Source organism: Enterococcus sp. S22(2020), assembly GCF_020295385.1.
Classification (GTDB): domain Bacteria; phylum Bacillota; class Bacilli; order Lactobacillales; family Enterococcaceae; genus Enterococcus_L; species Enterococcus_L dunnyi.
On the sequence record NZ_JACFUD010000002.1, the window covers coordinates 519,043 to 576,713 of the forward strand.

The 57,671-nt window shown below is 37.2% G+C and carries 58 protein-coding genes, 1 tRNA gene and 1 other annotated feature (2 of these 60 only partly in view); of the genes, 49 read left to right on the forward strand and 10 right to left on the reverse strand.

Translation table 11 applies throughout. The annotated features are described in order from the left end of the window. The 3 genes in view from H3T55_RS05315 to H3T55_RS05325 are tightly spaced (at most 18 nt apart) and all read right to left on the reverse strand, a layout consistent with a single transcriptional unit that may run on beyond the window. Positions 1 to 325: the beginning of a MurR/RpiR family transcriptional regulator gene (locus tag H3T55_RS05315; RefSeq protein ID WP_225550116.1), read on the reverse strand. 437 nt of this gene lie to the left of the window's left edge; the window shows 325 of its 762 coding nt (coding positions 1-325); it begins with the start codon at positions 323 to 325; the stop codon falls past the left edge of the window. 17 nt (positions 326 to 342) lie between these two features. Next, positions 343 to 864 (reverse strand): GNAT family N-acetyltransferase, encoded by a 522-nt coding sequence (locus tag H3T55_RS05320; protein ID WP_225533642.1) that lies wholly within the window; start codon positions 862 to 864, stop codon positions 343 to 345. Between the two features lie 18 nt (positions 865 to 882). Continuing rightward, positions 883 to 1,359 carry a GNAT family N-acetyltransferase gene (locus tag H3T55_RS05325; protein ID WP_225533643.1) on the reverse strand — a complete coding sequence of 159 codons (477 nt, stop codon included), beginning with the start codon at positions 1,357 to 1,359 and terminating at the stop codon, positions 883 to 885. A 223-nt stretch (positions 1,360 to 1,582) separates the two neighbouring features. On the opposite strand from H3T55_RS05325, the gene H3T55_RS05330 reads away from it, so the two are divergent. The 11 genes from H3T55_RS05330 (at position 1,583) to H3T55_RS05380 (ending at position 10,843) form a co-directional block, all read left to right on the forward strand. Then, positions 1,583 to 1,753, forward strand: coding sequence for a hypothetical protein (locus H3T55_RS05330; RefSeq protein ID WP_176372832.1), 171 nt, complete (start codon positions 1,583 to 1,585; stop codon positions 1,751 to 1,753). A 20-nt stretch (positions 1,754 to 1,773) separates the two neighbouring features. Next, a complete protein-coding gene (locus H3T55_RS05335; protein ID WP_087640993.1) occupies positions 1,774 to 2,283 on the forward strand; it encodes a phage major tail protein, TP901-1 family in 510 nt (169 codons plus the stop codon). A 199-nt stretch (positions 2,284 to 2,482) separates the two neighbouring features. Then, positions 2,483 to 2,824, forward strand: a complete 342-nt coding sequence (locus H3T55_RS05340; RefSeq protein WP_225533644.1) for a tail assembly chaperone — start codon at positions 2,483 to 2,485, stop codon at positions 2,822 to 2,824. A 53-nt stretch (positions 2,825 to 2,877) separates the two neighbouring features. Then, on the forward strand, positions 2,878 to 3,177 hold the full coding sequence (locus tag H3T55_RS05345) for a hypothetical protein (RefSeq protein WP_225533645.1): 300 nt from the start codon (positions 2,878 to 2,880) through the stop codon (positions 3,175 to 3,177). A 24-nt stretch (positions 3,178 to 3,201) separates the two neighbouring features. Beyond that, the gene (locus H3T55_RS05350; protein WP_225533646.1) at positions 3,202 to 5,202 is read left to right on the forward strand and encodes a hypothetical protein; all 2,001 of its coding nucleotides are present in this window, start codon (positions 3,202 to 3,204) and stop codon (positions 5,200 to 5,202) included. A gap of 13 nt (positions 5,203 to 5,215) precedes the next feature. Continuing rightward, complete coding sequence (locus H3T55_RS05355) at positions 5,216 to 5,983, forward strand: distal tail protein Dit (RefSeq protein WP_225533647.1); 768 nt, start codon at positions 5,216 to 5,218, stop codon at positions 5,981 to 5,983. Continuing rightward, a complete protein-coding gene (locus H3T55_RS05360) occupies positions 5,977 to 8,808 on the forward strand; it encodes a phage tail spike protein (protein WP_225533721.1) in 2,832 nt (943 codons plus the stop codon). Before H3T55_RS05355 ends, H3T55_RS05360 begins: the two co-directional genes overlap by 7 nt. A gap of 25 nt (positions 8,809 to 8,833) precedes the next feature. Next, positions 8,834 to 9,709, forward strand: a complete 876-nt coding sequence (locus tag H3T55_RS05365; protein ID WP_225533648.1) for a phage baseplate upper protein — start codon at positions 8,834 to 8,836, stop codon at positions 9,707 to 9,709. After that, the gene (locus H3T55_RS05370; RefSeq protein WP_225533649.1) at positions 9,709 to 9,939 is read left to right on the forward strand and encodes a hypothetical protein; all 231 of its coding nucleotides are present in this window, start codon (positions 9,709 to 9,711) and stop codon (positions 9,937 to 9,939) included. The genes H3T55_RS05365 and H3T55_RS05370 overlap by 1 nt, the downstream gene beginning before the upstream one ends. Then, positions 9,936 to 10,256: a collagen-like protein gene (locus tag H3T55_RS05375; protein ID WP_225533650.1), complete on the forward strand. Its 321-nt coding sequence runs from the start codon at positions 9,936 to 9,938 to the stop codon at positions 10,254 to 10,256. Before H3T55_RS05370 ends, H3T55_RS05375 begins: the two co-directional genes overlap by 4 nt. Then, positions 10,256 to 10,843, forward strand: coding sequence for a hypothetical protein (locus tag H3T55_RS05380; protein WP_225533651.1), 588 nt, complete (start codon positions 10,256 to 10,258; stop codon positions 10,841 to 10,843). The genes H3T55_RS05375 and H3T55_RS05380 overlap by 1 nt, the downstream gene beginning before the upstream one ends. Before the next feature lie 81 nt (positions 10,844 to 10,924). Here the strand turns inward: H3T55_RS05380 and H3T55_RS05385 are convergent. Beyond that, positions 10,925 to 10,998 (reverse strand) — tRNA-Arg (locus tag H3T55_RS05385). Positions 10,999 to 11,167: 169 nt separating this feature from the next. Further along, positions 11,168 to 11,243, forward strand: a sequence feature (ribosomal protein L21 leader region). Positions 11,244 to 11,262: 19 nt separating this feature from the next. Between H3T55_RS05385 and rplU the strand changes: the two genes are divergently transcribed. The 5 genes from rplU to H3T55_RS05410 all read left to right on the forward strand — a co-directional run bounded on the left by rplU (position 11,263) and on the right by H3T55_RS05410 (position 16,192). Beyond that, positions 11,263 to 11,571: a 50S ribosomal protein L21 gene (rplU, locus tag H3T55_RS05390; RefSeq protein ID WP_069661579.1), complete on the forward strand. Its 309-nt coding sequence runs from the start codon at positions 11,263 to 11,265 to the stop codon at positions 11,569 to 11,571. 34 nt (positions 11,572 to 11,605) lie between these two features. After that, positions 11,606 to 11,950: a ribosomal-processing cysteine protease Prp gene (locus tag H3T55_RS05395; RefSeq protein WP_225533652.1), complete on the forward strand. Its 345-nt coding sequence runs from the start codon at positions 11,606 to 11,608 to the stop codon at positions 11,948 to 11,950. 12 nt (positions 11,951 to 11,962) lie between these two features. After that, positions 11,963 to 12,250 carry a 50S ribosomal protein L27 gene (gene rpmA, locus H3T55_RS05400; RefSeq protein WP_010762831.1) on the forward strand — a complete coding sequence of 96 codons (288 nt, stop codon included), beginning with the start codon at positions 11,963 to 11,965 and terminating at the stop codon, positions 12,248 to 12,250. Positions 12,251 to 12,687: 437 nt separating this feature from the next. Beyond that, positions 12,688 to 13,692 carry a DUF916 domain-containing protein gene (locus H3T55_RS05405; RefSeq protein WP_225533653.1) on the forward strand — a complete coding sequence of 335 codons (1,005 nt, stop codon included), beginning with the start codon at positions 12,688 to 12,690 and terminating at the stop codon, positions 13,690 to 13,692. A gap of 25 nt (positions 13,693 to 13,717) precedes the next feature. After that, a complete protein-coding gene (locus tag H3T55_RS05410) occupies positions 13,718 to 16,192 on the forward strand; it encodes a WxL domain-containing protein (protein ID WP_225533654.1) in 2,475 nt (824 codons plus the stop codon). Between the two features lie 226 nt (positions 16,193 to 16,418). Here H3T55_RS05410 and H3T55_RS05415 read toward each other — a convergent pair whose 3' ends face one another. Both H3T55_RS05415 and H3T55_RS05420 read right to left on the reverse strand, forming a co-directional pair. Then, the gene (locus H3T55_RS05415; protein WP_225550111.1) at positions 16,419 to 17,147 is read right to left on the reverse strand and encodes a TetR/AcrR family transcriptional regulator; all 729 of its coding nucleotides are present in this window, start codon (positions 17,145 to 17,147) and stop codon (positions 16,419 to 16,421) included. 384 nt (positions 17,148 to 17,531) lie between these two features. After that, complete coding sequence (locus H3T55_RS05420) at positions 17,532 to 17,897, reverse strand: hypothetical protein (RefSeq protein WP_225533656.1); 366 nt, start codon at positions 17,895 to 17,897, stop codon at positions 17,532 to 17,534. A gap of 182 nt (positions 17,898 to 18,079) precedes the next feature. Here H3T55_RS05420 and H3T55_RS05425 point away from each other — a divergent pair, with 182 nt between their 5' ends. The 3 genes from H3T55_RS05425 to H3T55_RS05435 all read left to right on the forward strand — a co-directional run bounded on the left by H3T55_RS05425 (position 18,080) and on the right by H3T55_RS05435 (position 19,389). Further along, positions 18,080 to 18,550 carry a DUF2798 domain-containing protein gene (locus tag H3T55_RS05425; protein WP_225533657.1) on the forward strand — a complete coding sequence of 157 codons (471 nt, stop codon included), beginning with the start codon at positions 18,080 to 18,082 and terminating at the stop codon, positions 18,548 to 18,550. A gap of 121 nt (positions 18,551 to 18,671) precedes the next feature. Beyond that, positions 18,672 to 19,076 (forward strand): pyridoxamine 5'-phosphate oxidase family protein, encoded by a 405-nt coding sequence (locus H3T55_RS05430; RefSeq protein WP_225533658.1) that lies wholly within the window; start codon positions 18,672 to 18,674, stop codon positions 19,074 to 19,076. A 163-nt stretch (positions 19,077 to 19,239) separates the two neighbouring features. After that, a complete protein-coding gene (locus H3T55_RS05435; RefSeq protein ID WP_225533659.1) occupies positions 19,240 to 19,389 on the forward strand; it encodes a hypothetical protein in 150 nt (49 codons plus the stop codon). Positions 19,390 to 19,441: 52 nt separating this feature from the next. Here the strand turns inward: H3T55_RS05435 and H3T55_RS05440 are convergent, their stop codons facing one another. Further along, on the reverse strand, positions 19,442 to 20,254 hold the full coding sequence (locus H3T55_RS05440; RefSeq protein WP_225533660.1) for a metallophosphoesterase: 813 nt from the start codon (positions 20,252 to 20,254) through the stop codon (positions 19,442 to 19,444). 184 nt (positions 20,255 to 20,438) lie between these two features. Between H3T55_RS05440 and H3T55_RS05445 the strand changes: the two genes are divergently transcribed. From H3T55_RS05445 to recN, 12 genes are all read left to right on the forward strand, one after another. Beyond that, the gene (locus H3T55_RS05445) at positions 20,439 to 21,530 is read left to right on the forward strand and encodes an acyltransferase (RefSeq protein WP_412523588.1); all 1,092 of its coding nucleotides are present in this window, start codon (positions 20,439 to 20,441) and stop codon (positions 21,528 to 21,530) included. Between the two features lie 141 nt (positions 21,531 to 21,671). Continuing rightward, complete coding sequence (locus H3T55_RS05450) at positions 21,672 to 22,736, forward strand: M24 family metallopeptidase (protein ID WP_225533722.1); 1,065 nt, start codon at positions 21,672 to 21,674, stop codon at positions 22,734 to 22,736. Positions 22,737 to 22,889: 153 nt separating this feature from the next. Beyond that, positions 22,890 to 23,315, forward strand: a complete 426-nt coding sequence (locus tag H3T55_RS05455; RefSeq protein ID WP_087641013.1) for an Asp23/Gls24 family envelope stress response protein — start codon at positions 22,890 to 22,892, stop codon at positions 23,313 to 23,315. After that, entirely contained in the window at positions 23,308 to 23,754 is a 447-nt protein-coding gene (gene nusB / locus H3T55_RS05460) for a transcription antitermination factor NusB (protein WP_087641014.1), read from the forward strand. The genes H3T55_RS05455 and nusB overlap by 8 nt, the downstream gene beginning before the upstream one ends. Before the next feature lie 176 nt (positions 23,755 to 23,930). Continuing rightward, positions 23,931 to 24,776, forward strand: coding sequence for a bifunctional methylenetetrahydrofolate dehydrogenase/methenyltetrahydrofolate cyclohydrolase (locus H3T55_RS05465; RefSeq protein ID WP_225533662.1), 846 nt, complete (start codon positions 23,931 to 23,933; stop codon positions 24,774 to 24,776). A 9-nt stretch (positions 24,777 to 24,785) separates the two neighbouring features. Continuing rightward, the gene (gene xseA, locus H3T55_RS05470) at positions 24,786 to 26,129 is read left to right on the forward strand and encodes an exodeoxyribonuclease VII large subunit (RefSeq protein WP_225533663.1); all 1,344 of its coding nucleotides are present in this window, start codon (positions 24,786 to 24,788) and stop codon (positions 26,127 to 26,129) included. 4 nt (positions 26,130 to 26,133) lie between these two features. Continuing rightward, positions 26,134 to 26,373, forward strand: coding sequence for an exodeoxyribonuclease VII small subunit (locus H3T55_RS05475; protein WP_087641017.1), 240 nt, complete (start codon positions 26,134 to 26,136; stop codon positions 26,371 to 26,373). Continuing rightward, positions 26,373 to 27,263, forward strand: coding sequence for a polyprenyl synthetase family protein (locus H3T55_RS05480; protein WP_225533664.1), 891 nt, complete (start codon positions 26,373 to 26,375; stop codon positions 27,261 to 27,263). The genes H3T55_RS05475 and H3T55_RS05480 overlap by 1 nt, the downstream gene beginning before the upstream one ends. Positions 27,264 to 27,276: 13 nt before the next feature. Continuing rightward, positions 27,277 to 28,092: a TlyA family RNA methyltransferase gene (locus H3T55_RS05485; protein WP_225533665.1), complete on the forward strand. Its 816-nt coding sequence runs from the start codon at positions 27,277 to 27,279 to the stop codon at positions 28,090 to 28,092. Positions 28,093 to 28,417: 325 nt separating this feature from the next. Next, the gene (locus H3T55_RS05490) at positions 28,418 to 34,354 is read left to right on the forward strand and encodes an immunoglobulin-like domain-containing protein (protein ID WP_225533666.1); all 5,937 of its coding nucleotides are present in this window, start codon (positions 28,418 to 28,420) and stop codon (positions 34,352 to 34,354) included. A gap of 206 nt (positions 34,355 to 34,560) precedes the next feature. Then, positions 34,561 to 35,010: an arginine repressor gene (locus H3T55_RS05495; protein WP_087641020.1), complete on the forward strand. Its 450-nt coding sequence runs from the start codon at positions 34,561 to 34,563 to the stop codon at positions 35,008 to 35,010. Between the two features lie 17 nt (positions 35,011 to 35,027). Next, positions 35,028 to 36,725, forward strand: a complete 1,698-nt coding sequence (gene recN, locus H3T55_RS05500; RefSeq protein WP_225533667.1) for a DNA repair protein RecN — start codon at positions 35,028 to 35,030, stop codon at positions 36,723 to 36,725. A gap of 97 nt (positions 36,726 to 36,822) precedes the next feature. Here recN and H3T55_RS05505 read toward each other — a convergent pair whose 3' ends face one another. Next, the gene (locus H3T55_RS05505; protein WP_225533668.1) at positions 36,823 to 38,091 is read right to left on the reverse strand and encodes an MDR family MFS transporter; all 1,269 of its coding nucleotides are present in this window, start codon (positions 38,089 to 38,091) and stop codon (positions 36,823 to 36,825) included. A gap of 160 nt (positions 38,092 to 38,251) precedes the next feature. Between H3T55_RS05505 and H3T55_RS05510 the strand changes: the two genes are divergently transcribed. Then, on the forward strand, positions 38,252 to 40,000 hold the full coding sequence (locus H3T55_RS05510) for an ABC transporter substrate-binding protein (RefSeq protein ID WP_225533723.1): 1,749 nt from the start codon (positions 38,252 to 38,254) through the stop codon (positions 39,998 to 40,000). A gap of 56 nt (positions 40,001 to 40,056) precedes the next feature. Here the strand turns inward: H3T55_RS05510 and H3T55_RS05515 are convergent, their stop codons facing one another. Together H3T55_RS05515 and H3T55_RS05520 are read right to left on the reverse strand one after the other, a co-directional pair. Beyond that, a complete protein-coding gene (locus H3T55_RS05515) occupies positions 40,057 to 40,170 on the reverse strand; it encodes a DUF4044 domain-containing protein (protein WP_087641022.1) in 114 nt (37 codons plus the stop codon). A 71-nt stretch (positions 40,171 to 40,241) separates the two neighbouring features. Beyond that, complete coding sequence (locus H3T55_RS05520; RefSeq protein WP_225533669.1) at positions 40,242 to 41,198, reverse strand: magnesium transporter CorA family protein; 957 nt, start codon at positions 41,196 to 41,198, stop codon at positions 40,242 to 40,244. 184 nt (positions 41,199 to 41,382) lie between these two features. On the opposite strand from H3T55_RS05520, the gene H3T55_RS05525 reads away from it, so the two are divergent. From H3T55_RS05525 to ileS, 17 genes are all read left to right on the forward strand, one after another. After that, a complete protein-coding gene (locus H3T55_RS05525; protein ID WP_087641024.1) occupies positions 41,383 to 41,754 on the forward strand; it encodes a DUF3397 domain-containing protein in 372 nt (123 codons plus the stop codon). A 311-nt stretch (positions 41,755 to 42,065) separates the two neighbouring features. Continuing rightward, positions 42,066 to 42,497, forward strand: coding sequence for a division/cell wall cluster transcriptional repressor MraZ (gene mraZ / locus H3T55_RS05530; RefSeq protein ID WP_010762855.1), 432 nt, complete (start codon positions 42,066 to 42,068; stop codon positions 42,495 to 42,497). Positions 42,498 to 42,510: 13 nt separating this feature from the next. After that, positions 42,511 to 43,470, forward strand: coding sequence for a 16S rRNA (cytosine(1402)-N(4))-methyltransferase RsmH (gene rsmH / locus H3T55_RS05535; protein ID WP_225533670.1), 960 nt, complete (start codon positions 42,511 to 42,513; stop codon positions 43,468 to 43,470). A 16-nt stretch (positions 43,471 to 43,486) separates the two neighbouring features. Beyond that, a complete protein-coding gene (gene ftsL / locus H3T55_RS05540; RefSeq protein WP_087641025.1) occupies positions 43,487 to 43,888 on the forward strand; it encodes a cell division protein FtsL in 402 nt (133 codons plus the stop codon). After that, positions 43,888 to 45,762 (forward strand): peptidoglycan D,D-transpeptidase FtsI family protein, encoded by a 1,875-nt coding sequence (locus H3T55_RS05545; RefSeq protein ID WP_087641026.1) that lies wholly within the window; start codon positions 43,888 to 43,890, stop codon positions 45,760 to 45,762. Before ftsL ends, H3T55_RS05545 begins: the two co-directional genes overlap by 1 nt. A gap of 54 nt (positions 45,763 to 45,816) precedes the next feature. Continuing rightward, complete coding sequence (mraY, locus tag H3T55_RS05550; RefSeq protein WP_225533671.1) at positions 45,817 to 46,782, forward strand: phospho-N-acetylmuramoyl-pentapeptide-transferase; 966 nt, start codon at positions 45,817 to 45,819, stop codon at positions 46,780 to 46,782. 263 nt (positions 46,783 to 47,045) lie between these two features. Further along, positions 47,046 to 48,416, forward strand: a complete 1,371-nt coding sequence (gene murD / locus H3T55_RS05555; protein WP_225533672.1) for a UDP-N-acetylmuramoyl-L-alanine--D-glutamate ligase — start codon at positions 47,046 to 47,048, stop codon at positions 48,414 to 48,416. A gap of 7 nt (positions 48,417 to 48,423) precedes the next feature. Beyond that, the gene (gene murG, locus H3T55_RS05560; RefSeq protein WP_225533673.1) at positions 48,424 to 49,515 is read left to right on the forward strand and encodes an undecaprenyldiphospho-muramoylpentapeptide beta-N-acetylglucosaminyltransferase; all 1,092 of its coding nucleotides are present in this window, start codon (positions 48,424 to 48,426) and stop codon (positions 49,513 to 49,515) included. 93 nt (positions 49,516 to 49,608) lie between these two features. Continuing rightward, a complete protein-coding gene (locus tag H3T55_RS05565) occupies positions 49,609 to 50,565 on the forward strand; it encodes a cell division protein FtsQ/DivIB (RefSeq protein ID WP_225533674.1) in 957 nt (318 codons plus the stop codon). 160 nt (positions 50,566 to 50,725) lie between these two features. Next, positions 50,726 to 52,048 (forward strand): cell division protein FtsA, encoded by a 1,323-nt coding sequence (gene ftsA / locus H3T55_RS05570; protein ID WP_087641031.1) that lies wholly within the window; start codon positions 50,726 to 50,728, stop codon positions 52,046 to 52,048. A 26-nt stretch (positions 52,049 to 52,074) separates the two neighbouring features. Then, positions 52,075 to 53,325, forward strand: a complete 1,251-nt coding sequence (ftsZ, locus tag H3T55_RS05575; protein WP_087641032.1) for a cell division protein FtsZ — start codon at positions 52,075 to 52,077, stop codon at positions 53,323 to 53,325. A 15-nt stretch (positions 53,326 to 53,340) separates the two neighbouring features. Continuing rightward, the gene (locus tag H3T55_RS05580) at positions 53,341 to 54,018 is read left to right on the forward strand and encodes a YggS family pyridoxal phosphate-dependent enzyme (RefSeq protein ID WP_225533675.1); all 678 of its coding nucleotides are present in this window, start codon (positions 53,341 to 53,343) and stop codon (positions 54,016 to 54,018) included. A gap of 13 nt (positions 54,019 to 54,031) precedes the next feature. Further along, complete coding sequence (locus H3T55_RS05585; protein ID WP_087641034.1) at positions 54,032 to 54,640, forward strand: cell division protein SepF; 609 nt, start codon at positions 54,032 to 54,034, stop codon at positions 54,638 to 54,640. 28 nt (positions 54,641 to 54,668) lie between these two features. Next, positions 54,669 to 54,923 carry a YggT family protein gene (locus H3T55_RS05590; RefSeq protein WP_412523563.1) on the forward strand — a complete coding sequence of 85 codons (255 nt, stop codon included), beginning with the start codon at positions 54,669 to 54,671 and terminating at the stop codon, positions 54,921 to 54,923. Positions 54,924 to 54,945: 22 nt separating this feature from the next. Then, a complete protein-coding gene (locus H3T55_RS05595) occupies positions 54,946 to 55,728 on the forward strand; it encodes an RNA-binding protein (RefSeq protein WP_225533676.1) in 783 nt (260 codons plus the stop codon). Positions 55,729 to 55,747: 19 nt separating this feature from the next. After that, positions 55,748 to 56,464 carry a DivIVA domain-containing protein gene (locus H3T55_RS05600; RefSeq protein WP_087641037.1) on the forward strand — a complete coding sequence of 239 codons (717 nt, stop codon included), beginning with the start codon at positions 55,748 to 55,750 and terminating at the stop codon, positions 56,462 to 56,464. Between the two features lie 596 nt (positions 56,465 to 57,060). Then, positions 57,061 to 57,671: the 5' end (the start) of an isoleucine--tRNA ligase gene (gene ileS / locus H3T55_RS05605; protein WP_225533677.1), read on the forward strand. 2,179 nt of this gene lie beyond the right edge of the window; only the first 611 of its 2,790 coding nucleotides appear in the window; the start codon lies at positions 57,061 to 57,063; the stop codon falls past the right edge of the window.

Consider the following 57,671-nt stretch of genomic DNA (forward strand, 5'->3'; position numbering starts at 1 on the left):
CAGCCTGCATTCGTTCTTGATAAAACGTTTCAGTTGATCGCTGTATAAAATTAGTGAACGAGGTTTCGTCAACAGCATGTGTCGTTATGGGTTCAGCTAAGGTTTTTCGATAAAGATTCAATTTGATTTTAAATTCGGAAAATCCATCACAGCCAAATTTTCGACAAAAACGAAGAATACTGGCTGTACTGCTGTGGGTTTCTTTCGCTAGTTCCCGAATCCTCATATAGACGACCTCATCGATATGAGCAGCAACATATTTGTAAATTTCTAAATCGATTGGGCTTAAATCAGGCGTGTGATCTAAAAAGAGCACAGAATTCACCACTTTCTTTTTACGGTTTACTTCACTAAATCAATGCTATAAACATAATGTTTCACTGGCAGACCAGAATAATCTTTATAAAACTCCTGAACAATGGTCATACCATTGTTTTCAGCCACCTTTTGAGAAGCACTATTTGTATCTCGAATGATCGAACAAATTTTTTGAGCCTGCAGGATATTTTTTGCATAGTTTAAACATAAGGCACTAGCTTCACTGGCATATCCTTTGTGCCAATATCGTTTGTTTAACAAATAACCAATTTCTAGTAAGTTTTTTCCTTCCACTTCTGAATAAACAATGCCGCATTGACCAACAAAGTTCTCTTCATTTTTATCAACGATCGCCCATAAACCAAATTGATTTTTTTGATAACTGGCTAAGTTCCAGTTGAGCCAATCGGTCACTTTTTCATCAGTAAATGGGGCTTCATACGCATACATCGTTTCTTCATCTTGTAAAATGGCACATAAATCTTCAAGGTCATCTTCTGAAAGTTCTCTTAAATACAACCGCTCATTTTCTATTATTTTTTTCATCGTTGATTCAGCCTCCTTTTAAAGCAATCCCATGGCCATTACATATTGCGGACCTGCTATCCCTTCGACAATCTTATCCATAGGTAAAAAACCAGATTTTTTATAAAGAGCTTGCGCTGCATTATTTTCTTTATTTACAGCAAGAACGATCTCATCAGCTGCTGGAAAGAGTTCTTGAGTAAACTTTGGTAATTGCTGCAAGACTTTTTTTGCATAGCCTTGCCCTTGATAGCGGGAGTCTGTCGAAAAAGTTCGTAGTAAAATCGCATGCTCATTTTCAGTATATAAAGAGACATCTTTCTTTTCGTCTAATACAAAAAAATTAGTTAAGCGTCCATTTTCGATTCCTACGATCGGATGAATGAAAGGATTTGTTAAAGCGATCTTTAAGGGAATTTCAGGTGTGCCTGTAAAACGAAGTTGTTCCTCAGTTAATTGGTATTGGTGGATCAATGCTGAAAATTCTTCATTATACTCGCTCAATAACATGTTCATTCTTCCCTTCCTCTTTTATTGTTGATTTCTTTCCTATTTTAACATACTCAACCCACTTTTTAACGTAAATGATCAGGGAAGGATTCAACTGTTGAAAGAAAAGTGACAGAGAACTGGGACTGTTTTAAAAGAAAATCGGAAGTTTAGACTGGTGATTTCTTTATATACTAGGTTCATCAAGTAACACAAGTCGCCCGAGACGTTAAATGAGAGGAGATGCAGGATGAAACTAGATGTTTCTTTGATGCAGCAGGATAAGGCGATAAAAAAACAATTGAAAGTTATCAAGAAGCTGCAAAAAAGGGTAAACGCAGAACAGCGTAAAAAGAATCAGCTTGCATCTCAATTAAAGCGATCGCAACACCGTATAAAAGAGCTGGAAAACCAGCAATAGTTGAAGGAGGAAATGAATAAATGACAGCATTAAGTGGAGTAGATGTAGTATGGCGTTTTCGTTTAGCCGAAGACGAAGGAAATGAACAAGCGTGGGGCTTAGCTTACAGCACAGAAAATGGGTATTCAAAATCAAAAGAAAGTGAATCAACTGTAACGAAAGACGGCAGCGTAGTCACACCAGGAGCGACCGAAACAACGGTTTCAGCAACAACACTTTATAAAATCGGTTCAACACAAATCGACAAATTAGAAAGCGCAATGGATGAAAACAAACGTGTCCAAATTTGGCGCATCAATACAAAAGAAATCGGTACAGGTGCAAATGAAGGCAAATACAAAGCTAAATATTTTGAAGGTTTTTTCACCTCATTTGAAGAAACAGATTCCGCGGAAAACAAAGTGGAATATTCATTAGAATGGGCCATCGAAGGCGCAGGTAAAAACGGATTCGCTTCATTAGTCGTTGATACGACTGAAGGCGGCGATTATGAATTTAAAGATACAGTCAAAGTAGAAGCGGCTGAGTAACGATAGATAAGAGGATGAGACAAAAGTCGTTTAGGTTTGAACAATTGGAGTAAAAAAGGACAATACGCTTTTTGTATTGCTCGTTTTTTGTGAAATTGCTGAAGAACCTGACTTTTGGCTACCGTTTATTAAGAAGTAGAGTCCAGAACAAAACTGTTTTCTCGTTTTGTCCCGGACTCTTAAAAACAGGAGGACAATCATGGAGCTTACAATTAACGATAAATTAGTAAATTTTAAATTTGGATATGGTTTTTTAAAAGAAGTCAATCAACGTTATTCTGTTGAACGCGGCGGAATGAAATTGAAATTAGGTGTAGGGGCGATCATCTCGAATTTATTATTATCAGATGTCGACACACTTTTTGAAACGTTATTGATCGCCAATTTAACAGAAAAACCAAGAGTCCAGATCAAGGATTTAGAAGCATATGTGGAAGAACATGGTACGCAAACTTTATTTGAAGTGGTCATTGAAGAACTAAAAAAGTCCGAATATACAGCGATGATGGTGAACAAAATGCTGGAGGAAGCCGAACTGTAAACTCGGAAGAAAATGATTTTGATGCAAGTTACGCTCAAGTGCAGCTTAACTGTTTGCGTTATTTGAATATCGAAGACCTCAATGAGATCGATCGATTGACGATTCCTGAATACGAGTTGCGGATCAAGGCCTATCAATTAAAAAGCTTAGATCAGCAATACAATATTCATTTACAAGCCTGGGCAACGGTCATGGCTGGACAAACCAAAAAAGGAAGACCTGTCTATCGAACCTTTGAGAAATTCTTCAATTATCAAAAAGCAGAGGAGCGAATCCTCGGAAAAGACCCTAGCTTGCCGAAAAATCAAGAAAAAGAAAAACTCCAGAATTGGATCGCAAACTTTAATTCGTAAAATTTATTAGAAAGGAGGAACTAAATGGAAAAAAAGATTGATGTAATAGCAGTATTGTCCGCTATAGACAAAGGATTAAATGGCTCATTAGATGACGTGTTTAGTAAATTAGAACGTGTAAATCAAAGTGTAGATAAATTGTTTTCATCACCAATGGATTCTTCTAACATAACTGCAAATTTTAATGAAGTAAAAGAATCGTTTTCTTCTTTAAATACCATGTTAGAAAGTTTTGGTATGTCAAATGTTCAAGGAATAGTAACAAACTTTAGTGGAATGGCCCAAAGTCAAATAGGTAAGGCTGCAGGAGCTTTTGACTTATTTGCATCAAAATCTGAAAGTGCTACGAATAAAGTAGGTAGTGTCTTTTCAAAAGTAGGGTCTTCATTTAAAAGTATTCCAGGAAGCATTTTGCCTGCATTTGATAGTGTAGAGACGAAAGTTAGTGGATTTACGAATGACGTAGCTAGAACCGTAAGTAATTTGGCGCCCAAAACTGTTTTATCAATGTTGAGCATGGAATCAGGAGTAGCCTCTGCAATGGATAAAATTGGTTTAAAAGCAATTGATGCAGAAATTTTCTTTGAATCTATCTCTGAAGGAATGAAAAATGCCACTCAAAATGTACCATTACTAACAAAATCTTTAGGTGGAATTGGATCAGTTTTTCAAAAATCAGCGGGTGTGGGTACTACAGCTTTAAGTACTATGGTTCAAGGGCTATCGTCCGTTTTTGGTGTTGCTCTTAAATTGCTTGGTCCAGCTGCAATACTTGGTGTTGCACTTGCAGGCTTTGGATTAATTAATAATCAGTTTGGGGAACAGATTCAAGGTATGCTGACTATGGTAATTGAAAAAGGTCCAGAGCTTATTACCAATTTTGTTAAAGGTATTACTGACAAGCTACCTGATTTGATTACTTCAGGAGCGCAATTAGTAGCAAGTTTAGCAGAAGCGATTTCAGTCAATTTACCAGTAATCATACAAAGTGCTGTCAATTTGATTAATGCCTTGGTTCAAGGTGTAATTGACAGCTTACCCACTTTAATTCCAGCAGCTCTAATGCTGATAGAATCATTAGCAACAAGCTTATTATCTGCAGCACCCCAACTATTATTGACAGGACTAGGTTTATTACTTGCTCTAGTTGACGGTATTTTAGCGAATAAAGACCAAATCATAACAACCGTTACAAATATTATTCAGTCATTCACAGAAAATGTGACTAATAAATTACCTGAAATTATCCAAAAAGGGGTCGAAATATTAACAAAACTTGCTGAAGGAATAGCATCTGTATTACCTAAATTGATACCAGTAGCATTAGAAGCGATTACAACTCTTGTGGGTACACTTTTAGAGCAATTACCAACTCTAATTGATGCAGCAATTAAAATCGTAGGCGCTTTGTGTAAAGGATTATGGGATAGTTTGCCGGATATTTTACTAGCAGCTGGAAAACTATTAATGACCTTTATCGGCGGAATCATTGATATTTTACCAGATGTATCAACGGCGGGATGGAAAGTAGCAAATGAAATTATCAAAGCAGTTACAGGAATAGACTTGTTTGAAATAGGAAGTAATATTATTAAAGGTTTAGCTAACGGAATTGCCAAAGGAGCAAAATGGGTTTGGGAAAAGTTAGAAGCTTTTGGAAATGGAGTCAAAAACTTTTTGGCAGAAAAATTCAACATCCACTCACCTTCCCGTTGGATGCGTGATGAAATCGGAGCCATGCTCCCAGCTGGTCTTGCTATCGGAATCGAACGAAATGCTCATGTGATCGATCAGCCGATGGATGACTTAGCCTCTAAAGTGATATTACCAAGTTTAGACAGCTTAGATCAACAAGTCGACACGGTTCAACAATTATCTGTTCATTCCAGCAGCACACAAACACAGCAAAAAGAAAAGCAACCTGCAACATTCAATATCAACTTTGGCAACCAGCAGTTTAAAGCTTTTGTCTCAGATATTTCTGAAGCAATGGGACAAGATGCTGCAATCAATTTAGCATTTTAGAAGGAGGAAAGAGATGTATTATTTTGAAGACACACTAGAAAAAGGTCATAAAGATGAGTTGATCCTTCCTTCTTCTGCAATGATGTATGACGGTGTTTATATCGAAAAAATGATCGAAGGATATCGAACCTTAGCTGTTACCGGCCGAGAAATGCTATCACTGGACATCGAAACACAGAACACACAAGTTGGAAGTATCAAATTAAATCAAAAATTACCTGCTAGAACGATCAAAGTCACCTATCAGTTGATGGGCAAAAATGCTCAGGATGTGCAAAAAAAATACCATCGTTTGATGCAGCTGCTTTATCGGGAAAAGGATGTCGAGCTGCGCTTTAAAGATGAGCTTGATTACCACTATTACGGTCAATATGTCACAACAGACGAGGTGCGTGGCGATACGAATAATATCATCGCAAGCTTTGAACTACTTTGTAATGATCCCAAAAAGTATTCGCTTTTGCTATCAACTGACAGCCAAATCACAACTTATTTACCATATCCAGTGACACCTGAAAAAATCACTGTGACGATTGCCAAATTTGGCACACTGTTGATTCAAAATGAAGATAAGACAATAAAAATTACCAGCTATAACTTAAGTGCTGATGATCAGGTCGTATTTGATTTCTTAAAAGGCAAAGTATTTGTGAACGGAATCGACCAAACCTTTTTATTGGACTTAGAAAGTGATTTTGAAAATTTCAGTATTAAGGAAGGGCAAACGATCACATGTAGTAATGGTCCAATGACGATCGCTTATCGGGAGGTGCAATTATGACAAGTGTCTATTTTTTTGATGAACAGCAACACCTTCTTCGGATCGTAAATGAAAAGGAATTAGTAGAGGTTGTTCAGGAAAAAGAGATCACAAGCAATAAAGAAGAATTGCTCCATGATACCTTGAATGTTTCCACAATTTATGATGAGGAACTAAAAGGGGCCTCTTATATGGCTGTAAAGGAAAGTAAAGACTTTTACAGCTTGTACCGGATTGTTGTCGATAGTGAAGCTGAAAATATTCTTTCATTTGTAGGTATCGCTTTTGCACCGGATGAGTTGGATTCATATGTCATAAAAAATATTTCGGTAAAAAATGTTTCTATTAAATCAACGCTTCAAAAGTTATTACAAGAGACAGAATGGCAGATCGGTCACGTAGATAGTGGACTCCCTTCAGTAACAGCAGACTTTAGCTATTTATCGATTCGTGATTCTTTGAAAGAGCTACAGACTAAAGGCTGTGAAATCCTGTTTAAATATAAGATCGACGGTATTGGGATCACTGAAAAATGGGTAGAAGTCTATCGTGAGATCGGTATACAGGGCAATCAGCGTTTTACGTATGGTGATAAAGCACTAAGTATTGTTAAAAAGCAAGACCGCAATGAAGTCTATACAAGCTTGATCGGTCGTGGACGCGGAGAAGATGTCGGTGATGGTAAAGGGAAACGTGCTGAATTTACAACGATCGAATGGAAAAAATCAAACGGCGATCCGTTAGACAAACCAAAAGGCCAAAACTGGCTGGAATTTCCTGAGATGACGAAGCAATATGGCATTCCTTTAAAAAATGGCGGAATGCGAAAACGAGAAAAGGTCATCACTTTTGATGAAGTTGAAGAGCCAAAAGAATTACTAAAACAAACCTATGAGGCACTTGTGAACTATTCTCGCCCGCTCACACAGTTTAAAACAGAAGTCTTAGGCGGCGATGCGATCGGGAACACAGTGACGATCCATCATCATGAACGCAACTACCATTATCAAACACGGATTTTTAAAGTCAAAATCGATCGTTTGACAGGAAAAGTGGAAGCTGGATTAGGAGATAATATCACAAAAAGTATGTCAAAAGCCGCATCAGATTTAAAAGGAAATGTTGCTTCCTTAGAAGAAAAAAAGATGACATTTTATGATTCAGAAGAAATCTCTAAATGGCAAGATGATATTATTCGCGGAGCAAAAGGCGGATCGATCAAATTGATGAACGGGATCGAAACAGGAAAGTCTGATAGTCGAGAACCGTATCAGATGGTTTGGATGAATAAAGATTCCCTTGAAGCAAGTGATCATTTTTTAGTAGCTAACAGTGAAGGTATCGGTTTTATCGATGGCAAATTCAATTTAGATAATTTCAAGACAGCGTGGACGATCGATGGTAAATTCAATGCAGATTTTATTCAAGCAGGAACAATCAGAGGACGTTTGATAGAAGGTTGTGAATTTCGAACATTAGACGATGCTTTCCAAATAAAAATTCTTAATGGAACGATTATTTTTAGTGATAAAAAAGCGAATAAGCGGCTTGGATCTATAAATGCAACCTTGAGTAACGGCGTTGTAAATGGCTTTGCAGTCACTCAACAACCAGGATTTATTTTTTCTTTAAACTCTGGAAGTAAGGATAAGGATGGGATATCAAATTATGTCATCCAAATTCCAAAAGAAAGTACAATGGAAGATCCTAAGTTGAATTCTAGAGCAGAGTGGAAGCATAAAGGCGATTTACACGTTACAGGTAAACTGACTTTAGAAGGTGAGTTACACATAAAAGGAAAACTCTTCTTGAATGGGAAAGAAATCACTGGAAACGGTAATGGTAGCGGTGGTAATGGTGGAACTGGTGGAGGATATCCTCCGGAAATAACAACTCAAACAGATAAATTTGCTTGGGATTTATGGAGTTACCTAGTCTCTAATGGGTACAGCCAAGCTGCAGCAGCTGGAATTTTAGGAAATGTTCAACAAGAAACGGGCGGAACGATGGATCCTGATACAGATCAAATAGATGGGCCAGCTTATGGTTTAGTACAGTGGGATGGTTCAAGTTATCCACTGATTGGAAGTCCGACTTGGGATGGTCGTGAGTATGTTAAACGTCTTGTTGGAGCTGCTGGGATTACCAATGACTATAAATCAACATTAGCTCAAGCAAAACTGATTGATTGGTGTATGTATAATGGTCAGTGGATTGGTGTAGTAAATCCAACTGGGGTTGATGGGTTTAAAGGACTTACGGACCCGGCGACGGCAGCCTATGCTTTTGAAATGAATTTTGAACGTCCTAAAAATGCTCACCCAGAAAGACAAGGTTATGCACAAGAATGGTACAACAAATTTAAAGATTTAAAGCCGTCAACAGGAGCGGGCAAAGCAGGATTGGATCATCTAGAATCATTAGTGGGCCAATATTGGGGGAATGGACAGTGCTATGCTGTACCGGCTGAATATTCAGGCTTTTTAGGTGGTTGTGGATTAGGCGCAGAAACTCAATATGGTTTAAGTCACGTGATTGGAAACACAGCTGCGGCAGCTGATATCGGTAGTTCGTACGATTGGGCAGCAGTGGGTTGGAGAGTCATTTTTCAACCTGAATACAAAGACCTAGTTACAGGCGCAATCATCAATTGGAGGCGTGGCGGAAATATCGGAGGCTTTAATGTTGATTATACCTATGGACACACCGGCGTTATCAGAGGATTAACTGCTGGAGGTTTTCAAACCTACGAACAAAATATTGGCAAAGGTCAAATTATAGAAAGATACGAACGAACATGGGTCGGATCGAGTGAGATCAGCTCAATCGTCATCCCGCCCAAATAATCGATTTTTAGAAAGGAGTGAGTGAATGTCTATCGTTTATCCAATTTTTTTATCCATCACACAACCGAATGACAACATTCCAACGATGGTCATTCGTCAGTTCGACGAGGGCACTCAAGTGTTGGATGTTACGATCACAGAACACGGCAAACCAAAAGACATTTCAAATTTAACTCCCTTTTTCTGCGTGAAACAAGGACATCATGCCGGCTTAGGACTATCTGAACAGAAAGTGACTAAGATCATTGATGCAAAAAAAGGGAAAATTCAATATACATTAACCAATTATGATATGCAGTCAGTGGGAGAAAATACAGCCTACTTCAGCTTTAGAGAACTCCAAAAGGATCTAAGCTGGCGTCAGCAATTTTCAACGAGAGATTTTGCTTATCAAGTAAAAGAAAGTATTTACGAAGATGGAATCAAAGACAGTAATTATATTTGGACCTTTGAAGAAATCTTACGCTATTTTACAGAATGGGTGAAAACCTGTCAGGAAATTTATGATGACTGGTATCTCGTTGCACAAGCAGAATTACAGCGGATCATCAATGAATTTCAAGGATGGATCACGTCAAATCAGGAGCGTTTTGATCAGTGGACTGCTGTTCAAAGAGCAGCCTTCGATGAGTGGTTTGCTTCTATTAAAACCATTCTAGATGAGAACGCAGCGGGGAATCTGCTGAATTTGATCGAAGAGCTAAAACAATCTCATTTCACGTTGAAAAGCGGAGAAACAGGTATTTTAAGAACGATTCGTGATGATAAATTCAGCTTGAACCATGGTATGACAAAAGTAGGGACAGTGCCGCATAAAAAAGAAGCTTCAGCATTGGTCATTGCTGAAATCGACAGTCAAAAACAAGATACATTCTTTTTACGAAAGGTGGGCTCCGTTTAATGGCAAATGAAGTAGAAATCAAAAAAGTTATGGAAACAGACACAGCAGGTGTGAAACGCCAAGTGTTTCCGGAAACGCATGTAAGTGCGATTCTAGGATTTGAAAGTATCGAAAATGTAGGAACAGGTGTGACCTCTATCAATGGTAAAACAGGAGATATCACACTGACAGCAAAGGATTTAGGCGTTGAAGGGACAGGAATCACAATAGATAAGGTGGGATCAGTATGACAGATATCGTTGAATTAAAAAGCGATGGCGTCGTTGTCTATCCAAAAACGCATGTAAGTGCAGTTGAAGGGATCACAACGATCAAAGGGGAAAAAGGAGACACGGGTCCAGCAGGCCCGCAAGGACTAACAGGAGCACAAGGTCCTCAAGGAGAAAAAGGTGCACAAGGAGCAACTGGCCCTCAAGGACCTGCTGGAACAAATGCAACAACGACTGCTGTTGCAACTCAAACAGTAAACGGGTTGATGAGTGCGGCAGATAAGAAAAAATTAGATACATTACCAACAATAACATTTAATAAGGTGGGATCAGTATAATGGCAGATATCGTACAATTAGAAGAAAAAGGGAATTTACTTTATCCGAAGACGCATACAAGCGCGATTGATGGGCTAGATGAAACATTGGTGAAAAAAACGGGTGATGAAGATATTGCTGGGGTGAAGAATTTTACGGATGGATTGAAATCACAGGGGGAAATAGTTGCTACAAAATCCGATTATTTTGGGCTCGTAGCTAGTGGTGAATATGTGTTGGCTTCTAGCAATAATAAATTACCGTTAGATAAAGGTACTGTGTTAACCAGTAATGAAAATTTCTGCACTGTAAATACTAATGATGTCACTGTCAATAAATCAATTAACGCTCTTGTAAATTATTCAGCTTCGATTTTGTGGGCTAGTGCAAATGGTTGGGCGGATGTTAGGCTGTATAAAAATGATACGTTGATATCTAGTGCAGCTATGGCTACCAATGTAGAAGGGCTGTTATTATCAGGATCAGGAGCTAACATTGTAAAGTTAACTGCAGGAGATAAATTGAGTGTTCGAGTTGTTATGGATAGTAATATGATAAATAAAGTAAAAGGAAGAAATCCCAATTTGACTATTTTAGGAATTAATTAAAAGACCAGACTTAGTAATTGAAAAACTATAAAAAAAACGATGGCTAATAAAAGAAATTAGTCATCGTTTTCTGCAGTTCTATACGCCAAGAGAGATTCGAACTCCCGACCGCTCGCTTAGAAGGCGAGTGCTCTATCCAGCTGAGCTATTGGCGCATGAATAACACGACAAAATTTATTATAATGAACATGTAAAACAAAGTCAATCATTAATTAGAAATAACGCTAAAGTTTTTTTAGAAGCAGAGAAAGTAACGGAAAACTCAAGTTTTCATTGACTCTCTTACCTTATTTTGATATAGTATTACTGTTGTAATTGTGGTCTCCACAGCTACAACCGCACAGAACAAGTCTTAAGCATGAGATTCTCATCACTTGGGATGGCGAGTCTAAGTCTAGAAGAAGGAGGTGCTGTATAGCATGTACGCAATTATCAAAACTGGTGGTAAACAAGTAAAAGTTGAGGTAGGTCAAGCAATTTACGTTGAAAAATTAGACGTAGAAGCTGGCGAAAAAGTTGTTTTTGACGAAGTTATCTTAGTAGGTGGCGAATCTACGAAAGTAGGAGCTCCAACTGTTGCAGGTGCAACTGTCGAAGGAACTGTTGAAAAACACGGCAAACAAAAGAAAGTCGTTACTTTCAAATACAAACCTAAAAAACACACTCACCGTAAACAAGGTCACCGTCAACCATATACAAAAGTCGTGATCGAAGCAATTAACGCATAATTCTTTTAAGTTGCATAGGAAAGAAGGCCTATCAATGATTAAAAGTTCTTTTAAACGAAATGATGCAGGTCAGATCATTTCTTTTGAAGTAACTGGGCACGCTGAATCTGGACCATATGGCAGTGACATCGTTTGTGCAGCAGTTTCTGCATTAACGATCAGTACGGTCAATGGTATCGATGCTCTAGCAGGTTTTGAACCGATCGTTGAAACCAATGAAGCTGAAGGTGGCTACCTTTATGTTGAAATGAGTTCAAAAGCAAATCAGGAACAAACCAATATTGCCCAAATTCTCTTGGAAAACCTTTTGTTAGGTTTACAAGCAGTCGAGCAAGAAAACCTTGAATTTATTCAAGTCAAAACCATAAACAAAAAATAGGAGGTGCAGACGATGTTACTAAATATGAATTTACAATTATTCGCCCATAAAAAAGGTGGAGGTTCTACTTCCAACGGACGTGATTCAGAATCTAAACGCTTAGGCGCTAAGAGTGCTGATGGCCAAACTGTTACTGGTGGATCGATTTTATACCGTCAACGCGGAACTAAAATTTATCCAGGAGCTAACGTAGGTATTGGTGGCGATGACACTTTATTTGCTAAAGTTGATGGCGTAGTACGTTTCGAACGTAAAGGCCGTGACAAAAAACAAGTGTCTGTTTATCCAGTCGCTCAATAATTTTTGAACTAATTCGCTCTACTCTTTGTCAAACAAAGAGTAGAGCTTTTTTTTGTTTCTAGGTGGGCTAGCTATGACAAAACACAGTAGTAACAAATGTGATTTTTTTCACTTTTATAAAAGACGTGTTAAATATTAACAAAATGATTGATAAAAATACTTGCTCGTAAAAGTCCTTATCTTCTAAGAAAAGGGATTAATCGTAAGATTTACAATGTTGAAATGAGATATATTTATGATTTTTTGTATTTAAGGAGTGAAAATCGTGTTAATATTTTCAATTTGAGATAGAAATTAAATAAAAAAATGCGATTTCCTATTGTTTTTTCTTCTCTTTTATAGTACTATTTTCACAAACAGACAGGCTGCCTGTTTCTGGTTAAAGAAGCATTTTTTATTTAAAACAGGCTTTTAAATCATCGAAAGGATGTGATTTATTGACCGTAAAAAGAATAATTCGTTATGCGATATATTTTGTTATATATTTATCTTTTTTTCAATGCACAATATTTGCAGTTGAAAATGAAGAATATGGCTCTTTTGATGTAGAGGCAATTTTGCCGGAAAACCAAATTGATGATCAAGCCAATTACTTTCAATTATTGGTCGAGCCGAAAAAAAGACAGGTAATAAAAGTTAAAGTAAGTAATCATACTGATACTAAGCAGACTTTTTTAATAATGATCAATCAAGCTACAACGAACAAAAATGGTCTTCTTGTTTATGATGAAAAAAAACAAGAAGTTGATCAGAATGGAGATATTCAGTTTTCTCATATTGCAAAGATTAAAAAAAATGAAATTACCGTTGCTAGAAATTCAGAAAAGTATGCAGAAATTGAGTTATCTATCCCTGAAAAATCATTTAAAGGGATTCTTTTGGGAGGAATAACGATCTCAAAGAAAAATAATGCAGAGAAAACTAGCGAGGGGGTTGCAATCAAAAATGCTTTGAGCTACACTATTGCGTTACTTTTGACTGAAGATGAAAAAGTAGATTTCTATGGAGAAACAGATATTCTTTTAAGACAAATTCGAATCGTATCTTCTGAAAATAAAAGAGCTTTACAAATAGAAATTCAAAACCCTTATCCGGAAATTGTTAGAGATTTGAGTATAGAGGGGAATTTATATACCGAAGGGCATAAAAAATTGATTTCTGAAAGAAAACTGGATCAAGTAAAATTTGCGCCAAATAGCACCCTTTTATTTGAAATGGAGCTTGAAGAAAAAGACATTAAAAATGGTACATATTTGTTTGAAGGAACTATTTTTGGAAGTGATAAAACTTGGGATTTGTCTGAAAAATTAACCATTACAGAAAATGGAACAATGGCTGATAAAAAGGAGGATTCTCCTTTTAAGTGGTGGTATTTGATCATGCCGATCATTGGTGTAGGATTGTTGGCTATAAAAATCTATAGAATAAGAAATACTGATTAGGATATTTGTAGAAAGTGGGAGAAAGATGAAAAGAACAAAGGAAATAATCGGATTGTTGTTTTTACTGTTAAGTTTATTTTGTTTACCAATGAAAAGCCAGGCTTATACGCTTCCTTATGAGGATAAAGATTTGCCAGCAGTCAAAGATACGTACGTTCGATTTTTAGATCATAAAGGGGAAACATTCCCCGTGCAGTTGGCTTTAGAAGGAAGAGAAATTCGCGTCAGCTATATTCCGGAAGGTCCGAATAACTCAAGGAAGTTGCTAGATGATGAGCCGATTTCTTTCAGGACGGATGGACAATCAAATATATTCTACTTTGACCGCAGTGGTAATGAGTATAGGACAATGCGTCAAATAGGGTACCAAAAAGGAGTGGCAGATTGGAAAATAACAACGCCTGTTCCTTATGTCAAATATTTTTCAACAGAAGTTCCTTCAGGAGTAACTCCTGTTCCTGACTTACACGGATTTTTTTCCAATAGCACCGTTCAAGACATGTCTAGTGCTTGGAGATCGACCAGTGATAATTTTTCTGTCTGGAAGCGGTCAAATTATATATTAATAGACTCTTTGTGGGAAGAACAGGCAGATGGAACTTTTATTCAGACAAAGGGAACAGCTATTGACCCAAATAATAGAATAGTTTCCTATTTAGGGTATTCTCGTATATCAGTGAATGAAAATGCAGCAGGCGTAAAAGCATCTGGCGATTATTATGGGACTGATGGGGAAGGAATGACGTTATACGCGTATAACAAAGGGATCAAAGAAATGTTTGAAGATGAAACTGGTGCATCGATTACCGCACCTACTGGTTATACTAATGGTAAAAGAACTGAATTAACGTCTAGCCCGTTCATTTATACAATGGAAAATGGAGACAAGCTTCCTGAAACATATACAATCGATAAGCAGGTTTATAAGTACCAAGGGTGGTATAAAGGAGCAAATAATAAGGCTAAAATAGATACGACTTATCCACCAAAAATCACCTTCAGTGCAGAATTTGAAGAGCAAAAAGATGAAGTGCATATCGTTTATAAGAAAATCAATGCTGTTGATTTGACTGAAAAATATGTAGATGAAAAAGGTGCCACGATCGACAGCAGTTGGAATCAGACGATATCTGTAGAAAAAGATGCTGAATACCTTTTTACGCCTGAAAGTCCTAAAAAAGATTCTAATGGTGTGTCTTGGATTTATGAAGGCTGGAGATTGAGTTCTGATGCAGCAAATACGAAAAGAACAACACCTGTTTCATTGCCGATGAAGGGTGCTACTGAAGTTCACTATATCTATAAAAAAGCAGAACATAAAATAACCGAACGATGGGTGAATGATGAAGATCATTCGGAACTACTTGATATAACGTCCAACCCTAGTACAACAAATAAAGTAGTTTCTGGTGAAGAATATAATTTTGTACCTCAAGATAAGGTCTTGGATAATAATGGTAATACATGGCACTATGTCGGCTGGGAAAATTATTCAGATGCTCCTGGAACAATAAAACTTCCAAATGAATCTGTTTCGGTTGCAAATGTGACAAGAGATATAGAACTTGTATATTACTATAAAAGAGGACTTTCTTCAGCAGATCTTAGTTTAGTGGCGACTCCTAAAATCGTTGACAATGATGGCCAAGTTCAATGGAACAGTCGTTTGACAAATACGGGAGAAAATGTACTGACGGATTTAAAACTAAAGGTTAATCAGTGGTCTAACGGTTTATCAGTGCCGGATCAACTAGTTGTGAAGTTGGTTGATGGTTCTACCAAATCATTGATAGTTACACCTGAACAGTGGCAAAATGGGATCCAGTTAGACGGAGTAACACTTGCATCAGGTGATAACAAATTTATAGAAATTCAGTTTAAAACAACCGCTAGAGGAGTTGCTAATCAAGTTTTACAGGCTAAAATTGAAATGACGGGAAATATGGATCAAACACTAAAAGCAGAAGAGTTTGTTCGAATCGATGATCCTGATGAACCTAATCTCAATCAAAGTGGAGATGATACCTTAATCAACATTCCGGATTTCTTATTTGGTACGGTGACAGTTTCGCCTTATCCGCAAATGAAAACATTAGATGCGGAATCTTATACTCGGACGGATTATAAGCCTTATATCCGTTATAAATTAGATTCTAGTGTACAAGGAAACTGGACGATAGGTTTGAATTTGAGTCAATTTACATCTGGTTTAAACGCTTTGTCAACAAATACCAGCATTTCGTTGAAAAATGGCATAGTAAAAAAAGTGACCGATTTTAATCAAGAGAATGAATCCTTGGCAGTAATAGGTAAGATTGATGATCAAACTATTTTTTCTAACGATACCAGTGTTTCTCTTGGTACATTTAAAGAAGCTGGTGTCTATCAAATTGATTATGATTTTTCTGATATCGAGTTGAACCTTCCAGAGACAATGAATGCTGAGCTTAATTCAGTATACCAAGCAAAACTAAATTGGTCTTTAACAGCCGGACCATAATAATTCATTAAATGCATAGGTTAAAAAATCATTTGGATGGAGAATGTAAAAGAAAAGCCGCCTATAATAGGTGGCTTTTTAAACAAAAGTGATCTAGTTACAAAGTGAGTTACGAAGTATGTAAGAAAAATCGATATTCTATGAAAAGGAGATAGACTATATATATTAAAAAAGACTTGTTTATCTCACTATAAAATAGGTATAGATATTTTATTTACGAAAAACATCAGTTTTCAATTTCAGATAATGTCAGCCAGAGCGACTTACATAGTTCACGAATTTCTTCATCAAAAAGTGATAATCCCAAAAAGTTTGTAGTATTTTCCAAAAAGTTGATACGTCCATCAATTTCCTCTTCAGTACCAACTGTTTTTAAAAATAAAGGGTTAAACCAGATATTTAAAAGGATGGCCAAAAATTCAGCTGTGTACTCTGGTTCTGTGATATTCATGGAGCCATCTTCATTTCCCATACGGATCAACTGTTCATATAAAGGAACGATACTACTTTTCAAATTATCAAAGAGGAAGTTTAAAGATTCCGAACCGGATAATAGTTTTAAAAACATCACTCCTTTTGAAGTACTCATGACACCTTTGTAGTTTTCCTTCAGTAAAAGGCGGATTTTTTCCATAGCAGTTAAATCTGTGTTTTCCATTAAATTATCGAGACTAGCTTTGTAGGGTAGTAGATATTCCGGCAATGCATTTAAGATATCTTCTTTTCTTGGAAAATAATGATATAAACCGCCACGAGATAAGTTATTAGCTCGTATACGTATATCATTGGTTGATGTTTCATGATAGCCTTTTTCTATAAACAGTTCCAATGCACTGTTAAGAATCAACTCTCTGGTTTTATCGATACTTGACATATGAACCTCCACTTTGCGTATATTTATTTTATTATACAACAAAGTGACCTTAAGGAAATAAATATTTTCTTGTTTAGTCACTTTGTCTCAATTGAAGTGAAAAAAGTAGTGCTGTTAATACAGTGTTGCTTGTTAGACCATTTTTTTTTATGTTTTTAGAAGACAAGATAAAATATGACTATATCAACAAAATCGAAGACACAAGCTCCGACGAACGTATAAAATTTTTCCAAAAGGAATTACTCCATGAGCTAAAAAATACAATAAGATAGCGTATAGAGTAAAACATCTTCTGATCAACAATGAGATCTTGGTGTAAATTTTAGATGATCCTCTATCTATACAAAAATAGGATTTTTTTATAGTTACTAAAAAATACGATAATCGACTGAGATGCCATGCATTTTCTCATCAGCTCGTGAGAAGAGAGCTTGCCGATTAAGGGTACAAAAGTAATCAAATAAATTAACGATTAACAATGAATATAAAGGCATTCACCAAATCGATTACACCAATTGTAAAAATAGTGATACCAATGATTAATAAACTTCCAATTACACGGCGAATGAATAAATTTTCTGTATATCGATTAAAGGATCTCCAAACTATTGATAGGTATACTATTACACTTCCTGTTACTAAAAAACTGCCAGTACGAGGACTAAAATTTCCGTAAGTTTTATGACCATTTCGATCATAAACAGTTTGAAAGTAAAGCATCCCTTTATAACCGATTGCATTTAGATAAGCACTTAATAGTGTAGCAAGTACGACCAAAAATAAGAATATCATTACTCTTTTTTTATTAAAATATTTTTTCATTATTTCCAACCCTTTCTCCTGTGTACCATTATAACACTAAGGGAGGAACTAGAACTATCTGTAAAAATGAGGAACATTCTTATGTAGTTATATTTCACTGTTTGAAAAATGAAATATTCATAAAAAAACTTACGAGAAAAATTTTTTTATGGTAGCATAATCTCTGTTATGAAAAAAAGAGGAGTGTATGTATGCCGAAAACAAAAAAAGAAAGTTTATTTTTTACAACGATTGTCTGTTTTTCCATGGTCTTTTCAATGAGTCTTTATAATTTAGTATTGCATGATCAATTATCCTGGAGTCATCTTCTAGGTGGTCTAGTACCTGGCTTTCTAGTGGCTTTTTTAGTTGATGTGTTCGTTGTAGCAAATACTGCAAAGAAAATCGCTTTTTCATTGCCGATCAATAGAGAAAAACAGCTTCATATGGTTGTTGCTGTTTCTAGCTGTATGGTGCTTGGAATGGTCTTTTTCATGTCCATTTACGGCGTCGTGATTCAAACTGGTTTTACAGAAGAATTTTTTAGGAACTATATAGGAGCTTTCAGTCAGAATTTAGTGATGGCTTTGCCTTTGCAACTACTGATCGTTGGACCTATATGCCGCTTGATTTTGAAGAAAAGTCGACAAGCTAATTGGTTACGACAAGAATCAGTCAAGTAATCAGCACGAAAAAAACAGTCGATCAATCTCTCAACTGCATTTCAAAAGGGTTTAGCTTTTCAAAAATAGCAGATAGTTGCTATAATTGAGTGAATAGCGATAAAAAAGGAGGCCTTTAGAAATGGAGATACATGAGCGAATTGTGAGATTACTAAATTCCAGTAAAGTATTTTTACTTGCAACCATCGATAAAAGGGAATTTCCAACAGTGATTACCGTATCCGCACCCTTATGGAGAGAGGGACTGTTGAAATTACAATTTTATTTGGATGGGGAAGGGGAAACGGTCAAAAATATTCGTTGTAACCCCAATGGGTCTGTTTGTTGCTATGAAGAAATTGCTCATGAAAGTTTGCTGCTAAAAGGGAAATTTTCTGTTGAAGAAGTGGGTTCTAAAGATGAGATCACATCTAGGTTGTCTGACTATCAAAAAGAATTAAATCATCAAGCACCTGTCTTGGTAACATTTGAAACTTGGACAGCAAGAATCCATATGGATAAAAAAACAAAAGATATCATTGTTTAACAAATCAATGAAAAGGAATAAGCCTAGGCATTTTTTGCTTAAGGCTTTTTTCTTTTTTCTTAATAACTCTTCATAAAATATTCGAACCAATTTATGCTTTCGTTAAGGTTTCTCAGCTATAGTTATTCTATGATAAAAAAAGCAACACAGAGGAGGGAAGGCAATGTACGCTGTAAAAGTATTACATGGATATATCAGTAAAGACGGACAACGTACAAGAGATAAAAATCAAGCACGAGTCTTTGTTGATAAACGCTTCGCAGAAAAATTTGCTGATAAAATTGGTGGACGAGTCAAAGAATTTTCTAGATAAATAAACAGGAAAAAGATAGGACGAAATTCTTAGAATTTCGTCCTATCTTTTTTTAAATATACAGATCAAATACAGCGATTTCCGGCGGCACTCTAAACCGAGCGGGAATTTTTGTTGTCCCTAATCCCGTATTGACATAAAGTGTCGTATCATTAGTTAAATTGTAGAAGCCACTAAAATATTTTTCTGCCATGATATTTTTGATGGTTATGAATGGAAGGTTGATTTGCCCACCATGACTGTGACCGGATAAGATCAGCTGTATATCTCGGTCCACTAGTTGATCAGCTACATCAGGTTCATGACTAAGTAGAATCGTGTAGTCACTTTGACGTTCACTCAAAGCTTCTTCGATCGACGAGTTACCTAATAATGAATCATCTAAACCACTGATAAAAACACTTTTTCCATCTGCAAGAGCAATATTCATCCCTGAATTTTCCAGTAATTGAAAACCAGCTCCAGCTAATATCTCTGGATAAACACGAGTAGCGCCGCCACCATAATCATGATTGCCCCAAACGGCGAATTTTCCTAAAGGCGCAGTTAATCGACTTAAGGCAGCTGTGACATCCTCGGCAGGTCCGTACTTTGCATAGTTATCAAATAGATCACCAGTAAATAAGATAATATCCGGCTTTTCCTGATTCACCTTTGTAACAATTTTTTCAAGCTGGGCTACTGGATAGTTTTCTTGAATATGGATGTCTGAAAGTTGAACAACTTTCAGTGGTTTTTGTCCTTGATTATCGCCAAGAGTATAGTTGTGAGTGACGATTCGTTTGGGTTCTATAAAAAAAGCATAGAGGACCATGCTGATGATCGAAAAAAAGAATAATATGAAAAAAATTGCTTGCTTCTTCATCCGTAACCTCACTTTCTAACACAATTCTATCAAAAATAGCTTAAAAAAGAGTAAAGCTAGCTGCTAGATTAAAAACTTTAGAATAAATTAGAATTTTAATTTTTTTATAACTGAAAAATCATAATAGGTAAAAAAATATGATATAATAAGATTTATTTCGTGTTTTTTTCTTTTAGTTTTATTTATGAGATCGACTCGAGTTAGGGGTTGTTGTTGGTTGAGACAAAAAAATGTTTCGTTTGAATGTATGAGAATCGTTGCTTTTCTAATGGTTGTTTTTAATCACGTATTTCATTATTTATTCTACGGATTAGATCTTTCGTATGAGTGGAATGTGACAGCTGTATTAATGGTGATCGTTAAACCGGCGGTACCACTTTTTATGATGATGTCAGGAGCTTTATTGTTAAGAAGAGAGTATTCTTCAAAAGAACTTCGTAATAAGATTATCAGTGTTGTGGTGACGTTGCTGTTGTTTTCTCTAGTGTATTTTTATTTTGATCCTGAATTGAAAGGAACAGATCAAACCTTCATTCTTTTATTTTTAAATGGACGGGTCAGTAATGCACTCTGGTACATGTATGTATATTTGGGCTTCTTACTATTTCTACCATTTATAAAAAAAATGGTGGATTCCTTTAATGAAAAAGATTATAGAAGCTTTTTTCTAGTACTGTTTCTTTTGTCCATGTTTTTTCCTTATCTACTGAGATTTTTAGGAGCTGATATTTCAGAAACAGATTTTTTCAAATTTGTGTTTAGTCCGTATCTATTGTACTTTGTTTTTGGTCATTATTTTATCAATGTCAAAAAAGAAACCCTTGATCTACTTAAAAATCGCAGTTACCTTCTTCCGTTGATATATGTGGGATCAGTTGTTCTTTCCGCTCTGATGATCATTACGTCAAGATATAACATGATGGACTTTGAATTGTGGAACAATAAAGCAGACTCTTTTCAATATGGTGTGATGTCAGTAGCCTTATTTATTATGTTGGCTCGAATGAGGGTATCCTCTAGATTAATTGAAAAAGGTAGTCTATTTTTAGGCTCAAAAATCTATTTTGCTTATTTGATTTCAGATTTTGTTATTCATAATCTTTATGTTCCATTATTACAAAAATTCAATTCATTGAGTAATGTTTTAGTGCGGTTTACTGTTATTTCAATTTGTATAGCAGTTGTCTGTCTAGTATTTTCTCTAATAGCAAATGCACTAGTAGATGGATGCAAACAATTGATTAAAAGTATTAAAGATAAAGAGCAAATCGCTTAGTAAAAAATAAAATAAACGGGAACGATTTCGTAAATAAAACTAAAAGAAAAAAGTTCTTCATGATTTAATCCGAATAGGTAACAAATAACAGGAAAATTTGCTACAATTAAAGAGAACGTTATGAAGAAAGAAGGAAATGCAATGATGATCAGAGTAAATAAATTAAGAGCATTGATGAAGGAAAACAATCTAGACGCATTTTTAATCACCAGCTCGTATAATCTACGGTATTTAACAAACTTTACAGGAACTACAGGATTAGCAGTGATCACATTAGACAAAGCGTTTTTTGTCACGGATTTTCGTTATACAGAGCAAGCGGCAGCACAAGCACAAGGCTATGAAATCGTTCAAAATGCAGGACCGATCTTTGATGAGGTTGTTGCGATTGCCGAAAAAGAACAATTGAAAAATATCGCTTTTGAAGAGTTATTTGTCAGCTTTGCTGAATACAGTGTGCTGGAAGAAATCATACCGTGTGAATTAGTTCCAGTAGCTGGTTTGATCGAAGAATTACGTGAAGTGAAGGATGAAGAAGAGATCGCGATCATTGAGAAAGCATGTAGCATTGCTGATCTTGGCTTTAAACATATTTTGACAGTCATCAAACCAGGGATGACAGAAATTGAGATCGCCAATCAATTGGATTTTTATATGCGTTCATTGGGTGCGACGGGTGTTTCATTTGAAACGATCGTTGCCAGTGGTGTACGTTCGGCTATGCCACATGGTGTTGCCAGTGAAAAAATCATTGAAAAAGGTGATTTGATCACGTTAGATTTTGGCTGCTATTACCAAGGCTATGTTTCTGATATGACACGGACTTTTGCGATTGGGGAACCTGATACCAAGCTGAAAGAGATTTATCAAATCGTTTTAGAAGCACAATTGAAAGTTCTAGAAGAAGCTAAACCGGGCTTGACTGGTATTCAGCTAGATGCGATCGCTCGTGACCATATCACTTCTTATGGTTATGGAGAAGCTTTTGGTCATAGTACAGGACACGGAATTGGTTTAGAGATCCACGAAGGACCCAATGTTTCCTTTAGAGCAGAGAAACAATTCGTGGCAGGTAATGTGATCACAGATGAGCCTGGGATTTATTTACCAGGACTTGGCGGTGTCAGAATCGAAGATGATCTACTGATCACGAAAGACGGCAATCGTGTATTGACACATTCACCGAAAGAATTGATTATTTTATAATTTGTAGAACACGTTTTCCTGCCTCTTTTTTTGGTAGCGAAAACGATCATTTAATGATAAACTAGGTGTGAATGTAAACTTAGATAGGTATATGGACGAAAGCTTGAAAACATAGAGAAAGTTTCTCGAACATGACTATTGAGGAGGATAAAAATGACTGACGAAAAAAATCTAGTGATTAATACAAAAGATGCTTTAGGTGAAATCGTGATCGCACCAGAAGTGATCGAAGTCATTATTGGTATTGCAGCTTCTAAAGTTGATGGCGTATATGGCATGCGCGGAACATTTGCTAATAATGTAACAGAATTCCTTGGTCGTGCTGCTCACGGCAAAGGTGTTTATTTAAGAGCCGAAGAAGAAGGCTTGAAAGTCGATATTTATTGCTACTTGAATTACGGGATCTCTGTACCGAAAGTTGCCTTAGATATGCAGGATCGTGTGAAACAGCAAGTATTGTTTATGACTGATATCGATTTAGTTGAAGTAAATATCCATGTGGTGGCAGTCGTTCCTGAAAAGCTTCCTGAGCCGGATTTTGATGAATTATTCCCAGAGGAAGAGGGAGAAAATGAGTAAGCCGAGCTTTACTCGTCATGAGATTCGTGAAAAAGCACTGCAAGCTTTATTTCCTTTGGATTTTAATATCGATTTGACGAAACAAGATGCGATTTATTATGCTTTAGAATTAGATAACCGTGATATCATCAGCGAAGATGGGGAAGAATTTGTTCCGACCTATCTAGATCTATTAGTTGGTGGTGTCTGTGACCGTAAATCAGAATTGGATGAGGTCATCAAGAAACATTTAGGCACGAATTGGACGATCAATAGGATCGCCAAAATGGATTTGATCATTTTGCGCATGGCTATTTTTGAGATGATTTATGCCGGAGATGTACCTAATACAGTGGCGTTGAATGAAGCAATTGAGTTGACCAAGAAATTCAGTGATGACCGCTCAAGAAAATTTGTCAATGGCGTACTGTCAAATGTAATGAAGGATCTTGAAGAGTAAGGGACATTTGTTTCTTTTGATGAATAAAATTTAAAGTGACTAAGGATGGCTAGAAGAGTTGTTCTTAGTCACTTTTTTTGTACATGTTTTCGTTTGAGAACAGTATTATACAGTGTAAAGAGTCTCCAATCTGTGCTAAAATGAAACAATACAAACAAAAAAAGAGGAGTGATCTCATGGGAGAGTTAATCAACGGTCGTGAATTAGCGGACAAGATGCAGGCGCAAATCAAAGAAGAAGTGACAGAACTTGAAAAAAAAGGGATTAAACCAGGCTTAGTCGTGTTGTTGGTCGGCGAAAATCCAGCGAGTCAAACGTATGTGAAGAACAAAGATTTAGCAGCAGCGAAAATCGGGATTCGTTCAAAGATCGAACGTTTGCCAGAGACGATTTCAGAAACTGAGTTACTTGATGTGATCGAACGCTACAATCAAGATCCCGAATTTCATGGTATTTTGGTTCAGTTACCGTTGCCGAAACATATCGATGAAGAAAAAGTCTTACTTGCTGTTGATCCGAACAAAGATGTTGATGGCTTTCATCCTATGAATATGGGACACTTATTTATTGGTGAGCCGACAATGATTCCATGTACGCCATACGGCATCATGAAAATGTTTGAAGCCTATAACATCGATCTTGAAGGTAAGCGAGCTGTGGTGATCGGACGGAGTAATATCGTTGGTAAACCGATGGCCCAATTGATGATGATGAAAAATGCGACAGTGACGATCGCTCATTCTAGAACAGTAGATTTACCAGCTGTTGCTAGAGAAGCGGATATTCTTGTCGTTGCGATCGGCCGCGGCCATTTCGTGACAAAAGAGTTCGTGAAGCCTGGTGCAGTCGTCATTGATGTGGGTATGAACCGCGATGGAAACGGGAAGCTGATCGGTGATGTGAAATTTGATGAAGTCTCAGAGATCGCCAGCTATATCACTCCTGTACCAAAAGGTGTTGGCCCAATGACGATCACGATGCTGATGTATCAAACAGTCGAGGCCGCTAAAAAACAAAAGTAAGGTGAGAAGATGGAACAGCAATATTTAACAGTCACAGCTTTAACCAAATATTTAAAACGTAAATTCGATGCTGATCCATACTTGGAACGTGTATATTTAACAGGAGAAATTTCTAACTTTCGCTTACGGCCAAATGCCCATCAATACTTTAGCTTAAAAGATGATGGTGCAAAAATTTCTGCAATTATGTTTAAATCAGCTTTTCAGAAACTGAAGTTTCAGCCTAAAGAAGGAATGAAAGTCCTAGTTGTTGGCCGCGTATCTTTATATGAAAATGGCGGTTCTTATCAAATTTATGTTGAACATATGGAGCCGGATGGCGTTGGTGCACTGTATCAGGCACTTGCTGAATTACGTGAAAAACTAGGAAAAGAAGGCTTGTTTGAAGGGCCTAAAAAAATGCTGCCTCGCTATCCTAAACGAATTGCTGTGATCACTAGTCCTAGCGGAGCAGTCATTCGAGACATTATTACAACGGTGAAAAGAAGATATCCGATTGCTCAGCTAGTTCTGTTTCCAACCTTAGTTCAAGGGGATCAAGCAGCAGACGATATTGTTCGTAACATTCAAAAAGTGGAAGAATCGGGCACTTTTGATACAATGATCATTGGTCGTGGTGGTGGTTCGATTGAGGATCTATGGCCTTTTAATGAAGAACGTGTGGCTAGAGCAATTTATGAGGCAAAAACACCGATCATTTCTTCCGTCGGGCATGAAACAGATGTAACGATCGCTGATATGGTTGCGGATGTTCGTGCTGCTACACCGACTGCTGCAGCAGAATTAGCGGTTCCCGTTTTAAATGAAGAATTGTTGAAAATCAAAGACCGCCAAACACGTTTGGAACAAAGCTTCTTATATCAATTGAAACAAAAAACAGACCGATATCAGCGCTTGAAAAATTCATACGTATTTAAACAACCTGACCGGTTATATGAAGGACAAACGATCAAGCTGGATCGAGTTACGCAGCGATTGATCCAATCAATGGAAACTGTGTATCATCAAAAACAACGGACAGCACAAGAAATCATTGGCCAATTCAGACAGCAAAGCCCTCAAAGCCAGATCAGAGAAGGTCAGCAGCGATTAAAATTTTTAGACGAATCCCTGCATAATCGTATGGAACAATACATGAAAGACAAACAAAAGCAGTTCAGCTCTGCAATTCAACAGCTAGACCTGCTTAGTCCATTAAAAATCATGGGACGCGGCTATAGTTATACAACAAAAGAGCAGCAAGTGGTCAAATCAGTCACTGAACTAAAACCAAAAGAAAAAATCCAGATCCATTATGTCGATGGTATCGTAGAGACCATGATAGAAAAAGTTTTACCAGCGGAAGAGGAGTAGTAGTATGGCAAAAGAAAAAGCAATCGAAAAAACATTTGAAGAATCATTGACTGAACTAGAAGAGATCGTTCAGCGTTTAGAACGCGGTGATGTTCCTTTAGAAGAAGCTTTAGCGGCTTTTCAAGAAGGGATGGCATTGAGCAAACAGTGTCAGGATACCTTGCAAAAGGCTGAAAAGACCTTAACAAAAGTGATGACAGAAAATAATGAAGAAGTTCCATTCGAAGAAAGCGGGGAAGCTTGATGGAAGATTTCACCAGTTTCCGCAAGCAAAGTTTACCGCTTATCGAAAAGGAAATGGAAGATTTTATCAATCAGTACACAGCAAACGAACAATTGAAAGAAGCGATGCTATATTCGATTCGTGCTGGAGGGAAACGGTTTCGTCCACTTTTAGTTTTAGCTGTACTTCATTCATTCGATCGTCACCCACAAACACACGATTATCAAATTGCTGCGGCCTTGGAAATGATCCATACGTATTCGTTGATTCATGATGATCTGCCTGCAATGGATGATGATGATCTACGTCGTGGAAAGCCGACGAATCATAAAGTATTTGGCGAAGCTCATGCTATTTTGGCTGGGGATGGCTTATTGACAGCCGCATTTCAACTGGCGGCACTTAGTCGAATTCAATCAGATCAAAAGGTACTTTTGATCCAGCTCTTGAGTAAGGCTGCCGGAACACAAGGAATGGTTGCTGGTCAGGCTGGGGATCTTCAAGGAGAAAAACGTTCTTTGACTTTGGCTGAACTAGCGAATGTTCACGAAAAGAAAACAGGAGCGTTGATCGAATTTGCTCTTTTAGCCGGCGGGATTCTAGCTGAACAGCCGGAAGAAGTCGTTGACTTATTAGGCATTTTTGCAAAGCATTTAGGGTTAGCGTTTCAGATCAAAGATGATCTACTTGATGCGACAAGCTCAGAAGCTGAGTTAGGCAAGCAAGTTGGACGTGATGAAGCCTTAAATAAAAGCACTTACCCAAGTCTGCTTGGGTTGGAAGGCGCAAAAGCTGCACTAGCAGAACAGCTAACATTAGGAATGAAAACTTTAGGATCTGTCAAAGAAATCAGTAGTGAATTTCAACCAGCATTCTTACAAGAATTTTTAAATCAACTGCATTTATCATAGAAAGAAGGCACTTATGAAAAAAGAGCGCGTAGATAGTTTAGCGTTTAATCAAGGATTATTTGAAACAAGAGAAAAAGCCAAACGTGCGGTGATGGCTGGTTTAGTTTATAACGATAAAAATGAACGACTGGATAAACCTGGCGAAAAAATTTCAGCGGAAACTCTGCTTCAAGTCAAAGGCCAAACGTTACCTTATGTTTCACGTGGTGGGCTAAAATTAGAAAAAGCATTGAACGTTTTCGGTATAGATGTAAAGGAGCAGACTATGCTGGATATCGGTGCATCGACAGGCGGCTTTACCGATGTTGCTTTACAAAATGGTGCTCGCTTAAGTTATGCTTTAGATGTAGGATATAATCAGCTTGCTTGGAAGATTCGACAGGATGAAAGAGTCGTTGTAATGGAACGGACAAATTTTCGTTACAGTACACCAGAAGATTTTCATGAAGGGGTACCAGATATCGCGACGATCGATGTTTCATTTATTTCTCTTAAACTGATTTTACCGCCGCTACATGCGATCCTAAAGTCTGGCGGTCAAGTAGTTGCATTGATCAAACCGCAGTTTGAGGCAGGGAAAGAGCTTGTTGGTAAAAAAGGAATCGTACGGGAACCAGAGACGCACAAACTTGTTCTCAATGATATTCTGACCTTCGCTCAAAAACATGGGTATACGATCAGCGGATTAGATTATTCACCAATTACAGGCGGTGAGGGTAATATTGAATTTTTAGCCTATTTGACTTCTGTTGAAGGAGAAGGTGTCGTTGATAGCTCAGTCGATATAGATGAAACAGTTGCTGCAGCTCATCATGAATTAAAAAAATAATCCTTTTGTATTAAAAAATCTTTGCTATTTTTTAACTAATAAACAACTAATTTTCTAGATCAAGGAAAATTAGTTGTTTTTATTATCCTTTTTTTGCCTACAATAAACTATCCGAATGTTAGGAGAAATCAGTTTGTTACGTAATAACGAATTGATTGGTTAAAAAATAAATATAAATAATAGAATTTTGACCAAAAATAGAATAAATGATCTAAAAATTACAAATGATTCTATTTTTTTTGATCATAGGGATGTTGGACTTTCTCTTATAATGTGATCGTAGCTAAGCGTTTAGCACAATAGGAATTAAGAGGGGAAGAACGAATTGAGTAAGAAAAAATTAACTAAAAAGAGAAAGAAACAACTATTAGCCATGTTCATGACAACAGGGTTGATCACGAACACATTGATTTCACCAGCAATGGCATTTGCGCAAACCAATGATGAAACAGCAGCTTCTGCAGAAACTGCGCCATTGGAAGAAATCAATGGGTTAGAGGTTCTCGATGGGGAAAGTAACCTAAGTGCAGAGGCAGTAAACGAAAATGCACGCGCGTATACTGCTGTAATGAATAGTTTTTATGAAGGTGATCAGGTATTTACAGGAAAAGCAACGCCGAATAGCCCGGTTTTTATTTCAAGAGATACTAGGTTTTTTGAGTATATAAAAGTATATTCTGATTCTCAAGGGAACTTCTCAAAAACAGCTCTAGTTCAGGGGTTTTTAGGAATGAAAGCAGGCGAGGTATTCTATTATAAATGTTCGGAAGACGGAGAACCTAGTCAAACTAGTGGAGTGGGAATTAAAGCTGTAGTATTGGAAAATAAATCGAGTTTCAATGTAAACGACTTTGAACTAGAGTATAAAGAAACGTACACGAACGCTATTGCGATCACAAAAGCAGGAGCGAAAGCGACCGATAAATACGGAAATAGCGAAAGTGTGACAGTGACCTCAAACGCACTAGATACGTCAAAACCAGGTGTGTATTATGTCACGTTCAAATCAGCATCAGGAAAAACGAGGACGGTTAAAGTAACGGTCAAAGAGCCAAGTGACGATTTGGCAACGATCACAGCGAATGATTTTAGCTTGGAATATAAAGAAACGTACACAAATGCCATTGCAATTGCTAAAGCCGGCGCCAAAGCAAACGATAAATATGGAAATAGCGAAAATGTAACAGTTACGTCAAGTGTAATAGATACAACAAAGCCGGGAACGTATGATGTCACGTTCAAATCAGCATCAGGGAAAACAAAAACAGTCAAAGCAACAGTGAAAAGATCAAGTGCAAAAATCACAAGCATTGATCCGATTTATGAAGGGGATCAAACTGTTACAGGAACATACTCTGGTGAGTATAGTTCTAATAATCAATTTGGGTTATATACTGATGATCGTACAGTATACGGCATAGGTTCACATAGTAACGGCAAGTATGAGATTGAACTTTTGCCTGGTATGAAGCTATCTGCTAACCAGAAACTATTTGTGGGGATTAGAGCCTTTGCTGAAAGTGGAAATGAAGTTTTGCAAGAAATGTCAACCATTGTTTTAGCTGACCAGTCATTTATAGAAGCTAATAATGCAACAGTTTCATATGGCTCAGACTGGTCTGATGAAATCGCTAAGCAAGTAACTGAAGCGAAAGCAACAGATCGAGACGGTAAAGCTGAAGCAATCACTGTATCTGGAAATGTAGACACATCAAAAGCCGGCGATTATAAAATTACGTTGACATCTGCATCTGGTCTTACTAAAGAGGTAACGATCACGGTCAAAAGAGCTGTTATAGAGGCGCCGAAACTTGATGACTTCTTTGAAGGAGATACTCGTTTTACAGGAAGTGCTCAACCAGGATTGACAATCGTTATGTCCAAATTTGAAAATTTTGGAGGGTTTACTTATAAGACTGTTGGAGAAGATGGACATTTCTCTTTTACTACGGGTACAAATGGATTTGGTAATCTACCTGTAGGCACAATAGTCTATTTCAGATTACAAGATCCAGAAACTGGTGATAGAAGTGCTGTATCAAAACTGACAGTTTTAGAAAACAAGTCAAGTATTGATGCAAATGATTTTAGCTTAGAATACGGGGAAACTTATTCTGATGATCTTGCACTTACAAAAGCGAAAGCAAAAGCAACAGACAAATATGGCAACAGCGAAAAAGTGACAGTGAAATCCAATCCTGTCGATCCATCAAAACCTGGTGTTTATGACGTAGTATTCGAATCTGCTACAGGAAAAACGATCACTATAAAAGTAACGGTAAAAGCAAAACCGATCATTGGATCAGAGCCGATCATTGAAGCGAGTGACAAGACTTATCAAGTAGGAGAAACATTGAATCCACTATTAGGAGTAAAGGCTAGTGATCCAGAAGATGGGGATTTGACAGCAAAAGTCAAAGCAGACACCACAAAAGTAAATATGTCAAAAGTTGGTGTGTATGATTTAGTTTTAACCGTTATCGATAATGACGATAATATAACTGAAAAAACAATCAAAATCTATGTTGTAGATAAGGTAACGAGCAGCCCTGTAATTAAAGGTGCAGATGATGTGAGAATCGATGAGCGTTCAAAATTTGAACCATTAAAAGATATCACAGCGCAAGATAGCGTTGGGAAAGATATTACAAGTAATTTAACCTTCACAGGAACTGTAGATACTTCTACTCCTGGTATCTATACAGTAAAATACTATGTATTTGATAGTGCAGGCAATGTTGCAACAGTGATAAGAAAAATAACTGTTCAGGGTGAGGATAGTAAACCAGTTGTACTGAGCCCGGATAAATTGACGATCAAACTAAACAGTAAATTTAATCCGTTTCTATATGTTCAGGCATATGATAAAGAAGACGGAAATCTAACGGATAAAGTAACAGTTCAAGGACAAATCTATACAGATAGATTAGGCAAACAAATTATTACCTATAGCGTAGAAGATAGTGATAACAACAAAACGTCTAAAACAATGGAAGTAGAAGTCGTTGCTATTTTAGGAAATGCACCGGCAATTTCAGGTGCGGATGATCTAGAAATCGAAAACGGCAGTGAGTTTGATCCATTATCAGGTGTTACGGCATATGATAAAGAAGATGGTGATTTAACAGCTGAGATCAAATTCAGTGGTATCATCAATACCGGAAAAGCTGGTAAGTATGAAGTGCTTTATACTGTTTGGGATTCAGATTTTAATGTAGAAAGCGTTGTTCGTACAATTACGGTAGCAGAACCAACTGTTGATTTAGTAATTGAAGCGAAAAACTTCGATTTAGATTATAAAGCAACATTCAATGAAGCAGTAGCGATCGAAAAGGCACAGGCTAAAGCGTTCGATAAATATGGTAAAGCCGAAGCTGTAACGATGAGCGCAAATAATGTAGATACAAGCAAACCAGGTGTTTATGATGTAACATTCACATCAGCATCCAGTAAAACGATCACAGTTAAAGTAACAGTAAATGAACCAAGTGAAGAACTGGCAACGATCGAGGCAAATGGTTTTGACTTGGATTACAAAGAAGCTTTTAATGAAACAGTAGCGATCGAAAAAGCACAAGCGAAAGCGTATGACAAATACGGAAAAGTCGAAGCCGTAACGATGAGCGCAAATAACGTTGATACAAGCAAGCCAGGAGCTTACGAAGTAACCTTCACATCAGTATCTGGTAAAACGATCAATGTTAGTGTAACAGTCAAAGAACCAGGAGCAGAATTAGCAACATTTGAAGCGCATGACTTTGAATTGGAGTATAAAGAAGTCTTTGACGATGCATTGCTGATCGAAAAAGCCAAAGCAAAAGCTTATGATAAGTATGGCAATGAAGAAGAAATCATTGTATTAGTTCACAGTATAAAAACAGCTCCAGGAAATTATAGAGTAATGTTTGAGTCTGCTTCTGGAAAAAGAATTACTGTAGATGTAGTCGTAAAAGAACCAAGTGAAGATATGGCGACAATAACAGTTGAAAATGGGACTGTAGAAGTAGAATATGCATCAGAATGGAATGATGAGATCGCACGTTCGTTATTCGGTGTAAAAGCAACCGATAAATATGGAACGGATGAATCAAATAAAGTAGTAGTAACTGTAGCTGTGAACTTTAGTACGACGAAACCGGGAGATTATCTTGTTCATTTAGTCTCTCCTTCAAACAACCAGTTATCAAAAATAGTCAATGTCATTGTCAAAGAACCAAGTGAAGACTTAGCGTCACTGACTGTCATAAATGAGATGGCTGAGATTGAATATGGCTCAGACTGGAATGATGCAATTGCACATTCATTATTCGGTGTGAAAGCAACGGATAAATATGGAACAGATGAATCAGATAAAGTATTGGTAAAAGTATCCAGCGGGTTTAGTACATCAAAACCAGGAATTTACAATGTGACGTTTATCTCACCATCTAATAGCAAATTAACAGAAGTTGTGCGTATTACGGTGATGCCGAATGCAACACAAGGAGCTCCAGTTACGGTCAATTATGTAGATACAGTTGGCGAAAAAATTGCTGAATCAGATACGTTAACGGGTATTATTGATACGGCATATGAAACAAAAGCAAAAGATGTTAAAGGATATATGCTAATTGACACACCAAACAACGAACAAGGAGTGTTTACAGATAAGGCTCAAACGGTCACTTATATTTATGAAAAAGAGCAAAATCTAACGTTGAAAGCAAATGAATTTACGATTGGTCGTGATACGTATATCACAGGAACGGCTGGTACGGATGTAAAATTTGTCGATTTATATGTCAATGGCATGATCGCAAAACGTGCAGATGTAATTGATGGCACATACAAAATTTATGGTACGACGATCACGGATTTAGAAGATAACGTTCAAATCGTTGCACTTGATGCCAAGAAAAAACAATTTGATCCATCAGTAACGGTATCAGTCGAGTTGGCAGCGGTTTGGCAAGCAGAGTCTAAAATGACTGCGAACAACTATCATTTAGGAGATACCTATGTCACTGGTACTTACGACAATGATCAAGCAGATCGAGTAAAATTATTTGTTGATGGAAAAGTTGTTAATCAAGTAGTCTTTACAGATACAACAAGTGATGCATATAAAATAGTTGCAACAAGCTATATTACGTCCAAAGATCAAAAAGTAGAGGTTTTAGAGTATGATGGAACGAAACTAATCAATCGAGTAGCTGTAGATATACTGGATGCTGAGGAAGTCGCTGACTCAACATTAACTGCAAATGACTATGTAATTGGCGAAAGTATTATTACAGGAACCTACGACACTGATCGCAATATCACCAAAGTCGTCTTATATGTAGATGGCGTAGCAGTGAAAAATAGTGTCTTGAATACCGAAAACGGAACCTATAGTGTAGCGGCAAATTCTTTTATAAAAAACAAAGATCAAAAAGTAGAGATTGTAGAATCTGAAAAAACGAAAGAAGTTCACAGAATCCAGGTAAAATTGTTAGACCCAAGTGAAGTGGAATTTGATTCTAATTTGACAGCGGATGATTATATGATTGGTGCAGCTAATATTACCGGAGCGTATGATACAGATAAGAACATTACTAAGGTTGTTTTATATATCGACGGGATAGCTAAGAAGAATGGTGTCTTGAATGCAACGAATGGCACATATTCAGTTGCAGCGAAAAACCTAGTTACAAGTAAGAGTCAAAAAGTAGAAATCGTAGAATCAGCAGGAACAAAAGTAGTTCATAGAATTCAAGTAACTGTGTTAGAACCAAGCGAAGTGAAGTCGAATTTAGCAGCTGAAATGTATGCTATTGGAACAAATAATATTACAGGAACCTATGATACTGATAGAGATGTCACGAAAGTCGTTTTATATGTAGATGGCGTAGCGGTGAAAAACAGTACGCTGGATAAAACGAATGGGACCTATACAGTTGCTGCAAAATCATTTGTAACAGACAAGAATCAAAAAGTAGAAATTGTTGAATCTGCAGGTACAAAAGAAATCAATCGTATCTCTGTAAAAGTAATCAATCTGTCAGCTGATAACTATGTGTTAGGTCAAACATATATGACAGGAAATTATGATGCATCCGATGGTGTGACGAAAGTTGTTTTATATGTTGATGACAAAGTAAAAAATTCAGCATTAGACAAAGAAAATGGCACATACAAAGTTGAAGCCAAAGGATTGATCACAAGTAAAGACCAAAAAGTCCAAATTGTTGAATCAATTGGTTCAAAAGAATTTTATAGAATCAATGTAACTGTAAAATAAACAAAACAATAAGCAACTCTAATTTGTGTGTAAGTGTAACCTCCAATAATCAACACAGAAGCTTCCTACTCCTTATGATGGACTAGGGAGCTTCTTATTTTTATCATATACGTTTTTGGTAATAGGAAGGTAGCTTTTAGACTTTCAAAATGCCTGAAAATACGCTATGATAAAATGGAAATGGATTTATAAAGGAGCCAATTATTATGAGGAAAAAAGATCGGCATCGTCTGATTACTCGTTTATTAGCAGATAAAAATATTCAAAAGCAAGAAGACTTTGTAGCCTATCTACAAGAAAAAGGAGTCGAAGTCACTCAGGCAACGATTTCTCGTGATATTAAAGAAATGAAGCTGATCAAAGTACCTTCCACAGAAGGTGGATATCGTTACAGTGTTCCTGTTCAAACGCAAGAAGATACTGCTGTAAAATTAGAAAAACTATTGAAAGATGCGTTTATTTCTGTCGATCAGATGGATAAGCAAGTTATTTTGCGTACTATACCAGGGAATGCTGCGGCAGTGTCAAATTTGATTGAAAAACAGTATAAGGAGATCGTTTTTGCTGCAATCAATGATGATGATAGCATTTTGATCATTGCGCGGACTGAAAAAAATGCCGAGTATTTAAAAGCTGAATTTTTCCAATACATTTAAACGTGAGGTGAACGAACATGCTGCAGGAGCTTTCTGTACAGAATTTTGCGATCATTTCTTCTTTACAACTGGAATTTCAAATGGGGATGACCGTTTTAACAGGTGAAACAGGTGCCGGTAAGTCGATTATTATTGATGCAATGGGCTTATTGACTGGTGGTCGCGGATCAAGTGACTACATTCGGCAAGGGGCATCGAAATGTGTGCTGGAAGGTCTCTTTACAATGCCGAAAAACCAAGAGCTTATCAATTTACTAGAAGAATTAGGCATTGAAACAGATGAAGATTCGCTGGTGATCCAACGTGATATTTCGACTTCTGGAAAAAATGTCTGTCGTGTCAATGGACGTATCGTCAATATAGCTAATTTACGCAAAGTGGGTGAGTTTTTAGTAGATATCCATGGGCAAAATGAGCATCAGGAATTGATGCAAAGTGAGAAGCATTTAGGGATGCTGGATGATTTCGGTGATAAAGAATTATTGAAAATAAAAGAGCAGTATGAGGAAATTTATTCTGAGTATCGTATGATCGAAAAGAAAGTACGAAGCCGTCAGAAAAATGAAAAAGAATTTGCTCAACGCATGGATATGCTGCAGTTTCAAAGTGATGAGATCGAAGCCGCTCAATTTGTAGCAGGCGAAGAAGAGCAACTGATGGAAGAACGAAACAAGCTTGGGAATTTTCAAAAAATTGCAGATGCTTTAGCAGCTAGTCATGAAGCAATCAATGGTGAAGGGGACAGCAGTCTAGATAAAATTGGGTATGCGATGAATGAACTTTCTTCTATTGAGAACCTTGATTCTGAATACAAAGCACTCTCAGAAACAGTTCAAAATAGTTATTACCTATTGCAGGAAGCTAGTGGTGATCTGGCACGACATATCGATAGCTTAGAGCTAGATGAAAATCGGTTGAATGAAGTAGAGACTCGCCTTGAATTGATTCGTCAAATGAAAAGGAAATATGGGGAATCGATTGAATCGATCCTTGACTATTACCATGAGATCACTCGCGAGCTGGCAGATGCAGATTTTCTTGAAGGACGGACAGGCGAATTAGAAAGTCTGTTAGTTGAAAAAAAGGCTCAAGTGATCGAAAATGGCTTGAAGCTTCGTGAGATAAGAAAAAAAGTTGCGAAGAAACTAGAAAAAAATATCTTAAAAGAATTAAAAGAATTATATATGGAGCGGACAGAATTTGATATTCGTTTTTCCGAGGTCCCAGATGAGCAGTTTACAGAAGAAGGACTGGATCAAGTTGAATTTTATATTACGACAAATCCGGGTGAACCGCTAAAACCTTTGGTCAGAGTTGCTTCTGGAGGTGAGCTATCTCGTGTGATGCTTGCTTTAAAAACGATTTTTTCAAAATCACAAGGAATCACAAGCATTGTTTTTGATGAAGTCGATACGGGAGTTAGTGGACGTGTAGCTCAAGCGATCGCAGATAAAATCCATCAAATCTCTGAAGATTCTCAAGTTTTGTGTATCACGCATTTACCTCAGGTTGCTGCAGTTGCTGATTATCAGTATTTTATCGAAAAAGAAATCATTGGCAAGCGTACAGAGACGAAGGTTCGGCGTTTAGAGCCAAAAGAGCGTGTGAACGAAATAGCGCGCATGCTTTCAGGCAGTGAAATCACGAAGCTTACTATGGAACATGCGAAAGAACTACTGAACATGGCTGAAAGAGAGAAGCCTAGTAGAAGATAAAAGTACTATTATGGAGATCTGAAATCAAATTATTTAAAATTTAAATATAGGCCCAAGTGGATGTTTAGCTTGGGCCTATATTTTGTTTTAGCCAGTATTAGCACCCGTCTAACTGCTTTTCGGGAAGCTTGTCTTCGTTGTAAGCATCGATTTGTAAAGCTGTTTTAGTCAGAAAAATAGCAGATATACCTAGAATAAATAGCAGTAGACCCATGCCATATTTCCCAATAAGTGGTGAAAACGAAAGAGAGAGGGAAGCGAAGATTTTACCTGCTTGATAAATGATTCCATTAAAAGCGACATAAGAACCGCGCGATTTCTCATCAATGATATCAGCTAGAATGGTTTGACGTGTTGGCACATAGAGAAGTTCTCCAATGGAATAAATCACTGTAGCAACAAATAGAAAGAGTAGCTGATTGGAAAAAGCGGTTAAAGCAAACCCTGAACTAAATAAGAGAAATCCGCTATACATAATTGGTTTTTGAGCTTGTTTATTGACCCAACTGGCAACAGGTGTAGTGAATAAAACAATGATTACTGTATTTACAGCTGTTAATAAACTTAGAATTTTGATTCCATCAAGTGAAATGGTACCCAAATTACCAAGATGTAGAGTCATTGATTTTAATTCTTCCGCCAATCTGACAGAAATAAAGTTATTTCGTTGGAATTCGATAGACATTAAAGCAATACCGCCAAGTGTAAAAAATAGGAAACGTTTATCCACCAGTACTGATCGATAACTTTTAAATACGGCTGATAGACCAATATTTTTATCGACGTTGGAAACATTAGTCATAGTTTCAGAAAGCAGTTTGATCGTAAGAAATGATGTAAGTAGTGATAGAAGAAATAGAGAAATCAGTAAATAAAAGAGGTGTGACTGAAAGAACCAGCCGCCAACCATTACCCCGATTAAAATAGATAAATTAGTTGCCCAATAACTAATTGAATACATAAAAGTTCGATTTTCAGGCGTACTGACATCGATCAACATTGCATTTGCTGCAGGGTCGATGATTCCTTGTGTAATATTGATGACCAGCATCATGAAAAAAGTCAGCCAAACAGATGTAAAAACGGGAGAATTGGCTAAAACCAGTCCCAAATATGCACCTGCTTTTGTTACCTCTCCGATGATCATAAGCTGTCTTCTGCCGAAAATATCGGTCAAGTGACCACCGTATATCCCAGCGGCAAACTGAGCAATAACGTTTAATGTGACAAGAATTCCAGCAAGTTCATTATTCAGTTGATCAGTAAAATAAATTGCCATGAAAGGAAAAATCATGGAGCCAACTACTTTACTTAAAAACTGAATGAGGATACGTGCACGAATGTTTGGATGTAATGATGAGAACATATTTTCACTCCTTTTTTAGTAACGACTGTTACACTTTAAAAAAATTAGTTTCTATGATTTGAAAGCAAGATTTGATATGATTATAAAAGAGGAAAATAAGATTAAAAAGGGATTAAATTGTTGGGAGATGTCCCCTTTTAGCTAAAAGGAGTGAATAAGACTGGATTACGATTACTATTTATTACGTTCTTATTTTTTTAGACGGGAAAATGAGAAAAAGGTTGAATTTAAATTACAGGAACTAGCTGATCTATGGTTATGTACAGCAAAGCAATGTAAACGAAGACTCCACAATTATCAGTTAGAGGCAAAACTTATTTACGTACCGGGAATGGGGCGAGGAAACTATTCTACATTAACTTTTCAAGAAGAGTTCCAGCAAGAAATAAAAAAAATAAGCCAAAAAGCATTAAGGGAAGATCAGCTTGATGAAATCATTCAGCTGTTGCAGTTAGAGATTCCCAAAGAGTGGTTTGGCGACGTTTTTAAAGAACTTCAAGGAATGTTTGGTATTCAGCGCTATTATGGAAATCAAGAAACGATTCGTTATATTTTACGGCGCCCTTTAACATCTCTTGATCCATTGAAGACATCGATTTCAAGAGAAGCCTTCATGATTCGCCAATTAGGCGACACGTTGCTGCGTTACGATGAAAAATCAAACAGTTTAGTTCCGAGCTTAGCCCATCATTGGAAATCTTCAGATGATTATTGTAGATGGACCTTTTTTTTACGCAAAGGAGTTCAGTTTCATCATGGACGAACACTAACGAGTAAAGATGTTGAATACACGCTGCTTCGCGCTAAAAATGAGCATTCTGTTGTTGCTTGGCAATTAAAAAATGTGAAAGAGATCCATTGCATCAATGATTTTAAGATAGAAGTAATATTAAAAATAGGTGAGCCGTTTTTCGGACACTATGTGTCTACTGGAAATCTTACCATTTTGCCTCATGATATTTTGTTCGATGAAAAGAAATGGATTTCTACAGGACCATTCAAGATGAAAGCTTATTCGGAATATAAAATTGTTTTAGAGGCCTTTGAAGGCTATTATGCAGAACGGCCCTTGATGGATCGAGTAGAATTTTGGGTGGTAGAAAATCAAAAGCAGCCAATGGCAGTTGCGGTTCATAATGGAGAGCGTGAGGAATATGATTATATAGAACGAGCTAGAAATGATAATGGTGTAGAATTCCTCATATTCAATTTTAAACGCAAAACGATCGTAGATAATGCTAAATTTCGTGAAGCAATATATCATATGTTTGACGTAAATGAACTTAAGAAAGTAATGGATGATATTGGGATGCCTGCATCGAATTATTTTTTTGATCAGTCCTCCGTCATCAGAAAAGATCATCATCTTATAAATGGACTATTGAAAGAAGCAGGATATGCTGGTGAAACGCTTGTTTTAGGAACATTCGATTATTCAAATGCCAAACAAAAAGCATGGTGGTTCCAAAAGAAAGCTGCTGAATATAATGTCAATATCGAGATTCGAGAGATGCCGATAGATCAAGCTTTTTATACAAAGGAATTTGAAGAAGAAACAGATATGTTGATTTTGAGAGATATTCCTGTGACAGATAAAGAATTAGCTTTTTTAGAATTTTGCAGTAATCCTAGATTGATGTGTCAACGCTTCTTCTCTCAGAAGATGCTATCATGCTTAGAACAAAAGCTCAACGAAATGAAATTTTGTGAAAATCATGAACAGCGGGCAAAAGAAATCGAAAAAATAGACCGCTGGTTAAGTGATCATCATTATTTAATCTATATCTCACATCCGTCAGAAAGCGAGCTAATTCATTGTGCAATTGAAAATAAAGAAAAGGATCTATTTTTGAATCTTAATTTACGTCTAGCTTGGGCGGAAGATGAAAAAAAAGAGGATGCGACATAAACTCTACGAGTTATGTCGCATCCTCTTTTTTTAGTCTATTTGAATGACTTATTCGATTATCCTAAGCTCATGATAGCCGTCAAAATAGTTGATCCGGCAATGGCAATCAGCATCAACCAAACAACGATTTTAGTGACTTTAGAAAAGGTACTGGTTTTTTTATTGTTCACTGATTATACACATCCTTATACTTTACTTTCTATAGTGTACAACCTTTTTATAAAATCAGCAACAAGAAATTTTACAAAAGGTTCCGTTTCTTTAGCCTGTAAATGACAAAAATACAAGTAGCGGTAGTTGCAACAGTAATCCAGAAAAAAGCATCCTCCCGATTGGCGAAGGGCAATTTAACATTCATCCCAAATACACCGCCAATGATCGTCGGGATCGTCAAGACGATCGTAAGAGAAGTAAGTATTTTCATCACATTATTCAGGTTGTTTGAAACGATAGCTGAAAATGTATCGCTGATTTTATCAACAAGTTTCAACTGGATTTTCGTCGTTGTAGCTGCTTGTTTTGTTTCTACAAGAATATCATGAAGATGAGGCAGATGTGCTCTGGGATCACTGAAAATTCTAGCTGTATAGAGTTTATTCAGTACTTCCAAATTAGAATCGATCGCAGATTCAAAATAAACTAGGCTTTTTTGTATATCCATGATTTGATAAAGCTGGCTATTCTCAGTAGAAACCTTCAATTCTCCTTCTAATTTGTTTGTCTCTTGGATCAAATCTTTTAAACAACGATTATAATAGGTTGAAATATGCCAGGATAAATACAAAATCAGTGATTCTTGAATCGGCAATGTACTATCAGGTAGAGCTGTAGACAGTGCTTTTTGAAGAAAATCAGCTGATTTATTGATAACAGTGATCACTTTTCCACTTGTTGTCAAAATCACAGCAAAAGGAAATGTGTCCAGCTGTGTATAGCCGCTGGGACTGATCGTTGCATGTGGATATTGGAGCAGCATAAGCGCAGGTTCTTCTAATTTGTTTTGATGAAGACCTTCAAAACGAGAATTTTCATCATCATCCAGCACTCCTGTGATATAATCTTTAGGAAGCTCGTAGGTCGTTGTTAAATAATTGACTTCCTCTTCGGTCGGTTGTTCAACGGCTAACCAAATGGTGTCTTCCGTGTCCGTATGTGATGGGGTAAAATGTCCATTTTTCAAAGTTAAATAGTTGATCAAAAGCTCACCTCATTCTTTCAAGAGTTCGTTAGCTCCATTATAATCGAGTTCGCCTATTTTTGGGGAATAAAACCCTTGTAATTTAGTATTATTTAGGCATGAATTTTTAAACGAAATGAAACATCAATGTAAAGAAGATGAAGTATAGTTAACTAAGTGTGTTACGAAAGGAATTGTGTAGGAAATGGTGTCGTTTTCAGTCATTATGCTTTTTTGGTATGTATTTCCAGTAATTGTTTTATTTGCGTGTAATTTTATTATCTCAACGTTCTCATTGACGGAGCGTTATAAAGTAAAAGCACCAGATATTTCAATTCCATTTTTATTCATAGGATTAAATGAGCTGTCAAAAGATAGTTATGGGCAATCCATCGTTCCGTATATGATCATTTCAGTTCTACTTTTGGGGATTTGTGTCGCTGTTTTCCAAGCGTACTATTATGGAGAGATTTTATACGGCAGATATTTCAAAATGTTTTGGCGTTTAGTCTTTCTTTTAAGCTTGATTTTGTATGCATTATTGATTCTGTTGAATATTGTTCATTATCTTGCTTAAATCTTTTTTGATGAAAATGAACAGTATGACTTTGCGTGGGGGGAAATGAACATTTCCCTCCACTTCCCACCACTAACATTTTTTGTAATAATTTTATGAGAATGAAGAGTGGCTGAAATGTATGGTTTGATCTTTTAAATACTGTTTTATAGACGATGAGAGCGTTTTTTGAAAAACTTCCCTTCATTTTGTAATATTACAAAACTTTTAAATAACAATTAAAAGGAAGAAGATTCTACGTTTTTGGTGGTAGAAAGTGGTAGGATGTGGTAGACTGTTTCTATCAAGTGGAAAAGTGGGGAATATTGGCTATGTTTATGGGTGAATTTCAACATAATATAGATGCCAAAGGCCGACTCATCGTACCTGCTAAATTTCGCGACCAACTCGGCGAGAAATTTGTAGTCACAAGAGGGATGGATGGCTGTTTATTTGGTTATCCAATGTCCGAATGGGAACAACTAGAGGAAAAGTTGAAAGAAATGCCTTTAGCTAAGAAGGATGCCCGTACATTTGTCCGCTTTTTTTATTCGGCTGCAACAGAATGTGAAATCGATAAGCAAGGTAGGATCAATATCCCTGCTGCGCTCAGAACACATGGTAGTTTAGAAAAAGCTTGTGTCATCATCGGTGTTTCAAATCGAATCGAGATTTGGGATGAAGCCCGCTGGCAAGAGTTTTCTACAGAAGCTGAAGAGAATTTTGATGAAATTGCAGAAACAATGATTGATTTTGGTTTTTAGGAAGAGGAGCATTATGACGAAGGACTTTCAACATTATACTGTTTTATTAAAAGAGACGGTAGACGGGTTACAAGTGAAAGAAGACGGCATCTATGTCGATTGTACATTAGGTGGCGCAGGTCATAGTGAATATTTACTTTCGAAATTGAGTGAACAAGGTCACTTGTACGCATTCGATCAAGACCAAAATGCGCTGGATTTTGCATCACAACGATTAAAACAATATGTTGATAAAGGCATGGTGACTTTTATCAAGTCGAATTTTCGACATCTTAAAGAAAAATTGGCTGAACAAGGAATCGATCAGGTTGATGGTATTTTATACGACTTAGGTGTTTCTTCACCTCAGTTGGATGAAGCCGAACGAGGATTCAGCTATCACCAAGATGCACCTCTCGATATGAGGATGGATCAAGAAGCGGAATTATCTGCATATAATGTAGTTAATGAATATAGTTATAATGAATTAGTGAAAATTTTCTTCCGTTACGGGGAAGAAAAATTTTCGAAACAAGTAGCCAGAGAAATTGAGCGTGTTCGTGCAAAAGAACCGATCAAGACAACTGGTGAGTTGGTAGAAATCATCAAGACAGCCATTCCGGCACCGGCCAGAAGAAAAGGCGGTCATCCTGCAAAACGGATTTTCCAAGCGATCCGAATCGCTGTGAATGATGAATTAAGTGTTGTAGAAGAGTCATTGGAGCAAGCAATTGCTTTATTAAATAAAAATGGTCGGATCAGTGTGATCACGTTTCACTCTTTAGAAGACCGAATCGTTAAAACAATGTTTAAAGAATACAGCACGATACAAGATCTACCTCCGGGAATCCCAGTCGTGCCGGAAGAGTTTCAACCAGAACTAAAAGTAATCACAAGAAAGCCAATTTTACCAGGTGAGACTGAATTGGCGGAAAATAATCGCTCAAGAAGTGCAAAACTAAGAATTGCCGAAAAGGCAAAATCAATCAATTAGAGGAAGGGGTACCGAGATGGCTGAGTTAAAAAGACTGGATGATTTTCAATACGATGTTCCAGTAATGGATGAGCCAATCGTAGAGGTTGAACATGAACCAAAAATTCAAAAAAATCCAAACCTACCCCAATCTCCGAAAAGGAAGCTGAGAAATATCTCACTCTTAGAAAAGACCATCGGCTTTTTGTTGTTAGTAGCGATTATTGGTATAGCGGTTCTCACCATTCAAGTACGTACATCTATTACACAAATGACGAATGAAATCACTGAAACGCAAGCGACGATCCAAGAAAAAGAAGAGTCTGCTCTGAAATTAGAACAACAAAAAAATGAATTATCAAAAGCAGATCGAATCAAGGATGTTGCAAAGAGCAAAGGACTTTCAGATAACCTTGATAACATAAGGAACGTGAAATAATGAGTATGAAAAATAAAATAAAGAATTTTGTCAAAAAGAAGAACTTAAATCCAATGAACAATCGTAAAAAAGTAGGCATTATTTTATTTGCTACGAGTATTGGATTGTTCTTTTTATTTGCCTTTAGATTGACGTATATCGTCGCTGTAGGAAAAGTAGCGGGTGTTTCGCTACCTGAGAAAACAGCTGCTCTTTACCAAGGCAGTCGTGTAGTGAAAGCAAAAAGAGGAGCTATTTTAGATCGTAATGGCGAAGTGATCGCAGAAGATGCAACATCCTATTCTGTTTACGCGATTTTGTCTGAAACTTATTTAGGTGAAGAAAACAAGAAACTTTATGCACAAAAGAAAGATTTTGATGCGTTAGCTGAGATTTTAGATAGAAACACAGAGCTTAGCAAAGAGGAAGCATTAAAATATTTGAATGCGGGAGTGAACGAAGACGGTACCGTGAAATTCCAAGTCGAGTTCGGTTCTAAAGGAAAAAATATCACGTTAGAGACACGGCAAAAAATTGAAGATGAATTAAAAGAGAAAAAATTGGCTGGTCTTTATTTTGAAGGACATCCAGCTCGGATTTATCCTAATGGCGTATTTGCCTCTCATTTTATTGGATACACAGATGCAGCAGATGCAGACGATGATGCTAAAGGTCTGGTTGGAAAAATGGGCTTGGAAGAATCTTATAATGATATTTTAAGCGGAACAGACGGGAAAATCGATTATAAAAAAGATGTCTATGGCAATCCGCTCCCTGGAACGATCGCTAGTGAGAAAAAAGCAGTTGACGGAAAAGATATCTACACAACATTAGATATGCGGATCCAAAGTCAATTGGAAACACTCATGGATCCTGTTTTAGAAGAATATAAACCAGAAGAAATGACTGCGATGCTGATGAAAGCTAAAACTGGTGAGATCATCGCTATGTCACAACGGCCGTCATTCAATCCTGAAACTAAAGAAGGGTTAGGCAAAGATGCTATTTGGCGTAATCTTTTAGTTGAGGATAAATTTGAACCTGGTTCTACGATGAAACTATTTACTGCAGCAGCAGCGATTCAAGATGGAAAATTTAATCCAAATGCAACGTTTGCTTATCCGGCTGGCGGCTATAAGCTGGATGACCGTACAGTAAACGATCATGATTTTGGTGCGATCGGTACGTTGACTTTCCGTCAGGCCATCTCTTGGTCAAGTAATGTTGGGATGCTGACGCTAGAACAAAGTATGGGCGGCGAAAAGTGGAAATCCTACTTAGAAAAATTTGGGTTTGGTAAATCAACAAATTCAGGTTTAGCGGGTGAATCTGCTGGAAGCCTTCCAGGAGATAACTGGGTCGATCAGGCGATGTCTTCATTTGGACAAGCAATCGATGTGACCAATTTTCAAATGATGCAGGCCTTTACTGCTATTGCTAACGATGGCTCGATGCTGAAGCCTCAATATATCAGTAAAATCGTAGATAAAAATACAGGTGATGAGAAGGTCACTCAGCCGCAACAAGTTGGACAGCAAGTTGTTACACCTCAAGCGGCAAGTGATATTCGGACATATATGATAGATACAGTGGAAGATCCAACGTATGGAATTGCCTATGATGTGTATACTGTACCGGGCTATCATGTTGCTGCTAAAACAGGAACGGCTCAAATCACTGGTGATAATGGCTATATGGCTGGTTTGACAGATTACACCTATTCTGTTGTCGAAATGGTTCCAGCAGACAATCCGGAATACATTTTATATCTAACGATGAAAAAACCTCAAACATACACAAGAGAAGCACTTGCAAAAATTGCTAATCCATTGATGAAAGTTGTGATGGATTCTGCAGATAGTCAGTCAACGGGAACAGTTGAAACTGCAAAATAATTAGTTAAAAATGCTGGGTAACATAAAAAGAGTGGAATAATTAGGAGAGATATCATGGAGTGGACGCAAATTTTTATCCCGATCGCCTTTAGCTTTGCTATTACAGTAGCAGTGATGCCGGTGTTTATCGGATATTTTCAAATGAAAAAACAAGGTCAGACAACACGAGAAGATGGACCGACTTGGCATAATGTGAAAACAGGTACGCCGACTATGGGCGGTTTGGTTTTCTTAGTTGCTAGCTTTATCACATCGCTATTAGTGGGATTGTGGAAACAAGAGTTCACTCCTTCTTTACTTATTATTTTGTTTATTTTAGTTCTTTATGGGCTATTAGGTTTTCTTGATGATTTCATCAAAGTGTTCAAAAAAAGAAATATGGGCTTGAACTCACGTCAAAAATTAGTTGGACAAATTATCGGTGGAGTTGTTTTTTATGCAGTTTATCGTTCAGAAGGCTTGCCGGATTCATTAGATCTTTTTGGAATCACTACGTTGCCGTTAGGCATTTTTTATGGCGTATTTGTGATTTTTTGGCTAGTTGGTTTTTCAAATGCAGTGAATTTAACTGACGGGATCGATGGGTTAGTTGCTGGATTAGGAACGATTTCATTTGGAACTTACGCTATCATTGCTTGGAAACAACAACAGTTTGATGTAGTGATCATTTGTTTAAGTGTGATCGGTGGTTTGCTTGGTTTCTTCCCTTATAATAAGAAGCCGGCCAAAATATTTATGGGTGATGTTGGTTCACTTGCTCTTGGCGGTTTACTTGCTGCAATTTCAATTATCTTACGACAAGAATGGACATTGTTATTGATTGGTTTAGTCTATGTCTGTGAGACGGCAAGCGTGATTTTACAAGTGACTTCATTTAAATTATTCGGCAAAAGAATTTTTAAAATGTCACCGATCCACCATCACTTTGAAATGTGCGGTTGGTCGGAATGGAAGATCGATATTGTCTTTTGGCTTACAGCGTTAGTTTGTTCAGGAGTTACTCTGTGGATCATTTTCTAACGATTATTCATTGATGTATCTAGAAGCAACTTTTAAGAAAATAGACGATCTTTGACTGGAACGAAGAGTGTTCCGATCAAAGATTGCTAATTTTCTACAGAGTTATCGGCTTCTTTCAGCTTTTAAATGTCTAGCTTCAAGAAGCAACTCTTAGGAAAATAGATAATCTTCGACTGGAACGAAGAGCGCTCCAATCTCAGATTCCTAATTTTCTACAGAGTTGTCCGCTTCTTTCAGCTTTTCTAAGATAAGGAGAATAGATTATGAAAAAAATTACTGATTATGAAAACAAAAAAGTCCTTGTTCTTGGGCTGGCAAAAAGCGGTGTTAGTGCAGCGAAATTACTTCATGAGCTAGGTGCATTTGTAACAGTGAATGATTTTAAACAATTTGATCAAAACCCGGAAGCCCAAGATTTATTAACCTTGGGTATTCGTGTTGTTACGGGTGGACATCCAATTGAGTTATTAGATGAAGATTTTTCTTTGATCGTCAAAAATCCAGGGATTCCGTACACGAACCCATTGGTAGAAAAAGCGCTGGAAATGAAGTTGCCGATCATTACAGAAGTTGAACTAGCTTATCAAATTGCTGAATGTCCAATCATTGGTATTACTGGAACGAACGGTAAAACGACAACGACAACGATGATCGGATTACTCTTAAATGCTGAACGCGCTAATGGTACAGCTAGATTAGCTGGAAATATCGGGTATCCTGCAAGTGAAGTAGCTGAGGAAGCAAAAGAAGTTGATGATATCGTCATGGAATTATCAAGCTTTCAATTGATGGGGATTCAAACATTTCGTCCGCATATTGCGGTCATAACGAACATTTATGAAGCGCACATCGATTATCACGGATCAAGAGAAGAATATGTCAAAGCGAAATGGGCACTACAGGAAAATATGCAAGAAACAGATTTTCTTGTGTTAAATTGGAATCAGGAAGAATTACAAGATTTGAGTAAAACAACAAAAGCAACGATCATTCCATTTTCAACAAAAGAAAAAGTTGCTGGTGCCTATCTTTCAGAAGAGAAAATTTACTACAAAGATGAATATATCATGGATGCTGCAGAATTAGGCGTTCCTGGTAGTCATAATATTGAGAATGCCCTTGCTGCAGTTGCAGTTGCAAAATTAAAAAATGTTTCGACAGCTGCGATTAAGCAGACCCTGATGGTATTTACTGGAGTTCCGCATCGTACGCAATATGTCGGAGAAATAGCCAGTCGCAAGTTCTACAATGATTCAAAAGCTACCAATATTTTAGCGACAGAAATGGCTTTAAGTGGATTCGATCACTCTACACTTATTTTGTTAGCAGGCGGATTGGATCGAGGAAATGAGTTTGATGAGCTGATTCCTTCATTAAAAGGTGTCAAAGCGATTTATTTATTCGGAGAAACAAAAGGAAAATTGGAACAAGCTGCTCTTGCAGCTGGTGTGAAAGAGATTCACTTGACTGAAAATGTCCAGACAGCCGTACAAGATGCCTATGATTTTTCCGAAAAAAATGATACTATTCTATTATCGCCTGCATGTGCTAGCTGGGATCAATATCCTAACTTTGAATTACGCGGAGAAGCGTTTATTCAAGCGATGCAGCAGCTAAAAGACAAAGAAAAGTGAGAGAATTATGAAGATATTGATAACCGGAGGCGGAACAGGCGGACATATTTATCCAGCATTGGCTTTTGTTGATCACGTTAGAGCATTAGAACCTAATACAGAGTTTATGTATGTAGGAACAGAAAATGGATTAGAAAGTCAAATCGTTCCGAACTATGATATTCCATTTAAAACAATTGAGATACAAGGATTTCGACGCTCATTGAGTCCGCAAAATTTTAAAACGATTTATCTTTTCCTCAATAGTATTGGAAAAGCTAAAAAAATCATTAAAGAGTTTCAGCCGGATGTCGTAATCGGAACTGGGGGGTATGTTTCAGGCTCTGTCGTTTATGCAGCGAAACAATTGAAAATCCCTACGATTATTCATGAGCAAAACAGCATACCGGGGATAACAAATAAATTTTTAAGTAGATATGCGACAAAAGTAGCTATCTGTTTCCCAGATGTGGCTGAATATTTTCCTAAAGAAAAAATTGTTTTAACCGGAAATCCTCGTGCGCAAGAAGTTGTGATGACTGAAAAAACAGATGTTTTAAAAGAGTTTGGACTGCGTTCTGATAAAAGAACAGTGGTCATTTTTGGCGGCAGTCGTGGTGCTTTGAAAATCAATCAAGCATTTATTGAGGCGTTTCCTTTATTCGAAGAAAAGGAATATCAGGTTTTGTATGCTTCCGGAGAGCGATACTACAAAGAATTAAAAGAAACATTAAAGCTTTCAGAAAAGAAATTGACGAACATAAGCATTCAGCCGTATATTAATAAAATGACTCAAGTGCTGGCAGCGGTCGATCTAATGGTCGGTAGAGCTGGAGCAACGTCTATAGCTGAATTTACGGCTCTAGGTTTACCTGCGATCTTGGTACCAAGTCCATATGTAACAAATGATCACCAAACAAAAAATGCACAAAGTTTGGTTAAATCAGGAGCAGTTGAAATGATCACTGATCAAGAGCTGACTGGTGAAAAATTAGTTGCAGAGATCGATGCCATTTTGTTGAATGATGAACGCCATCAAGCAATGGCTCAGGCTTCTAAAAAAGAAGGTATCCCGGATGCTAGTGATCGTTTATACGCAGTGGTGAAAGAAATTACTTGATGGGGGGTGTAAAAGATTAGTAAGAAGAAAGAAGATCCAGGGGCAACAAAAGACTCATCGGAAGAAACAGTCGAGTCGATCGATGAACAATCGTTGACCCCATGGCAAAAAGAAAACTTGGAATATTTAAAAACACAAGGAGATCAACCGAGCTGGAATCCTTCTGTAGTTTCTGATGATACGGAAGAGAGCGAGGATGAAAAAGAAGCAGAATCAATAGAAGAAATACCATCAGAAGATTCTGAACCTGAGGAAAAACAGCAAAAAACTTACGAATCTTTTGCAGACCGCTTACCAAATATAAAAAAAGTACGTAATACGAGATTGTATCGTCGATTGACATTGATCGTGTCTGTTTTTCTGATTGCAATTCTGATTGTACTTTATTTTGTTTCACCGTTGAGTAAATTGGGCAATATCGGTGTCACTGGAAATAAGTCTGTAGATAGTCAAAGCGTGATCACACAGTCCAAGCTTGAAAAAGGCACAAGTCTTTGGGAACAGTTTGGTGATAGAAAAATTTACGAAGAGAAAATCAAACGCCAACTGCCGCGCGTGAAAAAAGCAACGATTTCATTGAGTGGTATCAACTCTTTTAACATCAAAATTGAAGAATATAAAGTAGTTGCGTTGGAGTCAGTTGGTGGGATATATCATCCTATTTTGGAAAATGGCAAGATTTTACCAGAAGAAATGAAGGCGCCAGCCAGCGGAATGCCGGTTTTTCAGAATTTTAAAGATCAGGAAATCATCCGAAACTTAATAAATTCTTATAATAAGCTGCCGGAAGAGACTAAGCAAAATATCTCTGAAATTCGTTACGCACCTTCTAATGCAAATAAGGAATTGATCAATCTTCATATGAAAGATGCGAATGAAGTGATCGTAAATATTTCTCAATTAGAGCAGAAAATGGCGTATTACGGGAAGGTAGCCAGCCAAATGGAGGACCCTGGGATTATCGATATGGAGGTCGGGATTTTCTCATATCCTTTTAATAATGGGGAGACCGAAGACAGTACGGAAGAAACATCTGAGGTGCTGGAATAAAATTAAGAAAATAAAAAGAAAAAATAGTAGAATCTGCTTTCTAAAAAGCCCTTGTTTATGGTAAAATTGAAAGAAGTGAGTATTCATAAAAAATATATATGTCAGCAGGACTTTTTAATCCTGTTGCATATTGGAATTAATAGGAGGAGGAACCCCATTCATGGCAAAGACAGGAATGTATGTAGGCCTTGATATTGGTACAACATCAGTAAAAGTTGTAGTGGCTGAATTTATTGAAGGTCAAATGAATATTATTGGCGTAGGTAATGCAAAATCTGATGGATTAAATCGAGGCATCATTGTCGATATTGATAAAACAGTAAATGCAATTCAAAGAGCAGTAAGACAAGCAGAAGAAAAAGCGGGAATTCAAATTAAAAGTGTGAATGTGGGGTTACCAGCAAACTTACTTGAAGTGGAAAATTGCCAAGGAATGATCGCTGTAAGTAGTGAGTCAAAAGAAATCACTGATGAAGATGTACGGAATGTAGCATCGGCAGCTCTGGTTCGTTCAACTCCTCCTGAACGTCAAATCGTTGCAATCTTGCCTCAAGAATTCACAGTAGATGGATTTGAAGGGATCAAAGATCCTAGAGGAATGATCGGCGTTCGTTTAGAAATGTTCGGCGTGGTCTTTACTGGACCAAAAACAATTATCCACAATACAAGAAAATGTGTCGAAAAAGCTGGCTTAACAGTAAATGAACTAGTAATCATGCCGTTAGCATTGACTGAAACAGTTCTCTCAGATGGAGAAAAAGATTTCGGTACGATCGTTATCGATATGGGCGGAGGTCAAACAACGACTTCTGTAATGCATGATAAACAACTGAAATTCACACATGTCAATCAAGAAGGCGGCGAATTCGTCACAAAAGATGTTTCGATTGTGTTGAACACATCATTCAACAATGCAGAAGCATTGAAGATCAACTATGGTGATGCTTATCCTGAAAGAACGTCTGTCAGTGAAGAATTTCCTGTTGATGTGATCGGTAAGTCAGAACCTATCAAGGTTGATGAACGTTACCTTTCAGAAGTCATCGAAGCTCGGGTAGAACAAATCTTCAAGAAATCAAAAGAAGTATTAGATGAGATCGATGCACTTGAATTACCAGGCGGTGTCATTTTGACTGGTGGCGGCGCAAGTCTTCCAGGCGTGGTTGATCTAGCACAAGAAATTTTCGATGCCAGTGTGAAATTGTATGTCCCTAATCATATGGGCTTACGTAACCCAGTGTTTACAAATGTGATCAGTATTGTAGAATATTCAGCTCAGCTTAGCGATATTTACCATATTGCTAAAGGCGCGATCCCTGGTGAAAAAGTAAAATCTTCACCATCAGTTGCCGTTCAGCAAGAGGTTCAATATGATACATACGCTGATAGTGTACAGGAAGATTACGATGATTCAGAAATCCATGAATCTGGTGAAAAAGTTACTGGTAAAATCAAAGACTTCTTCTCAAACATTTTTGACTAACAACTAAAACAGGAGGAAACGATACTATGGAATTTTCTTTAGATAATAACATTAACAATGGCGCTGTCATCAAAGTTATCGGTGTGGGCGGCGGCGGCGGCAATGCTGTTAACCGCATGATTGAAGAAAACGTCAAAGGCGTAGAATTCATCGCTGCTAATACAGATGTACAAGCTCTTAAAAACTCAAAAGCCGAGACAGTGATTCAACTTGGACCTAAATATACACGCGGTTTAGGTGCAGGTTCTCAACCGGAAGTTGGCCAAAAAGCTGCAGAAGAAAGTGAACAAGTGATCTCAGACGCTCTACAAGGAGCAGACATGATTTTTATCACTGCTGGTATGGGGGGCGGAACAGGAACAGGCGCTGCTCCTGTTGTTGCTAAGATCGCCAAAGAATTAGGAGCTTTAACAGTCGGTGTTGTCACACGACCATTTAGCTTTGAAGGACCAAAACGTGGACGTTTTGCAGCAGAAGGGATCGCTCTTCTAAAGGAAAACGTCGATACCTTATTGATCATCTCAAACAACCGTCTATTAGAAGTTGTTGATAAAAAGACACCGATGCTTGAAGCATTCCGTGAAGCAGATAACGTATTACGCCAAGGTGTTCAAGGGATCTCTGATTTGATCACAGCCCCAGGCTATGTCAACTTGGACTTTGCTGACGTGAAAACAGTGATGGAAAATCAAGGAACAGCCTTGATGGGAATCGGTGTTGCCAACGGTGAAGACCGTGTCATTGAAGCAACTAAAAAAGCTATTTCATCACCGTTATTAGAAACATCTATTGATGGTGCTGAGCAAGTGCTATTAAACATTACAGGTGGCCTTGATATGACTTTATTCGAAGCACAAGATGCTTCTGACATCGTTACAAGTGCAGCGACTGGGGATGTCAATATCATTCTTGGTACATCGATCAATGAAGATCTAGGTGATGAAATCCGTGTAACAGTTATTGCAACTGGAATCGATCCTTCAAAAAAAGATCGTAAATCACCACGTCAAAATAGACCAACACAAATCCAAACCGTTCAACAAGCACCTGTGCTTGATATGGAACAGTCAAAACCATCACAACCTCAACCGCAAGAAGAGACAAGTGCATTTGGTGACTGGGATATCCGTCGTGAACAAAACGTAAGACCTAAAGTTGATGATTCAGCTTTTGATAATGCTGAAAAGAAAGACTTTGAAACATTTCATCGTGATGAACCAACTCAAAATAACGACGATGAATTAAACACACCACCATTTTTCCGCAGAAAAAGATAGGAGCGATTTTTGATCATGCTGGCTGAAAACTTAGAACAAATAAATCAAAAAATTCAGCTGGCATGCCAAAAGTCATCACGAGCAGTCGATGATGTAACCATGATCGCTGTGACTAAATCAGTGGAAAGTGATCGTGCCAAGGAACTTGCTGAACTTGGTATTGAGAATATGGCTGAGAACCGAGTAGATAAATTACTCGAAAAAAAAATGGCACTTAGTGATTTTTCAACAATTAAGTGGCATTTGATTGGTAATTTACAGCGTAGGAAGGTAAAATTAATAATCAACGAGATAGATTATTTTCATGCGTTAGACAGCTTAAAATTAGCAGAAGAAATACAAAAACGAGCGGAGAAGCCAATTGCTTGTTTTGTTGAAGTGAATATTACTGGTGAAGAAAGTAAACACGGTTTTCGATCAGATGAAGTACTTGATTTTATTCATCAACTAGCTTCATTTGATAAGATAAAGGTTATAGGGCTAATGACTATGGCACCGTTGGATGCTTCTGAACAAGAGCTTCATGATGTTTTTTCTAAGTTAAAAAGAGTGCAGTCAACAATAAATAATCAGCATCTGTCACATGCACCATGTACAGAGCTCAGTATGGGAATGAGTAACGACTTCCCAATTGCTATCGAAGAAGGTGCAACTTTTGTACGAATCGGAACAGCAATATTTAGAGGTGCGTAAAGGAGGGGAATCTATGTCAATTTTTAGTAAAAATGCGTTATCGAGCTTTTTTGGATTATCTGGTGAAGATGATTATGATAATTATGATGAATACGAAGAGCAAAAGGTTGTCAATGAAAGACCTAGACAGACGGTTCGACAAACATCAGCACAGGTACAAAGACCAGCTGGACCAACTGAGCCTTTAACTGAGAAGCCATCTGCTCGTTATCGTTCAACAGAGACACATCAAGATAAAAAGGAAAGCCGTCAGGAAACAGCATTTAATGAGAAAAAGGTTGTCTCCATGCGTAGTTCAAATAATTCAAATACTAAACGTTCGCAAGAGGCACATAGCTCAAGCAGAGCCGGCAAAATTACAATTATTGAGCCGCGTGTTTATTCTGAAGCAATGAATATTGCTAAACATATTATTGCTAGTGACGCTGTGTTGATCAATTTTCATTTAGTAGAAGAGCATCAGGCTAGACGGATCGTTGATTTTTTAACTGGAACTGTCTATGCATTGGATGGAGACATTCAACGTGTTGGTGATGAAATTTTTCTATGTACACCATCAAACATTGAAATCGATAGTGCAACAGCACAGTCTTTAGCTAAGAAACAAATGTTTGATTTTTAGTTAGGAGGTCGTTAGTATCGTTCTATTTATATACTTACTATATAAAGCTGTTCAAATTTATTCAGGACTTTTAATCATTTATGCATTATTATCTTGGTTTCCGGGCGCATATGAATCTACATTTGGTCGCCTGATCGCAAGGATCTGTGAGCCGTATTTAAGTTTATTCGATCGTTTAAATTTAAGAATCGGTATGATCGGTTTTAATGTAATGATAGCAATTATTGTACTGAATTTAGCTGCCGGCGGATTAGGCAAGATTTTACAATCATTGTTGTATTAATATAAGAAAGGATGATCTATCTATGAACGCAAATGTATACCAACATTTCCGCAAAGATGAGCATCCTTTTATTGATTCTGTGGGTGATTGGTTAGAACAAGTCGAAAGCCAGTATGCTCCTTATCTAACGGATTTTTTGGATCCTAGACAAGCGTATATTCTAGAAACACTGATTAGACAAGATAGTGAACTTGAATTTCAGTTTTATGGAGGCTATGAACAAGCAGAACGAACAAGGTGTTTGATTTATCCTGATTATTATCAGCCGAAACAAGAAGATTTTGAAATCGAATTAGTTGAAATCGTTTATCCAGTAAAATTTTCAACGCTTTCTCATGGTAAAGTCTTGGGTACACTTGTAAACACCGGGATCAAGCGTGAATATTTTGGGGATATCATTTCTGATGGAGAGCGTTGGCAAGTATTTCTTGCTAAGGAAATCGCCAATTTTGTGTCTGTTCAGGTAGAAAAAATGGGAAAAATATCTGTCCGTTTAGAGCCGCGTAAATACACTGAATTGATTCTTCCAAAAGATGACTGGACACATGAACGAACAACTATCAGCTCATTACGTCTGGATAATTTGATCTCCAGCGTATATAATATATCTAGACAGAGATCGAAACAGTTGATCGAGTCTGGTAAAGTAAAAGTGAATTGGACGGAAAATACTAGACCGGATTTTTTAGTAGACTTATTGGATATCGTCTCTATTAGAGGGTTTGGTCGGATTCAAATTCAAGAACTAGAAGGTAAGACGAAAAAGGACAAGTTTCGTTTGTTATTGGGAGTTTTACGAAAATAATCCAAAGAGGTGAAGGAATATGGCATTAACTCCATTAGATATTCAAAACAAAAACTTCTCTACAAAAATGAGAGGATACAATCAAGACGATGTCGATGATTTTTTAGATCAAGTAACGAAAGACTATGAGGATGCGCTTCAAAAGAACCGTGAACTTGAAAAATCTTTGAAACATGCAGAAGAAAAATTACAATACTTCAATGAATTGAAAGATGCATTGAATCAATCGATTATTGTAGCGCAAGATACTGCAGATAAAGTGAAAACTAGTGCAAACAAAGAATCAGAAGTTATTGTTACTTCTGCCGAAAACACAGCGAATGAAATGATTTCATCTGCAGAAAAACGTTCGACAAATCTAGTCGCTTCAGCAGAAGAAAAAGCTAAAGAAATTTTAACTGATGCAACTGACCGTGCGCGTCAATTAGCTGCTGAGACAGATGATTTGAAGAAAAAAACACGTGTCTTCCATCAACGTTTAAGCTTGATGCTTGAAACACAGTTAGAACAAGTGAAGAGTGAAGAATGGAATGAATTATTGAAACCATTCTCAAGCTATGTTAGTGACTCTCACACAGTGATCAAGGAAGTACTTGCTGAAGAGCTAGATAAAGAGGATGAGGCTTCAGCATCAGGAACTGTTACAGAACCTGTAGTAGATGAACAGCCTACATTAGAGCAAGCAGCGATCGATCCAAAAGCAATGCTTGACCTTTTAAACAAAGAACCTAAATAATTTTAGTAAAGAAATAGAACAGAAAAGTCAACAGCCATTCTTTTAGCGAGTCAATGATAGTGAAAGATTGACAGACCCTGGTGTTGAAAAGATCCTCTATTTTACTCAAGTTTGAATATAGTAAAACTTGACGAGTGATTTCGTTACCAATCACAGAGGAGATAATCATGACTATTGATTATTTTGAATTTGGGTGGTAACACGAGTACTTTCGTCCCTAGGGATGAAGGTACTTTTTTGCTTTTCAACACTGCGACTGGCTATGCCAGAGCAGATGTTGAAAAGTACTTGGCGAGCAGAGTGAGCGAAGTGTCCCTAACACCGAATCACTGCGACTGGCTATGACAGAGCAGATGTTGAAAAGTACTTGGCGAGCAGAGTGAGCGAAGTGTCCTTAACACCGAATCACTATGATTAGCTATGTCAGAGTAGATGATGAACAATCGTAATGAATCACCAAACTGCCCAGGTGAAAAGTCAAAAATCCAAAAAGGTTGTTCAAGCACAAATACAACTGACAAAAAGAGCTGAAAGCGTAAACTTGCATCTCTTTAATCTATATACCAAACTGCAACAAAAGAAAGTGAGGAATAAAAATGAAAATGAAAGAAACATTGCAATTGGGAAAAACAGCTTTTCCAATGCGAGGAAATTTACCAAATCGGGAAGTCGAATGGCAAAAAGATTGGGAAGAACAAAAAATTTATGAAAAGCGTCAAAAATTAAATGAAGGCAAACCGACATTTATTCTTCATGATGGACCTCCATATGCGAATGGGAATATCCATTTAGGTCATTCTTTAAATAAAATCAGTAAAGATATCATCGTACGTTCGAAATCAATGTCAGGCTTCCGTTCACCATATGTTCCAGGCTGGGATACTCATGGTTTACCGATCGAGCAGGTATTGACAAATAAAGGCATCAAAAGAAAAGAAATGTCATTGGCCGAATATCGTGAAAAATGTGAAGAGTATGCTCGTTCGCAAGTCGATACACAACGTAATGATTTCAAGCGTTTAGGTGTAGCTGGTGATTGGGATCATCCTTATATCACTTTAGATCCATCTTATGAAGCTGCGGAAATTCGTGTTTTTGGTAAAATGGCCGAAAAAGGGTATATTTATAAAGGACTAAAACCGATTTACTGGTCACCTTCAAGTGAATCATCATTAGCAGAAGCAGAAATCGAATATAAAGATGTCAA

What these genes read in the sequence shown, in the direction of transcription:
- H3T55_RS05320 (WP_225533642.1), bottom strand. Translation starts at nt 864, where the DNA reads ATGAAAAAAATAATAGAAAATGAGCGGTTGTATTTAAGAGAACTTTCA.
- H3T55_RS05325 (WP_225533643.1), bottom strand. Translation starts at nt 1,359, where the DNA reads ATGAACATGTTATTGAGCGAGTATAATGAAGAATTTTCAGCATTGATC.
- H3T55_RS05330 (WP_176372832.1), top strand. Translation starts at nt 1,583, where the DNA reads ATGAAACTAGATGTTTCTTTGATGCAGCAGGATAAGGCGATAAAAAAA.
- H3T55_RS05335 (WP_087640993.1), top strand. Translation starts at nt 1,774, where the DNA reads ATGACAGCATTAAGTGGAGTAGATGTAGTATGGCGTTTTCGTTTAGCC.
- H3T55_RS05340 (WP_225533644.1), top strand. Translation starts at nt 2,483, where the DNA reads ATGGAGCTTACAATTAACGATAAATTAGTAAATTTTAAATTTGGATAT.
- H3T55_RS05350 (WP_225533646.1), top strand. Translation starts at nt 3,202, where the DNA reads ATGGAAAAAAAGATTGATGTAATAGCAGTATTGTCCGCTATAGACAAA.
- H3T55_RS05355 (WP_225533647.1), top strand. Translation starts at nt 5,216, where the DNA reads ATGTATTATTTTGAAGACACACTAGAAAAAGGTCATAAAGATGAGTTG.
- H3T55_RS05365 (WP_225533648.1), top strand. Translation starts at nt 8,834, where the DNA reads ATGTCTATCGTTTATCCAATTTTTTTATCCATCACACAACCGAATGAC.
- H3T55_RS05370 (WP_225533649.1), top strand. Translation starts at nt 9,709, where the DNA reads ATGGCAAATGAAGTAGAAATCAAAAAAGTTATGGAAACAGACACAGCA.
- H3T55_RS05375 (WP_225533650.1), top strand. Translation starts at nt 9,936, where the DNA reads ATGACAGATATCGTTGAATTAAAAAGCGATGGCGTCGTTGTCTATCCA.
- H3T55_RS05380 (WP_225533651.1), top strand. Translation starts at nt 10,256, where the DNA reads ATGGCAGATATCGTACAATTAGAAGAAAAAGGGAATTTACTTTATCCG.
- rplU (WP_069661579.1), top strand. Translation starts at nt 11,263, where the DNA reads ATGTACGCAATTATCAAAACTGGTGGTAAACAAGTAAAAGTTGAGGTA.
- H3T55_RS05395 (WP_225533652.1), top strand. Translation starts at nt 11,606, where the DNA reads ATGATTAAAAGTTCTTTTAAACGAAATGATGCAGGTCAGATCATTTCT.
- rpmA (WP_010762831.1), top strand. Translation starts at nt 11,963, where the DNA reads ATGTTACTAAATATGAATTTACAATTATTCGCCCATAAAAAAGGTGGA.
- H3T55_RS05410 (WP_225533654.1), top strand. Translation starts at nt 13,718, where the DNA reads ATGAAAAGAACAAAGGAAATAATCGGATTGTTGTTTTTACTGTTAAGT.
- H3T55_RS05425 (WP_225533657.1), top strand. Translation starts at nt 18,080, where the DNA reads ATGCCGAAAACAAAAAAAGAAAGTTTATTTTTTACAACGATTGTCTGT.
- H3T55_RS05430 (WP_225533658.1), top strand. Translation starts at nt 18,672, where the DNA reads ATGGAGATACATGAGCGAATTGTGAGATTACTAAATTCCAGTAAAGTA.
- H3T55_RS05435 (WP_225533659.1), top strand. Translation starts at nt 19,240, where the DNA reads ATGTACGCTGTAAAAGTATTACATGGATATATCAGTAAAGACGGACAA.
- H3T55_RS05440 (WP_225533660.1), bottom strand. Translation starts at nt 20,254, where the DNA reads ATGAAGAAGCAAGCAATTTTTTTCATATTATTCTTTTTTTCGATCATC.
- H3T55_RS05445 (WP_412523588.1), top strand. Translation starts at nt 20,439, where the DNA reads ATGAGATCGACTCGAGTTAGGGGTTGTTGTTGGTTGAGACAAAAAAAT.
- H3T55_RS05450 (WP_225533722.1), top strand. Translation starts at nt 21,672, where the DNA reads ATGATGATCAGAGTAAATAAATTAAGAGCATTGATGAAGGAAAACAAT.
- H3T55_RS05455 (WP_087641013.1), top strand. Translation starts at nt 22,890, where the DNA reads ATGACTGACGAAAAAAATCTAGTGATTAATACAAAAGATGCTTTAGGT.
- nusB (WP_087641014.1), top strand. Translation starts at nt 23,308, where the DNA reads ATGAGTAAGCCGAGCTTTACTCGTCATGAGATTCGTGAAAAAGCACTG.
- H3T55_RS05465 (WP_225533662.1), top strand. Translation starts at nt 23,931, where the DNA reads ATGGGAGAGTTAATCAACGGTCGTGAATTAGCGGACAAGATGCAGGCG.
- xseA (WP_225533663.1), top strand. Translation starts at nt 24,786, where the DNA reads ATGGAACAGCAATATTTAACAGTCACAGCTTTAACCAAATATTTAAAA.
- H3T55_RS05475 (WP_087641017.1), top strand. Translation starts at nt 26,134, where the DNA reads ATGGCAAAAGAAAAAGCAATCGAAAAAACATTTGAAGAATCATTGACT.
- H3T55_RS05480 (WP_225533664.1), top strand. Translation starts at nt 26,373, where the DNA reads ATGGAAGATTTCACCAGTTTCCGCAAGCAAAGTTTACCGCTTATCGAA.
- H3T55_RS05485 (WP_225533665.1), top strand. Translation starts at nt 27,277, where the DNA reads ATGAAAAAAGAGCGCGTAGATAGTTTAGCGTTTAATCAAGGATTATTT.
- H3T55_RS05495 (WP_087641020.1), top strand. Translation starts at nt 34,561, where the DNA reads ATGAGGAAAAAAGATCGGCATCGTCTGATTACTCGTTTATTAGCAGAT.
- recN (WP_225533667.1), top strand. Translation starts at nt 35,028, where the DNA reads ATGCTGCAGGAGCTTTCTGTACAGAATTTTGCGATCATTTCTTCTTTA.
- H3T55_RS05505 (WP_225533668.1), bottom strand. Translation starts at nt 38,091, where the DNA reads ATGTTCTCATCATTACATCCAAACATTCGTGCACGTATCCTCATTCAG.
- H3T55_RS05525 (WP_087641024.1), top strand. Translation starts at nt 41,383, where the DNA reads ATGGTGTCGTTTTCAGTCATTATGCTTTTTTGGTATGTATTTCCAGTA.
- mraZ (WP_010762855.1), top strand. Translation starts at nt 42,066, where the DNA reads ATGTTTATGGGTGAATTTCAACATAATATAGATGCCAAAGGCCGACTC.
- rsmH (WP_225533670.1), top strand. Translation starts at nt 42,511, where the DNA reads ATGACGAAGGACTTTCAACATTATACTGTTTTATTAAAAGAGACGGTA.
- ftsL (WP_087641025.1), top strand. Translation starts at nt 43,487, where the DNA reads ATGGCTGAGTTAAAAAGACTGGATGATTTTCAATACGATGTTCCAGTA.
- H3T55_RS05545 (WP_087641026.1), top strand. Translation starts at nt 43,888, where the DNA reads ATGAGTATGAAAAATAAAATAAAGAATTTTGTCAAAAAGAAGAACTTA.
- mraY (WP_225533671.1), top strand. Translation starts at nt 45,817, where the DNA reads ATGGAGTGGACGCAAATTTTTATCCCGATCGCCTTTAGCTTTGCTATT.
- murD (WP_225533672.1), top strand. Translation starts at nt 47,046, where the DNA reads ATGAAAAAAATTACTGATTATGAAAACAAAAAAGTCCTTGTTCTTGGG.
- murG (WP_225533673.1), top strand. Translation starts at nt 48,424, where the DNA reads ATGAAGATATTGATAACCGGAGGCGGAACAGGCGGACATATTTATCCA.
- ftsA (WP_087641031.1), top strand. Translation starts at nt 50,726, where the DNA reads ATGGCAAAGACAGGAATGTATGTAGGCCTTGATATTGGTACAACATCA.
- ftsZ (WP_087641032.1), top strand. Translation starts at nt 52,075, where the DNA reads ATGGAATTTTCTTTAGATAATAACATTAACAATGGCGCTGTCATCAAA.
- H3T55_RS05580 (WP_225533675.1), top strand. Translation starts at nt 53,341, where the DNA reads ATGCTGGCTGAAAACTTAGAACAAATAAATCAAAAAATTCAGCTGGCA.
- H3T55_RS05585 (WP_087641034.1), top strand. Translation starts at nt 54,032, where the DNA reads ATGTCAATTTTTAGTAAAAATGCGTTATCGAGCTTTTTTGGATTATCT.
- H3T55_RS05595 (WP_225533676.1), top strand. Translation starts at nt 54,946, where the DNA reads ATGAACGCAAATGTATACCAACATTTCCGCAAAGATGAGCATCCTTTT.
- H3T55_RS05600 (WP_087641037.1), top strand. Translation starts at nt 55,748, where the DNA reads ATGGCATTAACTCCATTAGATATTCAAAACAAAAACTTCTCTACAAAA.